21 protein-coding genes and 1 riboswitch (1 of these 22 running past the window's edge) are annotated in these 57,671 nt (G+C 66.7%); of the genes, 9 read left to right on the top strand and 12 right to left on the bottom strand.

Translation table 11 applies throughout. The features are described 5' to 3' along the window. The 3 genes from CAF78_RS26145 to CAF78_RS26135 all read right to left on the bottom strand — a co-directional run. On the bottom strand, window positions 1-8,448 hold the 5' portion of the coding sequence (locus CAF78_RS26145; protein ID WP_085679522.1) for a non-ribosomal peptide synthetase. Its footprint begins 2,964 nt before the window's first position; the window shows 8,448 of its 11,412 coding nt (coding positions 1-8,448); the start codon lies at window positions 8,446-8,448; its stop codon lies beyond the left edge, outside the window. Beyond that, window positions 8,445-30,860, bottom strand: a complete 22,416-nt coding sequence (locus CAF78_RS28920; protein WP_085679519.1) for a non-ribosomal peptide synthetase — start codon at window positions 30,858-30,860, stop codon at window positions 8,445-8,447. Before CAF78_RS28920 ends, CAF78_RS26145 begins: the two co-directional genes overlap by 4 nt. A 200-nt stretch (window positions 30,861-31,060) precedes the next feature. Next, on the bottom strand, window positions 31,061-37,411 hold the full coding sequence (locus tag CAF78_RS26135) for a non-ribosomal peptide synthetase (RefSeq protein ID WP_085679517.1): 6,351 nt from the start codon (window positions 37,409-37,411) through the stop codon (window positions 31,061-31,063). A gap of 415 nt (window positions 37,412-37,826) precedes the next feature. On the opposite strand from CAF78_RS26135, the gene CAF78_RS26130 reads away from it, so the two are divergent. Both CAF78_RS26130 and CAF78_RS26125 read left to right on the top strand, forming a co-directional pair. Next, window positions 37,827-38,597: a helix-turn-helix transcriptional regulator gene (locus tag CAF78_RS26130; RefSeq protein ID WP_085679514.1), complete on the top strand. Its 771-nt coding sequence runs from the start codon at window positions 37,827-37,829 to the stop codon at window positions 38,595-38,597. Window positions 38,598-38,614: 17 nt separating this feature from the next. Then, complete coding sequence (locus tag CAF78_RS26125; protein WP_085679511.1) at window positions 38,615-40,024, top strand: efflux transporter outer membrane subunit; 1,410 nt, start codon at window positions 38,615-38,617, stop codon at window positions 40,022-40,024. Window positions 40,025-40,026: 2 nt separating this feature from the next. Here CAF78_RS26125 and mntP read toward each other — a convergent pair whose 3' ends face one another. Continuing rightward, the gene (gene mntP, locus CAF78_RS26120) at window positions 40,027-40,593 is read right to left on the bottom strand and encodes a manganese efflux pump MntP (RefSeq protein WP_085679509.1); all 567 of its coding nucleotides are present in this window, start codon (window positions 40,591-40,593) and stop codon (window positions 40,027-40,029) included. Between the two features lie 10 nt (window positions 40,594-40,603). Continuing rightward, window positions 40,604-40,774: riboswitch (yybP-ykoY riboswitch) on the bottom strand. 120 nt (window positions 40,775-40,894) lie between these two features. On the opposite strand from mntP, the gene CAF78_RS26115 reads away from it, so the two are divergent. Beyond that, window positions 40,895-41,785, top strand: a complete 891-nt coding sequence (locus tag CAF78_RS26115; RefSeq protein WP_085679506.1) for a universal stress protein — start codon at window positions 40,895-40,897, stop codon at window positions 41,783-41,785. A gap of 239 nt (window positions 41,786-42,024) precedes the next feature. Next, a complete protein-coding gene (locus CAF78_RS26110; protein ID WP_085679503.1) occupies window positions 42,025-44,160 on the top strand; it encodes a TonB-dependent siderophore receptor in 2,136 nt (711 codons plus the stop codon). Between the two features lie 30 nt (window positions 44,161-44,190). Here the strand turns inward: CAF78_RS26110 and CAF78_RS26105 are convergent, their stop codons facing one another. The 4 genes from CAF78_RS26105 to CAF78_RS26090 form a co-directional block, all read right to left on the bottom strand. Further along, window positions 44,191-44,712 (bottom strand): acyloxyacyl hydrolase, encoded by a 522-nt coding sequence (locus CAF78_RS26105; RefSeq protein WP_085679500.1) that lies wholly within the window; start codon window positions 44,710-44,712, stop codon window positions 44,191-44,193. A 180-nt stretch (window positions 44,713-44,892) separates the two neighbouring features. Then, window positions 44,893-45,639, bottom strand: a complete 747-nt coding sequence (locus CAF78_RS26100; RefSeq protein ID WP_085679497.1) for a phytanoyl-CoA dioxygenase family protein — start codon at window positions 45,637-45,639, stop codon at window positions 44,893-44,895. A 56-nt stretch (window positions 45,640-45,695) separates the two neighbouring features. Then, complete coding sequence (locus CAF78_RS26095) at window positions 45,696-46,139, bottom strand: hypothetical protein (protein WP_085679494.1); 444 nt, start codon at window positions 46,137-46,139, stop codon at window positions 45,696-45,698. A gap of 77 nt (window positions 46,140-46,216) precedes the next feature. Continuing rightward, window positions 46,217-47,083, bottom strand: a complete 867-nt coding sequence (locus tag CAF78_RS26090; protein WP_085679542.1) for a LysR family transcriptional regulator — start codon at window positions 47,081-47,083, stop codon at window positions 46,217-46,219. Between the two features lie 107 nt (window positions 47,084-47,190). Here CAF78_RS26090 and CAF78_RS26085 point away from each other — a divergent pair, with 107 nt between their 5' ends. Next, window positions 47,191-48,576 carry an aldehyde dehydrogenase family protein gene (locus tag CAF78_RS26085; RefSeq protein ID WP_085679491.1) on the top strand — a complete coding sequence of 462 codons (1,386 nt, stop codon included), beginning with the start codon at window positions 47,191-47,193 and terminating at the stop codon, window positions 48,574-48,576. Window positions 48,577-48,612: 36 nt separating this feature from the next. On the opposite strand, the gene CAF78_RS26080 is transcribed toward CAF78_RS26085, so the two are convergent. Both CAF78_RS26080 and CAF78_RS26075 read right to left on the bottom strand, forming a co-directional pair. Next, entirely contained in the window at window positions 48,613-50,526 is a 1,914-nt protein-coding gene (locus CAF78_RS26080) for an AAA family ATPase (protein WP_085679488.1), read from the bottom strand. Between the two features lie 182 nt (window positions 50,527-50,708). Beyond that, window positions 50,709-51,608, bottom strand: coding sequence for a helix-turn-helix domain-containing protein (locus CAF78_RS26075; protein ID WP_085679485.1), 900 nt, complete (start codon window positions 51,606-51,608; stop codon window positions 50,709-50,711). Window positions 51,609-51,791: 183 nt separating this feature from the next. On the opposite strand from CAF78_RS26075, the gene CAF78_RS26070 reads away from it, so the two are divergent. From CAF78_RS26070 to CAF78_RS26060, 3 genes are all read left to right on the top strand, one after another. After that, window positions 51,792-53,150, top strand: coding sequence for a glutamine synthetase family protein (locus CAF78_RS26070; protein WP_085679482.1), 1,359 nt, complete (start codon window positions 51,792-51,794; stop codon window positions 53,148-53,150). A gap of 67 nt (window positions 53,151-53,217) precedes the next feature. Further along, window positions 53,218-54,306 carry a polyamine ABC transporter substrate-binding protein gene (locus CAF78_RS26065; protein ID WP_085679479.1) on the top strand — a complete coding sequence of 363 codons (1,089 nt, stop codon included), beginning with the start codon at window positions 53,218-53,220 and terminating at the stop codon, window positions 54,304-54,306. 14 nt (window positions 54,307-54,320) lie between these two features. Continuing rightward, entirely contained in the window at window positions 54,321-55,616 is a 1,296-nt protein-coding gene (locus CAF78_RS26060; RefSeq protein WP_085679476.1) for an FAD-binding oxidoreductase, read from the top strand. Between the two features lie 134 nt (window positions 55,617-55,750). Here the strand turns inward: CAF78_RS26060 and CAF78_RS26055 are convergent, their stop codons facing one another. Both CAF78_RS26055 and CAF78_RS26050 read right to left on the bottom strand, forming a co-directional pair. Then, complete coding sequence (locus tag CAF78_RS26055; RefSeq protein WP_085679473.1) at window positions 55,751-56,056, bottom strand: DNA-binding transcriptional regulator; 306 nt, start codon at window positions 56,054-56,056, stop codon at window positions 55,751-55,753. Continuing rightward, window positions 56,037-56,420, bottom strand: a complete 384-nt coding sequence (locus CAF78_RS26050; protein WP_085679470.1) for a type II toxin-antitoxin system RelE/ParE family toxin — start codon at window positions 56,418-56,420, stop codon at window positions 56,037-56,039. Before CAF78_RS26050 ends, CAF78_RS26055 begins: the two co-directional genes overlap by 20 nt. 259 nt (window positions 56,421-56,679) lie before the next feature. On the opposite strand from CAF78_RS26050, the gene CAF78_RS26045 reads away from it, so the two are divergent. Next, window positions 56,680-57,357, top strand: coding sequence for a DUF3313 domain-containing protein (locus CAF78_RS26045; RefSeq protein WP_085679467.1), 678 nt, complete (start codon window positions 56,680-56,682; stop codon window positions 57,355-57,357). Window positions 57,358-57,671: the final 314 nt, after the last annotated feature.

Raw genomic sequence — 57,671 nt, 5'->3', positions numbered from 1 at the left:
GTCATCGGCGCCAAGCTGATAGGCATCCTGCATCCACAGCAGGCGGTTCACCACGCCGGCATGTTCGTTCATCACGCCTTTGGGCAGACCGGTCGAACCGGAGGTGTAGATCACGTAGGCCAAATGTTGTGGCGTCAGGCCTGCAATCACGGGGTTACTTGCAGGCTGGTCATTCCAGCTGGGCTGATCCAGATCGATGATCTGCCCGGCATCCGGCACATGGCGGGTCGCCGCATGCACCAGCACCGCCACTGGCGCGCTGTCGCTGAGCATATGACGCACACGCTCGGCCGGGTAATCCGGGTCGACCGGCACGTAAGCACCCCCGGCCTTGAGAATGGCCAGCAACCCGACCACCATCGACAGGCCACGTTCGACACAGATCGCCACACGATCATCCGGTTTGACGCCCAGGGCGATCAGGTGATGCGCGAGTCGGTTGGCCTGCTCGTTGAGCTGGCGATAACTCAGTTCACCCTCGTCAGCCCGCACGGCAAGTGCATCCGGTGTACGCGCCACCTGCACCTCGATCAAACCATGCAAGGTCTGCTCTAGGTCGTAATCGACTGCGCTGTCGTTGAACTCCAGCAACAGCCGCTTGCGCTCATCGGCATTCGGCAGCCCTGTGTGAGCCGGAACGGCGCGCTCGCCTTCGGCGAAGGTCCACAGCAATTGCTCCAGATACCCCACATAGCGTTCGACAGTGGCCCGATCGAACAGCGCGGTGGCAAACACGATGCCGCCACTGAAGCCATCGGCATCTTCACCCAGGCTCAGGCTAAGGTCGAACTTGGCGATACGCGCCTGCCCGCCCACGGCCGTCACCGCCAGGTCGCCCAGCTGCAAGGCCTGGCGCTCGGGCGTTGCGTCCCAGTCCAGCGATACCTGGTACAGCGGCGTATGGGCCAGGCTGCGTGGCGGGCGCACGGCCTCGACCACCTGCTCGAAGGGCAGGTCCTGATGCGCCTGCCCGTTCAGCACGGCAGCCTTGACCCGCGCCAGCAACGTGGCCACATCCGGTGTACCCGACGTGTCCACGCGCACGGCGATGGAATTGACGAACATGCCGATCAGGCCATCGACCTCGGCCTGACGACGGTTGGCCAATGGTGAGCCAATCACGACTTCATCCTGCCCGGCCAGGCGCGTCAGCAATACCGCCCACGCCGCCATGAACAGCATGTACGGGGTCACCCCTTGGGCCCGGCACACGGCCTTGAGCTCATCGCTCAGGCGCGGCCCCAGGCTGAGCACAATGCTGTCACCGGCATACTGCTGGCGCTCCGGCCGCGGCCGGTCCCAGGGCAGGCTCACCAGCGTCGGCGCCCCGGCCAACTGCTCACGCCAATAATCGGCCTGGCGCTGCAAGGCTTCAGCACTCAGCCAGCGGCGCTGCCACAAGGCGTAATCCAGGTACTGCACCGGCAAAGCCGGCAGCGGGTCGTCGCGATCAGCGCTGAACGCCGGGTACAGCTGGCCCAGTTCGCGCAGCAGCACAGCCAGCGACCAGCCATCGGCTACCAAGTGGTGCACGGTCAGCAGCAGGATGTGGTGATCCTCGGCCCGTTGCAGCAAACGGCCACGAATCGGCAGGTCATGGTTCAGCGCGAAGGGTTCGCTGCCGGCCTGTTCGAGCAGCTGCGCCAGCGCCTGTTCGCCCAACTCGCGCGCATCTTCCCTGACCAGCTGGAAACCACGGGCATCCGCCGCCAGCACCACACGCGGCTGGCCATCCTGCGCCACAAAGTGGCTGCGCAGGCTCTCGTGACGTTCCACCACGCGCCGCAATGCCCGCTCCAGCGCCAACGTATCCAGCGCCCCGTGCAGGTGCAACCCAAGGGGAATGTGATAGGCCGTGCTGCCCTCGCTCATCTGCGCCAGGAACCACAGCCGCTGCTGGGCGAACGACAGCGGCAGGCTGCCCAGCCGTGGGCCCGGCTGGATCGCCGGCAAGGCGCGCTCGGCGTGGCTGCCCAGGCTGGCCGCGACCGCTGCCAGGCTGTCATCGGCGAACAGCTCGCCCAGTGCCAGCTCCAGCCCCAGACGCTGGCGCACCTGGGCCAGCATGCGCATGGCCAGCAACGAGTGGCCGCCCAGCTCGAAGAAGCGGTCCTGGCGCCCAACCCGCTCCAGCTGCAGCAGTTCCCCCCACAGCTGAGCCAACACGGTTTCGCGTTCGCCTTGCGGCGCTTCGTAGGCCGCTGCAGCAAAGTCCTGCGGGCCAGGGAGCGGTAGCGCCTTGTGGTCGACCTTGCCATTGTTGGTCAGCGGCATCCGCGCCAGTGCCACATAGGCACCCGGCAGCATGTAGTCGGGCAGCCGACCGCGCAGGAAGCCGCGCAAGGCGCTGGCATCGAGCGCCGCGTCGTGGCGGGTGAACCAGGCAACCAGGCGCAGCGGCCCTTGCCCGTCCGGTATCGCCGAAACCTGCACGTCACCAATGCCCGGGCACTGCGACAGCTGTTGCCTGATCTCTCCCAGTTCGATGCGAAAGCCGCGGATCTTCACCTGGTCGTCATTGCGGCCCAGGCATTCCAGCTGGCCGTCAGGCTGCCAGCGCACCAGATCGCCGGTTCGATAGAGCCTGGCCCCGGGCCGCTGGCTGAACGGGTCGTCGATGAAGCGCTCGGCGGTAAGTTCAGGCCGATTGAGATAACCCAGTGCCACACCGTCGCCGCCAATGTACAGCTCGCCGACCACCCCGCGCGGCACCAGCTGGCAATGGGCATCGAGCACATAGACCTGGGTGTTGCCGATCGGTTGGCCAATCGGTACCTGGGTGGCATTCAATGCCAGCGCCTGGACAGTGCAGGCCACGGCGAAGGTCGTGGTCTCGGTCGGCCCGTAGCCATTGAGCAGGCGCAGGCCCGGCGCTCGCTCCAGCAACGCCCGGAAAGCCGCCGGTTCGGCACGCTCGCCGCCGCTGATGAGGATGCGCAGGCCCGCCAGCGCATCGGGCAGCAGCTGGACGTACTGGTTGAACAGCGCCGTGGTCAGGAACAGCACGGTGATGCCGTCATCCACCAGCGCCTGGGCGAAACGCTGAGGGTCGACCAGGGTCTGGTGATCGATCACCCGCACCTGCCCGCCGTTGAGCAGCGCGCCCCACACGTCCATGGTGCTGGCATCGAATGCCGGGTTGGAGGCAAAGGCGATGCGGTCCCGGGCATTGAAGTCGGCGTAGCCGTTGTTCAGCACCAGGCGGGTGATACCGCGCTGCGGCACGCATACGCCCTTCGGCTTGCCGGTGGTGCCCGAGGTATACATCACGTAGGCCGCATTGCCCGCTTCCTGCGCCAGGCCCGGGTTGTGCCCGGCTTGCAGGTCGAGTACCTGCGCGTCGAGGTCCACCCGGCGTACCGGGAAGTTCGCCAAGGTATCGGCCTGGGTCAACAGCATCACCGCCTGGCAATCTTCGACCATGAACGCTTGGCGCTCGACCGGCGCATGGATATCCAGCGGCACATACACCGCCGCACACTTGAGCACCGCCAGTTGCGCCACCAGCAAGGGCAGCGAGCGCGGCAGCAGGATCGCCACGCGCGCGCCGGGGGCCACGCCTTCGGCGATCAGGTAATGGGCCAGGCGGTTGGCCTGCAGGTTGAGCTCGCCATAGCTGACCGCCTGCTGGCCGTGCACCGCCGCCAGGGCCAGCGGATGACGGGCCACACGCTGCTCGAACAGGCGTGCCACGCTCAGCTCACGTGGGTAATCCGCTGCGGTCGCATTGTAACGGTGCAGCAGGGTATGGCGTTCTTCTTGGCCAAGCAGGTCAACCTGCTCCAGCGGCATCTGGTCGTTGCCGACCATCGCCCACAGCAAGGTTTCCAGGTAGCCCAGGTAGCGCCGCACGGTCACTTCGTCAAACAGCGCCGTGGCGTAATCGAGGCTGCCGGCCAGCACATCAGCGTGCTCGCCCAGGTTCAGGGTGAGGTCGAACTTGGCCACCTGCGCGGCCTGCGCCACGGCTTCGAGCTGCAAGCCATCCAGCTGCAAGGCAGCGCCCTGGGTTGCCTGCCAGTTCAGGGTCACCTGGAACAACGGCGTGTGGCCCAGGCTGCGGGCGGGCCGAACGATTTCGACCACCTGCTCGAACGGCAGGTCCTGGTGCGCCTGGGCCGCCAGCACACGGGCCTTGACCTGGCCGAGCAACGCCTCGGTGGTGGCGGCCGAAGCGCTGTCGATGCGTATGGCCAAGGTGTTGACGAACAGCCCCGCCAGCGCTTCGAGCTCAGCATGGCCACGGCCGGCCACCGGGCAGCCGATCACCACCTCGTCCTGGCCGGCCAACCTGGCCAGCAAGGCCGCCCAGGCGCCCAGCACGGTCATGTACAAGGTGACCCCGTGGCGCAGGGCCAGGGTGCGCAGGCCGGCCGCCAGGCGCGGGTCCAGTTGCAGCGGCAGGCTGGCCCCGGCGAAATCCTGGCGCTCGGGGCGTGGCCGGTCGCTCGGCAGTTTCAACAAGGTCGGTGCGCCATCCAGCGCCTGGCGCCAGTAATCGGCCTGGCGCTGCAACTGCTCGCCGGCCAGCCAGCGTCGCTGCCACACCGCATAGTCGCCGTACTGGATGGCCAGCGCGGGCAGCGGGTCGTCCAGGCCTTGGCACAGGGCCGGATACAGGGCGCCCAGCTCTCGTGTCAGCACCCCCAGCGACCAGCCGTCGGCAACGATATGGTGCACGGTCAACGCCAGCACATGGTGCTGCGCATCCAGGCGCAGCAGGCGCACCCGCAGCAACGGCCCATGGGCCAGGTCGAAGGGCCGGCCGGCCTCTTCGCGCAGCTTGCCGGGCACTGCATCCGGGGCAATGTCCTCGCGCTGGAACCACCCTGCACCGGCCGTCGTGCCGATGATCACCTCGGCGCTGTCATCGCGTGGCACGAAGTGGCTGCGCAGGGTTTCATGGCGCTCGACGATGCGCAACAGGGCGCACTCCAGGGCGTCGTCATCCAGCGGCCCGCGCAGGCCCAGGGCCAGCGGCACGTTGTAGGCCTGGTTGCCACCGTCCATCTGCGCCAGGAACCACAGCCGCTGCTGGGCGAACGACATCGGCAGCGGCTGCTCGCGGGGTACCGGCACGATCACCGGCAGCTCGCTGCGCCCGGCCCCCGCCAGCACCTGGGCCACGGCCGCCAGTTCGGCATTGGCGAACAGCTCGGCCAGGGGCAGTTCCACGCCCAGGCGCAGGCGCACCTGCGAAACCATGCGCATGGCCAGCAGCGAATGCCCGCCAAGGGTGAAGAAGTGGTCACGCCGCCCCACCTGCTCGACCTGCAGCAACTCGGCCCAGATCTGTGCCAGGGCGTGTTCCAGTTCGCCTTCAGGGGGCTCGTGGCCTTGCTCGAACAGCGCCGAACGCTCGGGCCTGGGCAAGGCGCGGCGGTCGAGCTTGCCGTTGGCGGTCAGTGGCAGGGCCTGCAGCTCGACGAATGCCACCGGCACCATGTAGTCCGGCAGGTGCGCCTGCAGCTGCGCACGCAGGCCTTCCGGAGTGGCCGCCTCGACATCCGGCTGGGGCGTGAAGTAAGCCACCAGCCGCGGCTGGCCGGGTTGGTCCTCACGGGCCAGCACCACCGCCTCGTTGATACCCGGCAAGCTGGCCAGGCGGCTTTCGATCTCGCCCAGCTCGATGCGCACGCCGCGGATCTTCACCTGGTCGTCGTTGCGCCCCAGGTAGTCGAGCGTGCCATCGGCCAGCCAGCGCACCAGATCACCGCTGCGGTACATGCGGCCACCGGGGTTGAAGGGGTCGTCGAGAAAGCGTTCGGCGGTCAGCTCGGGGCGGTTCAGGTAACCGCGCGCCACGCCGGCACCGCCGATGTAAAGCTCACCCGGCACCCCCAGCGCCACAGGTTGGCGCTGCGCGTCGAGCACGTACAGGCGCGCGTTGTCCACCGGCCGGCCGATATGCAGCACCCCGCCCGCCTCGACCACCCCGGAGCTTGCCACCACCGTGGTTTCGGTCGGGCCGTAGTTGTTGACCACGGCAAAGCGCTGGGTACGGTTGAACTGGCGCAGCCGGTCACCGCCGATCAGCAGGGTGCGCAGGGTCGGGTGTTCGAGCTGGTGGCTGAAGGCATATTCGGCCACGGGCGTGGGCAAAAAGCTCACGTCCAGTGGCTGGCTGCGCCACCAGGCGAGCATGGCATCGAGGTCTTCATGGCCGTTGGCGGGCGGTGCCAGGTGCAGCGTGGCCCCCGCGCACAACGCCGGCCAGACTTCCCAGGCCATGGCATCGAAGCCGAAGCCGGCCAGGCACGAGGTGTGGCGGCCGTGGCACAGGTCGAAGGCGCGGCAGTGCCAGTCGACCAGGTTGTTGACGGTGCGGTGCTCGACCATCACCCCTTTGGGCTGGCCGGTGGAGCCTGAGGTGTAGATGACGTAGGCCAGCTGGCTGGCCCCCAGTGCCGACACGGTCGGGTTGCTGACAAGGGCCGGCCAGTCGGGCTGGTCCAGCAGCAGCACCGGCACCTCGACCGCGCCCAGGCGCCCGCGCAGCGCCTGCAGGGTCAGCACCACCACAGGGGCACTGTCACTGAGCAGGTAGTGCACCCGCTCATCCGGGTGCGCCGGGTCGATGGGGACATAGCCGGCGCCAGCCTTGAGCACGGCCAGCAGCCCGACCAGGGTCTGCAGCCCGCGGCAGGCGACCACCGCCACGCGGTCATCGGGGCGCACGCCCAGTGCGATCAACCGATGCGCCAGCGCATTGGCCTGGCGGTTGAGGTCGGCATAGCCCAGGGTCTGTTCGCCGCAGGTGGCGGCGAGGCTGTCGGGGTGCGCGTGCGCCTGGTGTTCGATGCGCTGATGCAGGGTCAGGGTCGCCTCGAAACGGCTCGCATGGTCATTGAACCCTTCCAGCAGGGCTTGGCGTTCGCTGCCTGGCAGCATCTGCAGCGCCAGGACCTGGGCATCGGGCGCCTGCAGCAGGCTTTCCAGCGTCTGCTGCAGGTAGGCGCAGACACGCTCGGCCGGCACCTCGGCGCTGGCCAGCAGGGTCAGGCGGAAGGCTTCGCCGAGGTCGTCGACACTCAAGGTCAACGGGTAGTTGGTGGCCTCGGCGGAGTCGACGATATCGATACCGGCCAACGCCGCGCGCCGGGGTGCGGAGGCGCCCACTGCGCTATGGCGGTAATTGAGCAAGGCATTGAACAGCGGCGCCGGGGCCGCTACGCCGCTGCACCGCTGGGCCAGGGCCAGGGGCGCATGCTCATGACGCATCAGCGCACTCAGGCGCTGGTGCGTGGCGCGGATCGCCGTCGGCAGGTCGCTGTCGTTCAGGTCGACCCGCAGCGGCAAGGTGTTGATGAAGATCCCCAGCGCCCGGTCGGTGGCTTCGGCACCCAGCAGGCGCCCCATCAATACGGTACCGAACACTACCCGCTCGCGCCCGGTCAGCCCCCCCAGTACCCGGCCCCAGGCCAGGTGGAACACGCTGGCGACGCTCACGCCAAGGCTGCGGGCATGGGCACGCAGGCGCTGGCACAGGGCAAGTGGCAGGTCGATCATGTGTTCTTGCTGGCTGCCGCCATTGCCCTGCACGTCCTGGATGCCGTAGGCCAACGTCGCTTCGTCGATATCGCCGAGCATCTCGCGGAAGAACGCCTCGTGCTGCGCTTCGCTGACACCGAGCACCGCCTGTGCCACGTAGTTGCGAAACGGCACCGGCGTGCCCAGGCCGTGATCTTCGCCCGTGAGGAAGGCGATCAGTTCGTGGCGCACCACCTCCAGGGCGCTGTGGTCCATGGCGATATGGTGGAACTGCAAGGTGGCACTGAGCCTGCCATCGGCCTCGGGCGCTTCGCGCAACAGGCGCATCAGCGGGGCCTGGGTCAGCTCGAGCCAGCCACGCGCCGGGTCATCACCGGGCAGCTCGAGCACCTGCAGGTCGGCTTGCCGCCACACCACCTGCAGCGGCGTTTCCAGGCCCGCCCAGTGCACCGAGGTGCGCAGGATATCGTGCCGCGCGATCACCCCGCGCAGGGCTTCGGCAAACGCTTGCAGGCGCGCCTCGCTGGCGAACACGAAGCGCGCCTGCATCACGTACGGGTCGTGCCCATTGGCACTGGCGTGGTGAAACAACATGCCCTGCTGCAGCGGCGCCAGCGGGTAAAGGTCCTGGACATTGGCAGCGCCACCGGGAATCTCCGCGACCAGGCGGTCGAGGGTGTCCTGGTCCAGATCGACCAGGTTGACCAGCGCCGGGGTGATCCGCGTGCAGCCGGGCGGGATCAGGTTGCCCGGCACGTGGACGGCGCCCTGTTTCACGGCCACGTATTCACCGCTTTCGATCAGCGCCACCAGCGCCGGCTTGTGCTCGCGCAGGCGTGCCACCAGCGCGGCGTCGGTCAGCGCCTGGCGGTTGCCCTGGACCACCAGCTGGCCGTCCTTGAGCGCCAGCTGCACGTTGTTGGCCGAAAGTGTTGCCAAGAGTTGGTTGATACTCACAGGACGATCTCCATTCTGTCTGTGATGGCTGCATAGCCGGCCAGGGTCGGTTGGTCGAACAGCGCGCGCACGTCGGCTTCCAGGCCTTGTTCGCGCAAGCGGGAGGTCAGGGTCACTGCCAGCAGCGAATGGCCACCCAGTTCGAAGAAGTTGTCGTGGCGCCCTACCCGTTCCACGCCCAATAACTCGCACCAGAGGGCGGCCAGCAGGGTTTCGGTTTCGCCCTCGGGCGCTTCATAGGCGCGATCCTGGATGGCATCGGGCGCAGGCAGTGCCTTGCGGTCGAGTTTGCCGTTGGGGCTCAACGGCAGCGTTTCGAGGTGCATGAACAGCGCCGGGACCATGAACACCGGCAGGTGCGCGAGCAGTGCCGTGCGCAGGGCCTCCATGGTTTTCGGTTCGCCGGTGTAGTACCCGACCAGGCGCTGATCACGGGCCACGACCACGGCTTCTTTGATGCCGTCGATGGCGGTCAGGCCGGCCTGGATTTCGCCCAGTTCGATGCGCAGGCCACGGATTTTCACCTGGTCGTCGTTGCGGCCCAGGTATTCGAGGTTGCCGTCCGTCAGGTGGCGAGCGAGGTCGCCGGTGCGGTATAGCCGTCCGCCCGGGCGGAACGGATCGTCGATGAAGCGCTCAGCCGTGAGTTCGGTGCGGTTGAGGTAGCCACGGGCGACCTGGACACCGCCGATGAACAACTCGCCGGCCACGCCTTGCGGCACCGGTTGGCCTTGGCCATCGAGCACGTACAGCGTGGTGTTGGCGATGGGTTTGCCGATCGGAGTGTTGTCTGGTGCGGCCAGGCAGTGCCAGGCACTGACGTCCACTGCCGCTTCGGTCGGGCCGTAGAGGTTTTGCAGCTCTACGGCTGGCAACTGGGCGTGGAAGCGGCGCACCAGGCTGCCCGGCAAGGCTTCACCGCTGCACAGCACGCGCTTGAGAACCTGCACCGTCCCTGTGGGAGCGGGCTTGCCCGCGAAGAAGCCAGCGCGGTGCATGGCACCGGCTTCGCCGGTGTTCGCGGGTGAACCCGCTCCCACAGGGGGGGTATTTGCTGTGGAAGACAGGAACACATCCAGCATCGACGGCACGAAGTGCAAGGTGGTGACGCCTTCGTCGCGAATGACCTGGCGCAGGTATTCAGGATCGCGGTGCCCTCCCGGGCGGGCCATGACCAGGCGCGCACCGGTCTGCAGCGGCCAGAGGAACTCCCACACCGACACGTCGAAGCTGAACGGGGTTTTCTGCAACACCACATCATCGGCGCCGAGCTGATAGGCATCCTGCATCCACAGCAGGCGGTTCACCACGCCGACATGTTCGTTCATCACGCCCTTCGGCAAGCCAGTCGAACCGGAGGTGTAGATCACATACGCCAGATGCCGTGGTGTCAGTCCGGTAACAACAGGATTGCTGGTCGGTTGCTCGCCCCAGGTCGGCTGATCCAGATCGATGACCTGCCCGGCATCCGGCACATGACGGGTCGCCGCATGCACCAGCACCGCCACTGGCGCGCTGTCGGTCAGCATATGACGCACACGCTCGGCCGGGTAATCCGGGTCGACCGGCACGTAAGCGCCACCGGCCTTGAGAATGGCCAGCAACCCGACCACCATCGACAGGCCACGTTCGACACAGATCGCCACACGATCATCCGGTTTGACGCCCAGGGCGACCAGGTGATGCGCGAGTCGGTTGGCCTGCTCGTTGAGCTGGCGATAACTCAGTTCACCCTCGTCAGCCCGCACGGCAAGTGCATCCGGTGTACGCGCCACCTGCACCTCGATCAGACCATGCAAGGTCTGCTCAAGATCGTACTCAACCGCCGTGTCGTTGAAATCGGCCAGCACGCGCTGGCGCTCCTCGGCTTCCAGAACCGGCAGGCGCTGCACCGGCAAATCAGGCTCATGCTCCAGCGCCTCGACCATGGCCTCCAGCACCTGGTTCATCTGCCCGCAGATACGCGCCGCGCCAATTTCGGCCGGGGTCATGGCCACCAGGCGGAAGCCTTCGCCCGTGTCATCGACGTTCAGGCCCAGCGGGTAATTGCTGCGTTCCTGGCTGGCGAGGTTGACGATACCCTCGGTCGCCTGCTGCTGGCGTGCGGTGGCCACCGTGCTGTGGCGGTAGTTGAGCATGGCGCTGAACAGTGGCAGCGGCGCGGCCACGCCGCTGCAACGCTGGGCCAATGCCAGCGAGGCATGCTCGTGGGCCAGCAGCGCACTGAGCCGCTGGTGGGTGGCATGCGCCGCCTCGCGCAGGTTGACGCCGGCAAGGTCAATGCGCAGCGGCAAGGTGTTGATGAACATGCCCAACGCCCGCTCGGCGCCTTCGCCGCCTTGCAGGCGGCCCAGCAGCACGGTGCCGAACACCACGCGGTCCTGACCGCTGGCGGCACCCAGCAGGCGCGCCCAGGCCAGGTGGAACAGGCTGGCGACGCTGATCCCCAGCTGCCGCCCCTGCTGGCGCAGGCGCAGGGCCAGGTCGGCGCCCAGCCACAGCTGCGCCTCCTCGATATCACGGCCATCGCCTTGTACATCGCCAAGGCCATACGGCAGGGTCGGTTCATCGATGTCGGCCAATTGCGCCCGGAAGAACGCTTCGTGCTCGGCCTGGCTGATGCCCAGGCGCGCCTGCGCTACATAGTTGCGGTACGGCACCGGTGCATGGCCAGGTTCAGCATCAGCCTGCAAGAAGCCGATCAGTTCCTCGCCGACGACCTCCATGGCCGTGTGGTCGAGCACAATGTGGTGGAACTGCAGGGTGGCGTCGATGCCACCAGCCGTCTCGGTGAACAGCAAGCGGATCAACGGGGCCTTAGCCAACTCGAGCCGGGCCTGGCCCGCCTCAGCCTCGAACACGCCGAGCGGCGCCTTGCGCCACACCACCTGAACCGGCTGGGGCAGCCCCTCCCAGAGCACGGCCGTGCGCAATACGTCATGCCGGGCGATGACCTTGTCCAGCGCGGCAGCGAAGGCGTCGAAGTGGGCACGGCTGGCGAAGGCGAAGCGTGACTGCAGCACGTAGGGGTCATGCTCGGCGGCGCTGACATGGTGGTAGAGGATGCCCTCTTGCAGCGGTGCCAGCGGGTAGATGTCCTGGACGTTGCCAGCGCCACCCGGTACCTGGGCGACGATGCGGTCGATGGCAACCTGCTCCAGCGCCACCAGCGGCAGCATCGCCGGGGTGATGTGCTGGCAGCCGGCCGGGATGAGATTGTCCGGAACCTGCACCTGTTGCGCCTGGCCCAGGGTGGCGGCCAGTGCGGCAATGGTCGGCTGGCCGAACAGCGTCCGTACGTCGACCTGCAAGCCTTGCTGGCGCAGGCGCGCAGTCAGGTTCACGGCCAGCAGCGAATGGCCGCCCAGTTCGAAGAAGTTGTCATGGCGCCCTACCTGTTCGAGGTTGAGCATCTGCGCCCACACCTGCGCCAGGGCCGTTTCCACCGGGCCTTGCGGTGCCACGTAGCCCTGGCCGGCAAGCAGTGCCGGGTCTGGGTCTGGCAGGGCCTTGCGGTCGAGCTTGCCATGGCTGGTCAGCGGCAAGGCGGCCAGGCGCGTGAACGCCAGCGGCAACAGATGCGCCGGCAGGCTGGCCTGCAGCGCCTCGCGCAGGGCTTGCACCGTCACCGGTGCGGCTTCGGTGAACCAGGCCAGCAGGCGCCCGTCACGCACCAGCACCACGGCATCGGCGACACCTGGCTGCGCCGCCAGCACTGCCTCGATTTCGCCCAGTTCGACACGCACACCGCGGACCTTCACCTGGTCATCGTTGCGGCCCAGGTAGTCGAGTGTGCCATCGGCATTCCAGCGCACCAGGTCACCGCTGCGGTACAGCCGCTCGCCAACCGCGAACGGGCTGTCGCTGAAGCGTTCCGCGGTCAGCTCCGGGCGATTCAAGTAACCCCGGGCAACCCCTGCCCCGCCAATGTACAACTCACCGACCGCACCCACCGGCACTGGCTGACGGTGCTCGTCGAGCACGTACACCCGGGTGTTGGCGATCGGCGTGCCGATATGCAGCGCGCCCCCCGCTTGCAGCTGCCCGGACGTAGCAACCACGGTGGCCTCGGTCGGGCCATAGTTGTTGACCAGGGCAAAGCCCGGATCGCGCTCGAACTGGCGCAGGCGATCACCGCCGACCAGCAAGGTGCGCAAGGTCGGGTGCTGGCGCTCGCGGCGCAGCGCCTGTTCAGCGACCGGGGTGGGCAGGAAGCTGACCTGCAACGGTTGCTCTAGCCACCAGTCGAGCAGTTCGTCGACATGCTCGCCGGCAATGCGCGCAGGCGGCAGGTGCAGCACGGCCCCCGCGCACAACGCCGGCCACACTTCCCAGGCCACGGCATCGAAGCCGAAACCGGCCACACTGCTGGTGTGGCTGCCGGCGCCCAGGGCGAAGGCATCGCAGTGCCAGTGCACCAGGTTGGCCAGGGTGGCGTGCTCGACCATCACCCCCTTCGGCTGGCCGGTGGAGCCGGAGGTGTAGATCACGTAGGCCAACTGCTGGGCATCCAGGCCGGTGACACGCGGATTGCTGTCGGCCTGCGCCTGCCAGTCATCACCGTGCAGCTGCACCTGCAGGGTGTCACCGACCAGCGCCTGGGTGCCTGCGTCGGTCAACACCAGCACCGGTGCGCTGTCCTGCAACAGATACGCGATGCGCTGCGCCGGGTACGCGGGGTCTACCGGCACATAAGCGGCGCCGGCCTTGAGCACGGCGAGCAGCGCCACCAGGCGCTCAAGGCTGCGAGGCAGGCACACGGCGACCCGGTCGCCGACCTGCACGCCGCGGGCGATCAGGTGATGGGCCAGGCGGTTGGCGCTGCGGTTGAGCTCGCCATAGCTCAGGACCTGGCCACCCTGCACCAGCGCCGCCGCTTGTGGTGCACGGGCGGCCTGGGTTTCCACCAGGCTGTGCACGGTCTGGCCCTGGGGGTAACGGCGGGAGGTGGCATTGAACGCTTGCAGCACCTGCTGACGGGCTGGCGTATCAAGGATCGACAAGCCGGCCACTGGCGTGCTGCCTGGCTGTTCCAGCGCCTGGCTCAACTGGGCCAGGGCGTGGGCCATCCACTGCGTGACCCGTTCGGCACCGATCCCCTGCTGGGCCAGGACGCTGAGGGTAAAGCCTTCGCCCAGGTCGTCGACGCTGAGGGTCAGCGGGTAGTTGCTGCGCTCTTCACCGCCAAGCAGGCGAACGCCCTGCTGGCTGGCAGCGTCGGCAGCCGGGCTGGCAGCGCTGCTGTGGCGGTAGTTGAACAAGGCGCTGAACAGTGGCAGCGATGCGGCCACGCCACTGCAGCGCTGGGCCAGGGCCAGCGAAGCGTGCTCGTGCCCCAGCAGCGCAGACAGCCGCTGGTGGGTCACGCGCACGGCCTGCTGCACCGGCGCGGTCAGGTCGATGCGCAGCGGCAAGGTGTTGATGAACACGCCCAGCGCGCGGTCGGCGCCCTCGCCGCCTTGCAGGCGGCCCATCAGCACGGTGCCGAACACCACATCGCTGCGGTTGGCCAGCACGCCGACCACCCGTGCCCAGGCCAGGTGCGCCAGGCTCGCAACGCTCACGCCCAGGCGCCGGGCCTGCTCGCGCAGCTGGCGGGCCAGCGCGGGGTCGAGCGGCAGCTGCGCTTCTTCGATGGCCTGGCCATCGCCCTGCACATCGGCCAGGCCGAACGGCAAGGTCGGCTCGTCGAGGTCGCCGAGCATGTCGCGGAAGAACGCCTCGTGACCGGCATCGTCGGCCCCCAGCCGGGCTTGGGCGACATAGGTGCGATACGGCACCGGGGCCGCCAGCTGGTCGGCCTGGCCAGCGAGCAGCTGGCGCATTTCTGCGGCAATCACTTCCATCGCGGTGTGGTCGAGGGCCAGGTGGTGGAACTGCAGGATCGCCACCACTCGCTGGTTGGCCGGGTCGTCGGCATACAGCAGGCGCATCAACGGCGCACGCGCCAGGTCCAGGCGCTGATGGCGGGCATCGAACCGCGCCTGCAAGGCATCGATGACCGAGGCGCCTTGCAGGTCGTCGACCGAGGTCACCGCCATGCGCGCTTCACGCCAGACCACCTGCAGCGGCTGCGCCAGCCCCTCGGTCAGCGCGGCCGTGCGCAGGATGTCGTGGCGGTCGATGACCTGCTGCAAGGCTGCAGCCCAAGCCTGCAGGCGGGCCAGGCTGTCGAAGGCCAGCCGCGACTGCAGCAGGTAGGGGTCGCCCTGCCCGGCACTCAGGTGGTGGTAGAGAATGCCCTCCTGCAACGGCGCCAGCGGGTAGATTTCCTGCACGTTGGCAGCACCGCCAGGCACGCTGGCGACGATACGGTCGATGGTGGCCTGGTCCAGCTCGACCAGGCTGAGCATGGCCGGGGTGATGTGCAGGGCACCCTGCGGCACGCGGTTGGCCGGCACCTGCACTTCACGGCCGCTGCCCACGGCCGCCGCCAGGGCCGCCAGGGTCGGCTGGGCGAACAGCACCCGCACATCGGCGCCCAGGCCGGCCTGGCGCATGCGCTCGATCAACGTCACCGCCAGCAGCGAGTGGCCGCCCAGCTCGAAGAAGTGATCGTGGCGGCCGACGTACTCGACCTTCAGCACGTCCGCCCAGATCGCCGCCAGGGCGGTTTCCACCGCCCCCTGTGGCGCTTCGAAGGCGCGGCTGAGCAAGGCCTCGCGGCCAGGTGGCGGCAAGGCGCGGCGGTCGAGCTTGCCGTTGGCGGTCAAGGGCAAGGTGGCCAGCAGCACGTAGGCGGCCGGCAGCATGTAGTCGGGCAACTGGCCTTGCAGCTGGGCATGGAGTTCGGCGAGGGTCGGGGCGGCGCCACTGGCCGTGAAGTAGGCCACCAGGCGCTTGTCGCCCGGGGCATCCTCACGCAGCACAACGGCCGCATCGCGAACGCCAGCGCACGCACCCAGGCGCGCTTCGATCTCACCCAGCTCGATACGGAAACCGCGCAGCTTGATCTGCTGGTCGGCGCGGCCCAGGTAACGCAAGGAGCCGTCGGCCTGCCAGCTGACCAGGTCGCCGCTGCGGTACATCCGCGCACCCGGCTGCGGGCTGAAGGGGTCATCGAGGAAGCGTTCGGCGCTCAGTGCCGGCTGGCCCAGGTAACCCAGGGCAACGCCATCGCCACCGATGTACAGCTCGCCCACCGCGCCGACAGGCAGCGGCTGGCGACGGGCATCGAGCACGTAGCAGCGGCCATTGCCGATCGGCCTGCCGATCGGAATGCTGCCCTCGCCCACTTCGACGATTTCGTGGGTGGTGCTGAAGGTGGTGGCCTCGGTCGGGCCGTAACCATTGAGCAGGTGCGCCGGCGCGCCTTGGCGCAGTACACGGGCGACCACCGCCGGGTCCAGCACATCGCCACCGACCATCAGGTAGCGCAGCCTGGCAAATGCCGGCAGCAGGTCGTCGGCAAACTGGTGGAACAACCCGGCGGTGAGCCACAACACGCTCACGGCCTGGTGCAGCAAGGTATCCCTCAGGGCTTGGCGTGACAGCACCTGGTGCTGATCGATGACCACCAGCGTGCCGCCGTTGAGCAGCGGCGCCCAGACTTCCAGGGTACTGGCGTCGAACGCCGGGTTGGAGGCGAATGCCACCCGGTCCTGGCTGTTGAAATCGGCAAAGCCATTGTTGATCACCAGGCGCACGATGGCGCGGTGGGGTACCTGCACGCCTTTCGGCGTACCCGTGGAACCCGAGGTGTACATGATATAGGCCGCGCTTTCGGCACTGACCGACAGGCCTGGCGCGTGCGACGGGAAAGCGTCCAGCGCCAGGCGATCGAGTTCGACCCGCATGGCCTCGCCGACCTGGTGCTCGCTGCTGAGGGTCAGCAGCACCCGGGCCTGGCTGTCGGCGATCATGAATGCCTGGCGTTCGGCCGGGGCATTGCTGTCCAGCGGCACGTACACCGCCGCGCACTTGCTCGCCGCCAATTGCGCCGCCAGCAGGTCGAAACTGCGCGGCAGCAACAGCGCAACGCGCTCACCCGGCTGTACACCCAACGCCAGCAGGTGATGGGCCAGGCGGTTGGCGTGCTGGTCGAGTTGCGCATAGCTGTATTGCCGGTCACCGTGCACCACGGCCACAGCCGCGGGGCTGAGTGCGGCATGGGCGCCGAACAGGGTATGCACGGCACGCTCGCGCGGGTAGTCACGGCGGGTGGCGTTGAAACCCTGCAGCACCCGCTCGCGCTCGGCAGGTGCCAGGCAGCTCAGCTGTCGCAGCGGCGTTGCCGGCGCCAGCTCAAGGGCCTGTGACAGCTGCTCCAGGGCCGTAGCGAGCAGGCGGCAGACCTGTGCCCCGTCCACGTCCTCCAGCGCCTGTACGGTGAGCACGAAGGCATCACCCAGGTCGTCGACATTGACCACCAGTGGATAGTGGCTGCGCTCATGCGCGGCCAGTTGCTCGATACCCTGCCAGGCGTCGCGCAGCTCGGCCTTGGCCGGGGCGCTGTGACGAAAGTTGAGCAAGCTGGTGAACAGTGGCTGGCCGGCCGGCACCGCGCTGCAACGCTGGGCTTCGGCAAGCGACGCCTGTTCATGGGCAAGCAGGCGGGCCAGGCGCTGGTGGGTCAGGCGTACGCCGTCGCTGGCCGCCTGGGTGCCGACACTCACGCGCAGCGGCAAGGTGTTGATGAACATGCCCAGCGCCCGTTCGGCGCCCTCGCCGCCTTGCAGGCGGCCCAGCAGCACGGTGCCGAATACCACCTCCTCGCGGCCGGACAGCTGCGCCAGCACCTGGCCCCAGGCCTGGTGCACCAGGCTGGCGACGCTGATGCCCAGCTGGCGGGCCTGGTCACGCAGGCGGTTGCCGACAGCGACATCCAGTGCCTGGCGGCTGTCGAGCACCCGGCTGGCGTCGCTGTGCGCGTCGCGCAGGCCGAACACCTCGGTGGGTTCGTCGATGTCGCCCAGCAACTCGCGGAACATCGCCTCTGCTGCCTGGCGATGATTGCCCAGGCGCGACTGGGCCACATAGTTGCGGTATGGCACGCTGGCGTGCGCCAGCGCACGGCCCTGCAGCACGGCGGTGATCTCCGCAACCAGCTGCTCGACGGCGGCGTGGTCAAGGATGATGTGGTGGATCAGCAGGGTCGCTTCCAGGCGGCCGCTGGATTGCCCGGGAAGCAGGCGGATCAGGGGCGCATGGTTCAGGTTGATGGCGGTGCCGCCCCCTTGGGCGAGGGGCGCCTCGCGCCAGACGACTTGCACCGGTTCTTCGAGGTTCTGCCAGTGGATGCTGGTGCGCAGGATGTCGTGGCGGGCAATGACCTGGTCCAGGGCTGCGGCGAAAGCGTCCAGCGTGGCCTGGTCGGGGAAGGCGAAACGCGCCTGCAACACATAGGGGTCGGCGCCTTCACTGGCCAGGTGGTGGTAGAGAATGCCTTGCTGCAACGGGGCCAGGCCGTAAATATCCTGGACATTGCTGGCGCCCCCCGGGACTTGTGCAGTCAGGCCGTCGATGGACGCCTGTGACAGGTCTGCCAGTGGCAGCATGCCCGGGGTGATGCGCAGGCAACCTTGCGCAATGCGGTTGCCCGGCACCTGTACGGCGGTTGCAGTGCCCACCGCCGCCGCCAGCGCGGCCAGGGTCGGCTGGCCGAACAGCACGCGGATATCGGCATGCAGGCCTTGCTGGCGCAGGCGCGAGGTCAGGGTCACTGCCAGCAGCGAATGGCCACCCAGTTCGAAGAAGTTGTCGTGGCGCCCTACCCGTTCCACACCCAGCAGCTCGCACCAGAGGGCGGCCAGTAGCGTTTCGGTTTCGCCCTCGGGCGCTTCATAAGCGCGATCCTGGATGGCATCGGGTTCAGGCAGTGCCTTGCGGTCAAGCTTGCCGTTGGGGCTCAGCGGCAGCGCTTCGAGGTGCATGAACAGCGCCGGGACCATGAACTCCGGCAGGTGCGCGAGCAGTGCCGTGCGCAGGGCCTCCATGGTTTTCGATTCGCCGGTGTAGTACGCGACCAGGCGCTGATCGCGGGCCACGACCACGGCTTCTTTGATGCCGTCGATGGCCGTCAGGCCGGCCTGGATTTCGCCCAGTTCGATGCGCAGGCCACGGATTTTCACCTGGTCGTCGTTGCGGCCCAGGTATTCGAGGTTGCCGTCCGCCAGGTGGCGTGCGAGGTCGCCGGTGCGGTACAGCCGTCCGCCCGGGCGGAACGGATCGTCGATGAAGCGCTCAGCTGTGAGTTCGGTGCGGTTGAGGTAGCCACGGGCGACTTGGACGCCGCCGATGAACAGCTCGCCGGCCACGCCTTGCGGCACCGGTTGGCCTTGGCCATCGAGCACGTACAGCGTGGTGTTGGCGATCGGCTTGCCGATCGGGGTGTTGTCCGGTGCGGTTAGGCAGTGCCAGGCACTGACATCCACTGCCGCTTCGGTCGGGCCGTAGAGGTTGTGCAGCTCTACGGCTGGCAACTGGGCGTGGAAGCGGCGCACCAGGCTGCCCGGCAGGGCTTCGCCGCTGCACAGCACCCGCTTCAGAACCTGCACCGTCCCTGTGGGAGCGGGCTTGCCCGCGAAGAAGTCGACTCGGTGTATGGCACCGGCTTCGCCGGTGTTCGCGGGTGAACCCGCTCCCACAGGGGGGGTGTTTGCTGTGGAAGACAGGAACACATCCAGCATCGACGGCACGAAGTGCAAGGTGGTGACGCCTTCGTCGCGAATGACCTGGCGCAGGTATTCGGGATCGCGGTGCCCACCCGGGCGGGCTATGACCAGGCGCGCACCGGTCTGCAGCGGCCAGAGGAACTCCCACACCGACACGTCGAAGCTGAACGGGGTTTTCTGCAACACCACATCATCGGCGCCGAGCTCATAGGCATCCTGCATCCACAGCAGGCGGTTCACCACACCGGCGTGTTCGTTCATCACGCCTTTGGGCAGACCGGTCGAACCGGAGGTGTAGATCACGTAGGCCAAATGCTGTGGCGTCAGGCCTGCAATCACGGGGTTACTTGCAGGCTGGTCATTCCAGCTGGGCTGATCCAGATCGATGATCTGCCCGGCATCCGGCACATGGCGTGTCGCGGCATGCACCAGCACCGCCACTGGCGCGCTGTCGCTGAGCATATGACGCACACGCTCGGCCGGGTAATCCGGGTCGACCGGCACGTAAGCGCCACCGGCCTTGAGAATGGCCAGCAACCCGACCACCATCGACAGGCTACGTTCGACACAGATCGCCACACGATCATCCGGTTTGACGCCCAGGGCGACCAGGTGATGCGCGAGTCGGTTGGCCTGCTCGTTGAGCTGGCGATAACTCAGTTCACCCTCGTCAGCCCGCACGGCAAGTGCATCCGGTGTACGCGCCACCTGCACCTCGATCAGGCCATGCAAGGTCTGCTCAAGGTCGTAATCGACTGTCGTGTCGTTGAAATCGGCCAGCACGCGCTGGCGCTCTTCGGCCTCCAGCACCGGCAGGCGCTGCAACAACAGCTCCGGCTCATGCTCCAGCGCCTCGACCATGGCCTCCAGCACCTGGTTCATCTGCCCGCAGATACGCGCCGCGCCAATTTCGGCCGGCGTCATGGCCACCAGGCGGAAGCCTTCGCCCAGGTCGTCCACATTCAGGCTCAGTGGGTAGTTGGTACGCTCCTGCCCGTCGAGCACCTCGATGCCTTGCCAGGCCTTGCGTTGCTCGGCATTGGCCACGGCACCGTGGCGGTAGTTCAGCATGGCGCTGAACAAAGGCAACGGCGCGGCCACGCCGCTGCAGCGCTGGGCCAGCGCCAGCGAGGCATGCTCGTGGGCCAGCAGTGCACTGAGCCGCTGGTGGGTGGCATGCGCCGCCTCGCGCAGGCTGACGCCGCCCAGGTCGACCCGCAACGGCAAGGTGTTGATGAACATGCCCAGCGCCCGCTCGGCACCTTCGCCGCCTTGCAGGCGGCCCAGCAGCACGGTGCCGAACACCACGCGGTCCTGACCGCTGGCGGCACCCAGCAGGCGCGCCCAGGCCAGGTGGAACAGGCTGGCGACGCTGATGCCCAGCACACGGGCCTGACGGCGCAGGGCCGAGGCAAGCGTCGTCGACAGCGTCAGTTTGACCTCCTGCATGTCACGGCCGTCGCCCTGCACGTCGCTGAGGCCGAACGGCAAGGTTGGTTCATCGATGTCGGCCAGTTGCGTGCGGAAGAACGCTTCGTGCTCGCCCTGGCTGATGCCCAGGCGGGCCTGGGCCACATAATTGCGGTAAGGCACCGGGGCATGGGCCGGGGCTGGGGCGCCCTGCAGGAAGCCTTGCAGTTCTTCGCCGACCACCTCCAGGGCCGTGTGGTCGAGCACGATGTGGTGGAACTGCAGGGTGGCCTCGAGCACGCCATCGCCCTGGGTGTAGAACAGCTGGATCAACGGTGCCTGGTCCAGCCTCATCGTCGGCAAACCACCGTCCAGGGTGCCCGCCAAGACACCCGGCACGGTGCGCAAAACCACCTGCACCGGCTGCGGCAGGCCATCCCAGAGCACGGCAGTGCGCAGCACATCGTGACGGGCGATGACCTGGTCGAGGGCACTGGCGAAGGCCTGCAGGCGTTGCAGGTTGTCGAAGCGCAGGCGTGAGTAGAGGACGTACGGATCGTGCCCGGCCGCGCTCAGATGGTGGTAGAGAATCCCCTCCTGCAACGGGGCCAGCGGGTAGATGTCCTGCACGTTGGCCGCACCGCCCGGCACGCTCGCGACAATCCGGTCGATGCTGGCCTGGTCAAGTTCGATCAGGCTGAGCAGCTCAGGCTTGATCTGCCGGCAATCCGCCGGGATACGGTTGGCGGGCACCTGCACGTGCTGATCGCTCCCGAGGGTTGCGGCCAGTGCGGCCAGGGTCGGCTGGCCGAACAGGGTCCGCACATCCACCTGCAGGCCCTGCAGGCGCAGGCGCGCGGTCAGGCTCACGGCCAGCAGCGAGTGGCCGCCCAGTTCGAAGAAGTTGTCGTGCCGCCCTACCCGCTCCAAACCCAGCAGCTCGCACCAGAGGGCGGCCAGCAGGGTTTCGGTGCTGCCTTGCGGGGCCTCGAAGGCGCGCGGCTGCAGTGCCGCGTCGGGGGCTGGCAGGGCCTTGCGGTCGAGCTTGCCGTTGGCGGTCAACGGCAGTTGCTGGAGGTGAATGTACTGCGCGGGCACCATGTAGTCCGGCAGTTGTGCCAGCAACGCCTGGCGCAGGCTGTCTGCAGCCTGTGGTTCCCCGGTGTGATAGGCGACCAGACGTGCATCGGCCGCCAGCACCACGGCTTCGCGCACACCCGCGATGCGGGTCAGGCAGGCCTCGATCTCGCCCGGTTCGATACGCAGGCCACGGATCTTCACCTGCTGGTCGTTGCGCCCGAGGAACTCGAGGCTGCCATCGGCACGCTGGCGCACCAGGTCGCCACTGCGGTACAGGCGCCCGCCAGCCTCGAACGGGTTGTCGATAAAGCGCTCAGCCTGCTGCTGGGGCAGGCCCAGGTAGCCACGGGTCACGCCGGCGCCACCGATGTGCAGGTGGCCGGCCACGCCCCACGGCACCGGCTGGTCGCGGTTATCGAGCACATACAGCGCAGTGTTGTCGATCGGCCGGCCAATCGGCAGGGTGCCGCCCGGCAGCGCAGCATCGGGCTGCAGCGTCCAGGCGCTGCAGTCGACGGTGGTTTCGGTGGGGCCATAGACGTTATGCAGGCGCACGCCGGGCAAGCGCTGGCGCACCAGGGCCGCCAGCGCTTCGGTCAGCTCGCCGCCGCCACAGACGATGTCGCTCAGGCTGGTACAGTCGGCGCTCTGGGCCTGCTCCAGGAACTGCTGCAGCAAGGCTGGCACGAACTGTACCACGTTCACCTGCTGGTGCTGGATCAATTGCGCGAGGTACTGCCCATCGCGGTGGCCATCCGGGCGCGCCAGCACCAGGCGCAGGCCGCTGCACAGTGGCCAGAACAGCTCCCACACCGAGGCATCGAAACTGGTCGGGGTCTTGTGCAGCACGCTGCGGGCGCCGACGCACAGGCGCCGGCTCCAGTGCACCAGGTTGACCACGTTGCGGTGCTCGACCATCACGCCTTTCGGCACGCCGGTGGAGCCGGAGGTATAGATCACGTAGGCAAGGTGCTGCGCGGTCAGGCCTGCCACGTGCGGCTTGCTGATTGGCCGGCGGTTCCAACGTGGCCGGTCAAGGTCGACCTGCACCGCGTGCTTCGCCAGCTCGCGGGTGGCAGCGTGCACCAGCAGTGCCTGGGGCGCGCTGTCGTCCAGCATGTGGCGGATGCGCTCGGCCGGGTAGCTCGGGTCGACCGGCACATAGGCGCCGCCAGCCTTGAGAATGGCCAGCAGGCCGACCACCAGCGACAGCCCACGCTCGACGCACACCGCCACGCGGTCGTCGGGTTTTACCCCGAGGGCGATCAGGTGATGGGCCAGGCGGTTGGCCTGCTCGTCGAGCTGGCGGTAACTGAGCTCACCCTCTTCAGCCACCAGCGCCGGGGCATCGGGCGTGAGCCTGACCTGGGCCTCGAACAGGCTGTGCAGCGGCTGCTGCAGATCGTGCGGGTGCCCGGTGGCGTTGGCCTCGACCAGCAGTTGCCGGCGCTCCCGAGGCGTCAATACGGGCAACTGCTGCACCGGCAGCTGCGGCTGTTGTTCCAGCGCATCGAGCAGGCCGACCAGCACCTGCAGCAGTTGATCGCAGACGCGCTGCGCACCGACCTGCGCCGTAACCTGGGTAGTCATGCGCAGGCCGTCGCCGAGGTCATCGACGTTGATGCTCAGGGGGTAGTTGCCATGGCCGCCGCTGGGCAGCGCCTGGATGCCTTCCAGGGCTTCGCGTTGCGCCTGCTGTTCGCTGGCGCTGGCACCATGGCGGTAGTTGAGCATGGCGCTGAACAATGGCGTGGGCGCGGCCACGCCACTGCAACGCTGGGCCAGGGCCAGCGAAGCGTGCTCATGCACCAGCAGCGCGCTCAGGCGCTCATGGGCCCGGCGCACGCCGTCACGCACGCCAAGGCCATCGAGGTCCAGGCGCAGCGGCAGGGTGTTGATGAACATGCCCAGGCCGTGATCGGCGCCAGCCCCGCCCTGCAGGCGGCCGAGCAGCACGGTGCCGAACACCACACTGTCCCTGCCACTGGTGGCCGAGACCAGCCGCGCCCAGGCCAGGTGCAGCAGGCTGGCGGCACTCACGCCCAGTTGCCGGGCCTGTTGACGCAGGCGCTGGTACTGCTGGCTTTCCAGTTGCACCGTGGCCAGGTCAAAGCAGCTGGCCTGGCCGTGCAGGTCGGCCAGGCCGTATGGCAAGGTGGGCTCGTCGATGTCGCCGAGTTCGGCGCGGAAGAAGGCTTCGTGCTCGGCTTCGCTGATGGCCAGGCGTGCCTGGGCCACGTAGTTGCGGTAAGGCACCGGCGGCCGGGTCGGCTGCCGGCCGCACAGGTGGTCGCGGATTTCGTCCAGCACCCCTTTCATCGCGGTGTGGTCGAGGGCGATGTGGTGGAACTGCAAGGTCGCTTCGATGGCGCCCTCGGACGTGCTGTACAGCAGGCGGATCAACGGGGCCTGATCCAGCCTGATGGCCGCCGAGCCGGCGCCGATAACGCTTGGCGCGCTGCGCCAGACCACTTGCACAGGTTGCAGCAGGCCATCCCAGAGTACTGCGGTGCGCAGCACATCGTGGCGGGCGATGACCTTGTCCAGGGCACCGGCGAAGGCTTGCAGCCGTGCCAGGCTGTCGAAGGCGACACGCCACTGCAGCAGGTACGGGTCGGCGCCGTTGGCACTGAGGTGGTGATAGAGGATGCCTTCCTGCAGCGGGGCCAGCGGGTAGATGTCCTGCACGTTGGCGGCACCACCCGGCACCGTGGCGACGATGCGCGCGATACTGGCCGGGTCCAGGTCAAGCAGGGGCAGCAGGTCCGGGGTGATCTGGCTGCAGCCGGCCGGGATGCGATTCTCCGGTACCACCACCTGGCGGCCCTTGCCCAGCGCCGCAGCCAGTGCCGCCACCGTGGGCTGGCTGAACAGCACCCGCACGTCGGTGTTCAGGCCTTGCTGGCGCAGGCGCTCGATCAGCGTCACGGCCAGCAGCGAGTGGCCGCCCAGCTCGAAGAAGTTGTCGTGTCGCCCTACCCGCTCGACGCCCAGTACCTCGGCCCAGAGCGCGGCCATGCGGGTTTCGGTTTCACCCAGGGGCTCGACATGGCCTTGCTCTGCCCAGTCCGGCTCGGGCAGTGCGCGGCGGTCCAGCTTGCCGTGGCTGGTGAGCGGCAGCTGCGCCAGGCGCATGAACGCATGGGGCAGCATGTGCGCTGGCAGGCTGGCTTGCAGCGCCTGGCGCAGCGCAGCGAGGTCGACCGGCGCGGTTTCGGTAAACCAGGCCAGCAGGCGCTCACCGCGCACCAGTACCACGGCATGCTCGATACCGGGTTGGGCCGCCAGGGCCGCTTCGACCTCGCCCAGTTCGACGCGCATGCCGCGGATCTTCACCTGGTCATCGTTGCGGCCTAGGTAGTCGAGGGTGCCGTCGGCGTTCCAGCGCACCAGGTCGCCACTGCGATACATGCGTGCACCCGGCAGGCGACTGAACGGGTCGGCCAGGAAGCGCTCCTCGGTCAGTTGCGGGCGGTTGAAATAGCCGCGGGCAACCTGGCCGCCACCGATGTACAACTCGCCGGTCACCCCCACCGGTACTGGCTGGCGACGCTCATCGAGCACGTAGACGCGGGTGTTGGCGACTGGCTGGCCGATGTGCAGCGCGCCGCCGGGCAGCACCCTGCCGGACGTGGCGACCACGGTGGTTTCGGTCGGCCCGTAGTTGTTGACCAGCTCGAAGCCTGGGTCGCGGTCGAACTGGCGCAGGCGGTCGCCACCGATCAGCAGGGTACGCAAGGTCGGGTGCTGGCGTTCGCGGCGCAGCGCCTGTTCGGCGACCGGGGTCGGCAGGAAACTGACCTTCAGCGGCTGCTCCAGCCACCAGTCGAGCAGTTCCTCGACGTGCTCGTTGCCGATGTGCGACGGCGGCAGGTGCAGCGCGGCACCGGCGCACAACGCCGGCCAGACCTCCCAGGCCATGGCATCGAAACCAAAGCCGGCAACGCTGGAAGTGCGTTCGCCAGCGCCCAGCGCGAAGGCCTGGCAGTGCCAATGCACCAGGTTGGCCAGGGTCCGGTGCTCGACCATCACGCCCTTGGGTTGGCCGGTGGAGCCGGAGGTGTAGACCACGTAGGCCAGCTGATGAGCATCGTGCCCGGCCACTTCAGGGTTGCGTTCGCTGGCATGCCAGCTGCCTGGCAGGTCGAGGTCCAGCCGGGGCAGCTCACCTGGCAAGTCAGCCACGGTCGAGTCGGCCACCAGCAGCGCGGGCGAACTGTCGGCCAGCAGGTAGGCGATGCGCGCTGGCGGGTAGTTCGGGTCCACCGGCACATAGGCAGCGCCGGTCTTGAGCACGGCCAGCAAGCCGATCAGCCGCTCGATGCTGCGCGGCAGGCACAGGGCGACCCGGTCGCCGCACTGCACACCAAGTTCGATCAGGCGGTGGGCCAGGCGGTTGGCGCGCCGGTTGAGTTCGCCATAGCTCAGCGCCTGCTCGCCCTGGCTCACGGCGCACGCCTCGGGCGCGCGCGCGGCCTGGGCCTCGATCAGGGCGCTGATGGTCTGCCCTTGCGGATACGCCTGCGCCGTGGCATTGAAGCTGCCAAGCAACTGCTGGCGTGCCTGCTCATCGAGCATCGGCAGGCGATCGACCGCAGCCTCCTGCCCAGACTCCAGCGCCTGCAGCAGCTGCGCCAGCGTGTTGGCCATCCACCCGGTGACACGGGCGGCACCGATGCCTTCGACAGCCAGCACACTGAGGCTGAAACCCTCGCCAAGGTCGTTGACGCTCAAGGTCAGCGGGTAGTTGCTGCGCTCCTCGCCACCGAGCAAACGCACGCCCTCCCAGATGCCCTCGCCTTCGCGTGGTGCATCGGCGGCGCTGTGGCGGTAGTTGAGCAAGGCGCTGAACAGTGGCAGCGAAGCGGCCACGCCGCTGCAGCGCTGGGCCAGGGCCAAGGGGGCGTGTTCGTGGCCGAGCAGTGCCGACAGGCTGCGGTGGGTAGCCCGTACTGCGGCGTGCGCGCCGGCACCGGTGTCGACCCGCAGCGGCAAGGTGTTGATGAACATGCCCAGCGCGCGATCAGCGCCTTCACCCCCTTGCAGCCGGCCCATCAGCACCGTGCCGAACACCACGTCGGTACGGTTGGCCAGCACCCCCAGCACCCGCGCCCAGGCCAGGTGCATCAGGCTGGCGGCGCTGACCCCCAGCTCCCGCGCCTGGCTGCGCAGGCGCAGGCTGAGGCCGGCATCCAGCGCCATGAAGGCACTCTCGATATTGCGCCCGTCGCCCTGCACGTCGGCAAAGCCCAATGGCAAGGTCGGCTCGTCGACATCCGCGAGCATCTCGCGGAAAAATGCCGCTTGGCCAGCCGGGTCGGCCAGGCGCGCCTGGGCCACGTAGTTGCGGTAAGGCACCGCCGCCGGCAGGGATTGGCCCTGGCCGAAAAGCAGGGCGCGCATTTCCCGGGCGACCACATCCATGGCGGTGTGGTCGAGGGTCAGGTGATGGAACAGCAGGATCGCCACCACCTGATGGTTGGCGGGGTCGAGGCTGTAATACAGGCGGGTCAGCGGTGCCTGGCCCAGGTCCAGCCGGTGATGGCGCGCATCGAACCGCGCGTGCAATTGCTCGATACGCGAAACACCCGGCTCATCGGCCAGGTCGTCGACCTCGCACACGGCCAGTTCGGCGGCACGCCATACCACCTGCAACGGCTGCGCCAGCCCCTGCCAGTGCACGGCGGTGCGCAGGATGTCGTGGCGGTCGATGACCTGCTGCAAGGCGCCGGCCCAGGCCAGCAGGCGCTCGACGCTGTCGAAGGCCAGGCGCGTCTGCAGCAGGTAGGGGTCGCCCTGTTCGGCGCTCAGGTGATGGTAGAGGATGCCTTCCTGCAACGGCGCCAGCGGGTAAATCTCCTGCACGTTGGCGGCACCGCACGGCACCGTGGCAACGATGGCATCGATGCTGGCCTGGTCCAGCTCGACCAGGCTGAGCATGGCCGGGGTGATACGCTCAGTGCCCTGCGGCACACGGTTGGCCGGGACCTGGGCCGGCGCGCCGATCGCCGGCGCGCTGGCCAAAGCGGCCACGGTGGGCTGGGCAAACAGCACGCGCACGTCGATGACCAGGCCGGCCTTGCGCAGGCGCTCGACCAGGGTCACCGCCAGCAGCGAGTGGCCGCCCAGCTCGAAGAAGTTGTCGTGCCGCCCTACCCGCTCCACGCCCAGCACCTCGGCCCAGATCGCCGCCATGGCAGCCTCGGTCTCGCCTTGCGGCGCTGCATAGGCCTGCCTCGACAGCAAGGCGCCGTCCGGGTCGGGCAGCGCTCGGCGGTCGAGCTTGCCGTGGCCAGTGAGCGGCAGTTCATCCAGGCGGATCAACGCCCACGGCACCATGTGTGCCGGCAGGCTGGCCTGCAGCGCCTGACGCAATTGTTCAGGGTCGACCGGCGCGGTCTCGGTGTACCAGGCCAGCAGGCGCCCTTCGCGCACCAGCACCACGGCGTCATCGACCCCCGGCCGGGCCGCCAGGGCCGCTTCGATCTCGCCCAGCTCCACGCGCACGCCGCGGACCTTCACCTGGTCATCGTTGCGGCCCAGATAATCGAGGGTGCCGTCGGCGTTCCAGCGCACCAGGTCGCCGCTGCGGTACATCCGGCCGCCGGGGTTGAAGGGGTCGTCGAGGAAGCGCTCTGCGGTGAGTTCAGGGCGGTTGAAATAGCCGCGTGCGACCTGCGCCCCGCCGATGAAGAGCTCACCCCGCACGCCGACCGGCACCGGTTGCAGGCCTTCGTCGAGCACATACACGCGGGTGTTGGTGATCGGCTGGCCGATGTGCAGTGCACCTTTGGCGACGACCTGGCCGGAGGTGGCCACTACCGTGGTCTCGGTCGGGCCGTAGTTGTTGACCAGGGCAAAGCCCGGATCGCGCTCGAACTGGCGCAGGCGGTCGCCACCGACCAGCAGCGTGCGCAAGGTCGGGTGCTGCTGGTCACGGCGCAGGGCCTGCTCGGCCACCGGGGTCGGCAGGAAGCTGACCTGCAGCGGCTGCGCCAGCCACCAGTCGAGCAACTCGTCGACGTGTTGGTTACCGATGTGTGCCGGCGGCAAGTGCAGCGTGGCGCCCGCGCACAGGGTTGGCCAGACTTCCCAGGCCATCGCATCGAAGCCGAAACCGGCGACGCTGGCGCTGTGCGAACCGGCACCCAGCTCGAACGCCTGGCAGTGCCAGTGCACCAGGTTGGCCAGGGTCTGGTGCTCGATCATCACGCCCTTGGGCTGGCCGGTGGAGCCGGAGGTGTAGACCAGGTAGGCCAGCTGCTGCGCATCGAGGCCGGGCAGTTCAGGGTTTTCGCTGTTCGCGGCAAAGGCGCCAGCCTGGTCCAGGTCAAGGCGCGCCATGGGCGGCAAGCCCTCGATCACGGTGCTCGCCAGTACCAGCGCCGGCTGGCTGTCCTGCAGCAGATAGGCGATACGCTCAGCCGGATAGGCCGGGTCCACCGGCACATAGGCAGCCCCGGCCTTGAGCACCGCCAGCAAGCCGACCAGGCGTTCCGGGCTGCGTGGCAGGCACAGGGCAACCCGGTCACCCACCTTGACCCCTTGCTCGATCAATCGGTGTGCCAGCTGGTTGGCGCGTCGGTTCAGTTCGCCGTAGCTCAGTGCCACGTCATCCTGCAGCAGCGCGCATGCCTCGGGTGAACGGGCGGCCTGGGCTTCGACCCGGGCGTGTACGGTCACCCCTTGCGGATAAGCCTGGGTGGTGCGGTTGAACTGCTCCAGTACCTGCTCGCGCTCCGCCTGGGGCAGCACCGCCAGCCCTTGCAGGGGTGTTTCAGGGGCCTGTTCAAGGGCGTCGACCAGGCTCGCCAGTACCTGCTCGAACTGCCCGGACAAACGTCCAGCGCCCCACTGCGGCAGGCTTTGCACGGTCAGGCGCAGGTCATCGCCAAGGTCATCGACGCTCACGGTCAGCGGGTAGTCGGTGCGTTCTTCGGCGCCGACGATATCGATGCCCGGCGCCACCGGGATGATCTCGGCGGCATCGCCGGCAGCGCTGTGGCGGTAGTTGAGCATGCTGTTGAACAGCGGCGCCGGGGCGGCCACACCGCTGCAGCGCTGGGCCAGGGCCAGCGAGGCCTGCTCATGGCCGAGCAAGGCGCTGAGACGTTTGTGCGTGGTCAGCAGCGCCTCGCGCACGCTGTGCCGGCCCAGGTCGATGCGCAGCGGCAAGGTATTGATGAACATGCCCAGCGCCTGCTCACCGCCCTCACCCGTGGTCATGCGCCCCAGCAGCACACTGCCGAACACCACGGCCTGGCGTGCAGACAGTTGCCCGAGCAGGCGGGCGAAGCCCAGGTGCAGGACACTGGCCGGGCTCACGCCAAGCTGGCGGGCCTGGCGGCGCAGGCGCAGGCTCAGCTCGGGCGCCAGGGTCAGGCGCGCCTGCTCCAGTGGCTGCTGGCCTTTGTCCTGCAAGCCGAAGGCCAGGGTCGGCTCGTCGATGTCGTCGAGCATTTCGCGGAAGAAGCGCTCGTGGGCCTGTTCGTCCAGCGCCTGGCGCGCTGCAGCCAGCACGTTGCGAAACGGCATCGGCGCCGCCAGCTGCGCCGTCTCGCCGGCCAGGTGCGCCTGGATTTCGCGGCGTACGATGTCCAGTGCGGTATGGTCCATGACCACGTGGTGGAACATCAGCAAGGCCACCCACTGCTCGCCCTCGCCACGGGCGTGCATCAGTTGCATCAGCGGCGCCTGGCGCAGGTCCAGGCGGTAGTGACGCGGATCGAAACGTGCGCACAGCCGGGCCAGGGCATCGTCGCCGTCGACCTCGATGGCGTCACGGACCAGGGCGGCTTCGCGCCAGACCACCTGCACGGGCTCATCGAGGTATTCCCAGTGCAGCGCGGTGCGCAGGATGTCGTGGCGCTGGATCACCCATTGCAGCGCCTGGGCGAAGGCTTCGAGGTGTGCCTGGCTGGCAAAGCGCAGCTGCACCTGGGCCAGGTACGGGTCACCGTCGGCGGCTGAAAGGTGCTGGTAGAGCATGCCTTGCTGCAGCGGTGCCAGCGGGTAGATGTCCTGCACGTTGGCAGCACCGCCTGGCACGCTGGCCACTATACGATCGATGGCCTGCTGCTCGAGTTGCACCAGCGGCAGCATGTCGGGGGTGATGCGGAACGCCGGGCTGAGCCAGTCGTCATCGCGCTCGGCGAGCATTTCCAGCAGGGCCGGCTTGTGCCGTGACAGCGCCTCCCACAGGGTGTCGTCCAGGGCTTCGTCGTCGCCCAGGACGATCAGGTCCTGGTCTTCACGCTGGAGTCGGATTGCATGGGTGGAGAGAGCAGCCATCAGTTCGCTGAAAAGCATCGGTAAGCATCCTGCTTTGCCTGGAGGGGAGATCGTCGACACGCTAAAGGATCGTGACCGGGTGGTCTGACATGGGAAGCGGGGACAGAGGGGTGTGCGGCAGGGGAAATCCTGGCTTGAGTTTTTCGGCGCCGGTGAGATCGAGCGCCGCGCGGGCGGCGCTCGATCTCACCGGCGACAAAAATTACAAGGCGAACCCCTCAAATCCGCCGCCGTTTCCCCAAGCTCGGAATGGTCGTCTGCGGTATCACCACCGCCACCTGCTCCCGACGGGCACTGGCCGCCAGCCCCGCCAACGTCGGCTGGCTGAACAAGGTCCGGGCATCGACATGCAAGCCGGCCTGGCGCATGCGCGCCACCAGGCTCACCGCCAGCAACGAATGCCCGCCCAGCTCGAAGAAATTGTCCTCACGCCCCACCTGCTCGACCTTCAGCACCTCGGTCCAGATCGCCGCCAGCGCGGTTTCCAGGTCACCCTGCGGCGCCTGGTACTCGCGGCAGATCACCGCATCGGCACCCGGCGCCGGCAGCGCCCGGCGGTCGACCTTGCCATTGGGGCTCAACGGCAGCGCAGCCAGCGCAACGAACGCCTGCGGCACCATGTACTCGGGCATGCGCGCCAGCAGGTGACTGCGCAGCACCGCCAAGGCCGGGGTCTGCTTCCCATCGCGGCAGGTGAAGTAAGCCACCAGCCGCTCCTCGCGCATCAGCACCACGCTTTGCCCGACCTGCGGGTGCGCCGCCAGCGCGGCCTCGATCTCACCCAGCTCTACCCGCAACCCGCGCAGCTTGACCTGAAAGTCGTTGCGTCCGACGAAGTCCAGTTCGCCGTCCTGGCGGTAGCGCACCAGGTCGCCGGTGCGATACAGCCGGTCACCCTCGACGAAGGGGCTGGCGATGAAACGTTCGGCCTGCAGTGCCGGCAAGCCCAGGTAGCCACGGGCCACGCCAACGCCGCCGATGTGCAACTGCCCCACCGCCCCCAACGGCACCGGCCGGTCATGCGCGTCGAGCACATACAGGCGGGTGTTGGCGATCGGCCGGCCAATCGGCGGTGCCAGCCCGGGCAGGCGCTCATGGGGCCGCAAGGTCCAGGCGGTGCTGTCGACTGTCGCCTCGGTAGGCCCGTAGACGTTGTGCACGCGGACCTGCGGCAGGCACTGGCGAATGCGCTGCAGCAGCGCCAGGGTCAGTTCGCCACCGCCGCAGAACAGATCGGTCAGGCTGCTGCAACGCTCGACGCCCGGCGTTTCCAGAAACTGATGCAACAACGCTGGCACGAACTTCATGATCGTCACCTGCCGTGCCTGCACCAGTTGCACCAGATAGGCCGGGTCCCGGTGCCCGTCAGGCCGCGCCAACACCAGGCGCAGGCCGGCCACCAGCGGCCAGAACAGTTCCCAGACCGAGCCGTCGAAACTGAACGGCGCACGCTGCAGCAACGCCCCGCCCGGCTGTGGCGGGCAGATCTGCGAGCCCCAGTGCATCAGGTTGCACAGGCCGCGGTGCTCGATCATCACGCCCTTTGGCGTACCAGTGGAACCGGAGGTGTACATCACGTAGGCCAGCCCGGACGGCCCGAGGCCCGGCACGTGCGGGTTTTGCGCGCTGCACGCCTGCCAGTCGTCACGGTCAAGGTCGAACACCGGCACGGCCAGCGCATCGAACAGCCCGAGCGTGGCACTGTGCACCAGCAGCACGGTTGGCGCGCTGTCGTCGAGCATGAAGCGCAGGCGTTCGGCCGGGTAGCCTGGGTCGAGCGGCACATAGGCGCCGCCGGCCTTGAGCACGGCCAGCAGCGCGACCATCATCGAGACGCCACGCTCGACGCAGACCGCCACCCGCGCATCCACACCGACGCCCAGGGCAATCAGGCGATGGGCCAGGCGGTTGGCCTGGGCATTGAGGGTGTAGTAGTCGAGGGCAGCATCGTCGGCCTGCAGGGCAAGGGCCAGCGGTGTGCGCTGCACCTGGGCCTCGAACAGGGCGGGCAGCGTGCGGGTCAGTGGGCTTTGCCGGTCTTCGCTGGCGTTGAACCTGTGCAGCAGCCGTTGCAGCTCGTCGTCCGGCACGCTGCACAGTGCAGTCAGGGGGCTGGCCATGCCATCGGCGAACTGGCGCAGTGTGCTCAGCAGGCTGGCGAGCACCCGTGGCGCGCCGATCGCACGCGGCGCACGCAGGCCAAGCTGCAGCGTGTCGCCCAGGTCATCGACACTCAGCACCAGGCCGTGGCTCAGCACTTCGCTGGCCTGCAACAGTGTCACGCCCGGCAGCACTTCGCCTTGTGGCAAGCCACCCTGGCGGTAGTTGATCAGGCCCTGGAACAGCGAAGTGCCTGCCGGCAGCCCGCTGCAGCGTTGGGCCAGCAACAGCGCGGCATCTTCGTGGCCGAGCAGGCTGGCGAGGCGCGCATGGGTTTCGCTCAAGGCCTGGCTCACCGGGCCGGCTGCCAGGTTGACGCGCAGCGGCAGGCTGTTGATGAACATGCCCAGGGCGCGGTCGGCGCCGTTGCCGGCCATGGTCCGGCCCAGCAGCACGGTGCCGAGCACGACCTCGTCACGGCCCGACAAGCTGCCGAGCACCTGGGCCCAGGCCAGGTGCAGCAGGCTGGCCAGGCTCGCGCCGTGGCGCCGGGCCTGCTGGCGCAAGCGCTCGCTCAACGCGGCATCGAGGGTGGCGCCATGGCTGTGCAGGTCATGTTCATCCACCGCGATCCCGCCCAGCCCGGGGATCGCGGCCGGCGGCTCGATGCCAGCCAGCTGTTCGCGGAAATAGCGCTCGTGACGCGCCTGCCGTTCGCCATTGCTGCTCAGTGCCACATAGTTGCGGTATGGCACTGGCGCTGGCAGTGGCTCGCCACGCGGGCGCATCAAGGCTTCGAGTTCGCCCAGCAGCACCTGCAGGGAAACCGCGTCGTTGACCAGATGATGGAAGCGCAGCAGGCCGAGCCAGCGGCCCTGGCCCGGGTCCTCGGTGGTGACCATCGCCATCATCGGTGCCTGGCGCAGGTCCAGCGGCCGTCGTTGCGGGTCGAAGGCCTTGCACACTTGCGCGGCCAGGTCGCCCGCTGTGGGCGCAGCCCAGCGTTCCACCGGCAGGCGGGCCTGGCGCCAGACCACCTGCTGGGGCTGTTGCAGCCCTTCCCAGGCCAGGCTGGTGCGCAGGATGTCATGGCGCTCGATCACTTGCTGCAAGGCCTCGATGAACGCCTGCCGTTGCGTGCAGCTGGCGAAGGCGAACAGCGCCTGCTGCTGGTAGGGGTCCTGGGCTTCGCTCACATGGTGGTACAGCAGCCCTTGCTGCAGCGGGGCGAGCGGGTAGATTTCCTGCACGTTGGCGGCGCCGCCCGGCACCGTCGCGACGATCTGCTCGATGGTCGGCTGGTCGAGTGCGGCGAGCCGCAGCATGTCGGGGGTGATGCGCAGGCAGCCCGGCGCCACGCCATTGGCAGGCACTGCCGCGGCTTCGGCGACCTCCACCGTCGCCGCCAGGCTGGCCAGGGTCGACTGGCCGAACAGCACCTGCACGTCAGCTTGCAGCCCTTGCTGACGCAGGCGCTCGATCAGTTGCACCGCCAGCAGCGAATGGCCGCCCAGTTCGAAGAAGTGGTCCTGGCGCCCTACCCGCTCGACCTGCAGCAGTTCGGCCCAGAGCACGGCCAGCCGCTGCTCGATTTCACCCTGCGGCGCTTCATGCTCGCGGCGTACCATCGCGGCTTCATCCGCAGCCGGCAAGGCGCGGCGGTCAAGCTTGCCGTTGGCCGTCAGCGGCCAGCCGGCCAGGCTGACGTAGGCCACGGGCAGCAAGGCGGCGGGCAAGCGCTGGCGCACGTGCTCGAGCAGTGCCCGTGGCGTGACTGCCGACTCGGCGATATACCAGGCCTGCAGCTGCCCCTCACGGAGCAGCACCACGCTTTCGCGCACGGCCGCATGGCTGCTCAGCGCCGCTTCGATTTCGGCCAGCTCGACCCTGACGCCGCGGATCTTCACCTGGTCGTCGTTGCGCCCGAGGTATTCCAGGGTGCCGTCGGCCCGCCAGCGCACCAGGTCGCCGCTACGGTACATGCGTGCCCCGGGGTGCGCACTGAACGGGTCGTCGAGGAAGCGCTCGGCAGTCAGTTCGGGGCGGTTCAGGTAACCGCGCGCGACGCCATGGCCGGCGATGTACAACTCCCCGACGGCACCAGGGGGCAGCAACCGCTGCTGCGCGTCCAGCACGTACAGGCGGGTGTTGGCGACCGGCCCGCCGATGTGCAGCGCCTGCCCGTTGTGTACTTCACCCGAAGTGGCCACCACCGTGGTTTCGGTGGGGCCATAGTTGTTGATCACCCGGTAACGGCGCTCGCGGGCCAGGCGCCGCAGGCGGTCGCCGCCGACCAGCAGGGTCTGCAGGGTCGGGTGCAGCTCGCCCTGGGCGAAGGCATGCTCGGCCACTGGCGTCGGCAGGAAGCTCACGTCCAGCGGCTGCGCACGCCACCAGCTGAGCAAGGCATCGATGTCTTCGGCACCTTCACGTACCGGCGCAAGGTGCAGAGTCGCACCGCTGCACAAGGCTGGCCAGACTTCCCAGGCCATGGCATCGAAACCAAAACCGGCCAGGCTCGACTGCTGGCGCCCAGGCCCAAGGCCGAAAGCATCGCAGTGCCAGTCGACCAGGTTGGCCAGCATGCGGTGTTCGACCATCACGCCCTTGGGCAGGCCGGTGGAGCCGGAGGTGTAGATGACATAGGCCAGATTGGCTGGCGCGAGCGCCGCGACCACAGGCGCTTCGGCGCTTGCCGCTTGCCAGGTGCCGTGGTCCAGTTCGATCTGTGGCAGGCCGTGGGCTGGCAAGCGTGCGCTGAACCGGGAATGGCTCAGCACCACGCACGGCGCGCTGTCTTCGAGCAGGTAGGCCAGGCGTTCTTGCGGGTGTGCCGGGTCGATCGGCACGTAGGCGGCGCCGGCCTTGAGTACCGCCAGCAGGCCGACCAGGGTGTCCAGCCCGCGCTGGGCCACGACCGCGACCCGCTGGTCGGGGCCTGCACCCAGGCCGATCAGCCGCTGCGCCAACCGGTTGGCGCGCCCGTTCAGCTCGCCGTAGCTCAGGCGTTGGCCGCCGTGCAGCGCCGCCAGGGCCTCTGGCCTTCGCCTGGCCTGGGCCTCGATCCGTCGGTGAATCAGTTGCTCCTGCTGCCCTTCGCTGACCGCCGCCTGGTTCCACTGCTGCAACTGCAGCTGCTCATCGGCCGTGACCAGGTCAAAGTCGGCGACGCTCAGCCCTGGCTGTTCCAGCCCTTGTCGCAGCACGTGCAGGAGCCGTTCGGCCAGGGCGGCGACCTCGTCCTTGCCGAACCAGGCCAGGTTGTGCACCAGGTGCAGGCGGGCCTTGCCGCTGTGCGGGTTGCTGCGCAGGTGCAGGCTCAGTGGCGTCGGTTCGTGGTGGTTGCAGGTCATCACCGTATGGCCGCAAACCTCGCCGAAGCACAGCGCGTTGCCATCTTCCTCATACGACACCATCAGCTCGAACAACTGCGGCCGTTCTTCGCGCAGGGCGCCAAGCGCGCGGTTCAGCTCGCTGAGGGCGAAGCGCTGGTGGCGAAAGTCCTGTTTCAGCGCATCAGCAATGCTGCGTACCAGCTCGGCGAAAGACGGGTTGCGGGTAAAGTCCATGCGCAGGGCACTGACTTGGGTAAACAGCCCGAGGGTCGATTTGAACCGTGCACTGGCACGGTTGCGCACCGGCACACCAACCACCCATTGGTCACGTTGCCAGGTGCGCGTGCAGCACACGTGCATCGCCGCCAGCAGCACGTGGAAGGCCGACGCCTGCAGTTCGCTGCCCAGTGCGCTCATGCGCGCCAGCAACTGGCTGTCGAAGGGCAGATCGAGGGCCGCGCTGGGCTCGCCGCCTGCCACCTGCCCGCGCTCACGCGGCGCCAGCAAGGCATCGGGTAGCTGCTGGTATTTGCCCAGCCAGTAGTCCCGGTCACGGCCATGACGGGCCGACGCCTGGTACTGGCTGTCGTCCTCGATGAACTCACGGTAACCGGGCGCGCTGTCGGGCAAGGGCAGGCCCTGGCCCAGCAGGTTGTAGTAGTCGGCGACCCGCTTGAACCACAGGTCCACCCCCCAGCCGTCGAGGATCAGGTGATGCGCCTGCAGCGCGAACAGGTAGCGTTGCTCGCCCAGCCGGATCAGCTGGGTGCCCCACAGGGCGCCGGCGCCCAGCACAAACGGTTTTTGCATGCAGCTGTCGAGCAGCGCCTGGGCGGCGGCCTTGGGGTCTGCGGCAGCGCGCAGGTCGTGCTCGGGCAGATCCACCGTCAGCGTGTCGGCAAAGTACTGGCGCGGTACGCCTCCGTGCCCGTCTGGCGCCACCAGGACCGTGCGCAAGCCTTCGTGCAGTGCCACCAGGTGCGCCAGCGCCCTGCACAGCCGCGGGACATCCACGGCGCCTTCGAGCTCGACATAGGCGCCAATGTTGTACAGCGGCGAATCGCCGTGGCCGATCTGGTCCAGCCAGATATCACGCTGGGCAACGGTCAGGGCAAAGGTTTCGGCGGCAGGCATGGGGGGGCAGGTCCTTCTTGGCTTGAACATCCGCGGATTCAAGCACCCCCTCTGCACACTGTATGGCCCGCTAAACCCGGACAACCGGAGTGCGTATCAATGGCAGCTGAAAAGCCTGTAGGAAATCAACCATAGCTGGCCGCCCTGGATGGCTTACGCCACCGCCTGTTGAGCAGGAACGGCAGCGAAACGTCAGGGATATGACGCCATTTCACTGGCCATTCCAGGCCATTTGCCCAAAACCACAGGTTCATACCCTACTTGGCCAGTCGGCATTGGTGGCGTTTTCTGTCCCGGTTTTCCATTACAGACGCAGCCCCTGCTGCGGGCTTGAATACCGTCACCCACCCCGCCACCCGGAGCACTCGACCGCGAGACCACCCGCCGTAACGCTTTGAATCAAGGAAGAAAGCACATGAAGCTGACCGCCAGCCTCGCACACCGCCCCGACCCTCAGCTGTACCTGCAACTGGGTGAGCTGATCGCCAGCACCGGCGCCGACGGTTTCGCCGCACAGATGTTGCGCCTGGTCGATGCCCAGGTACCGATCCACAGGCTCGAGCTCAGCGAATGGACCCTGGACCCACGCCAGGCCAGCGTCAGCCGCATCAGGCTGCTGGGCAGTGCCGGCCTTGCGCAGCAACGGCCGGGCAACGAGGCGCTGCGCCACCCGTTGCTGCAGAGCATCATGCAGATGGACGACCCGCTGCTGATCGAGTTCAAGGCCCCGCTGGACGCCCAGCATCCCCATCAATGCCACCTGGTGTCGTGCAGCGGCGACCGGCGTTGGGTCATCTGTTTCCACCGCCTGCCCGGTCAAAGGGCGTTTTCCCTGGCTGAACTGTCCCAACTCAAGAGCCTTTCCGACACCTTGCTGCCATTGGTCGAGCACCATGGCCAGTTGCTTGGGCAGGGCCTGGTGCGCCGCGTCGGCGCCCCCCTCGCGGAGCTTGAAACAGGCTCGTTGCGCCACGCTTTTGGCGAGCGCCTGGTCCAGGAAGCCGTCCGGCTTTCCAGCCGTGAAGAGGAAGTGTGCATCGGCCTGCTGACAGGCGGCACAGTGCCGGAAATGGCACAGAAGCTGAACGTGAAGAACAGTTCGATCGAAACCTACCTCAAGCGCGCCACCGCCAAGCTGGGGGTCAGTGGCCGCCATGGGCTGGCGAAATGGATGGCCGGCGCCTGACTGCACGAGAACCTGTGATGCCCCGACATGCCCTGACCCTGTGCGCCGCGCTGCTGTGCGGCTGCTCCCTGGTGCCGGACTACCAGCGCCCCGCCGTTCCTGTGCCGGGGCAGTTCCCGCAGGGCCCGGCCTATCAAGGTGATGCGCTGGCCCACCCCCCCGCCGAAGACTGGCGCCCTGTGTTCCACGACCCGGTGCTGCGCCAGCTGATCGACAGCGCCCTGACCAACAACCGCGACCTGCGCGAGGCGGCGCTGAACGTCGAGGCCTACCGCGCCCAGTACCGCATCCAGCGTGCCGACCTGCTGCCCAAGGTGTCTGCCGACGCCACCGGCGAGCGCCAGTACCTGCCGCGGGGCATGACCGGTACCGACCAGGGCGTGATCAGCTCGACCTACGCCGCAACGCTGGGCATCAGCGCCTACGAGCTGGACCTGTTCGGCCGCGTGCGCAGCCTCAGTGACCAGGCGCTGCTGACCTACCTGGCCAGTGAAGAGGCGCGGCGCAGCACGCAACTGAGCCTGGTGGCCAGCGTGGCCAGCGCCTACCTGACCTGGCGAGCCGACCAGGAGCTGCTGGTACTGTCACAGGAAACCCTGGCCGCCGACGAGCGCAGCCTGCGTTTGACCAGCGCCCAGCGCCGCGCCGGCACGGTATCGGCACTGGACCAGATCCAGTCACGCACCAGCGTCGACAGCACCCGTGCCAGCGTGGCGCGCTACAAGCGCCAGGTGGCCCAGGACCTCAACCAGCTGACCTTGCTGGTCGGTGCGGCCGTGGATGACGACCTGGCCGCCCTGCCCCTGGCTGACGAGCAGATCGCCGGGCTGCCGGCAGGTTTGCCCTCGGACCTGCTGCGCCGCCGACCGGACATCGTCCAGGCGGAATATCAGCTGCGCGCGGCCAATGCCAACATCGGCGCAGCGCGGGCGGCGTTCTTCCCCAGCATCAGCCTCACCGCCAACGCTGGTAGCACCAGCCCGCAGTTGAGCGGCCTGTTCAACGGCGGCAGCGGGACCTGGCTGTTCCAACCGCAGATCAGCCTGCCGATCTTCACCGCTGGCAGCCTGCGCGCCAGCCTGGACTATGCAGAGCTGCAGAAGGACATTCAGGTGGCGCAGTACGAGAAGGCCATCCAGAGCGCGTTCCAGGAAGTGGCCGATGGCCTGGCGGCGCGGGCCACCTACCAGCGTCAGTTGCAGGCCCAGCGCGATCTGGTGGCGTCGAACCAGCGTTATTACAACCTGGCCGAGCATCGTTACCGGATCGGCGTGGACAGCAGCCTGACCTTTCTCGATGCACAGCGCTCGCTGTTTACGGCGCAGCAGGGTTTGATCGGTGACCGACTGGCGCAGCTGGTGGCGGAAGTGAACCTGTACGCGGCGCTGGGTGGTGGGTGGCAGGAGGCCGCTGAGCGGCCTCGGTAACCTCATGCAGCACTCAGGTGCTCATACAGGATGGTCGCCCCCACCAGCATCAGCACGATGCCCCCCATGATCTCGGCGCGCTTGCCCACCACCGAGCCCAACGCCCGCCCGAGCATGGTGCCGATGGTCACCATGGTCATGGTCGCCAGGCCGATCGCTGCTGCCGCTACCCAGATGTTCACATCGACGAACGCCAGGCCGATGCCCACTGCCAGGGCGTCGATGCTGGTGGCCACGGCGGTCACCGCCAGGATCCAGAACGAGTGCTGGCTCTGCTTCTCTTCCTCTTCGTCATCCGGCTTCAGCCCGGCATGCACCATGTGCGCGCCGAGCAGCAGCAACAGGGTAAAGGCGATCCAGTGGTCCCACTGTTCGACGTACTGGCTGGCTGCCTGGCCCAGCAGCCAGCCGATGACCGGGGTGATGGCTTCGATGACACCGAAGATCAGGCCTGTGCGCAGTGCTTCGGCCAAGCGTGGCTTGTGCAGGCTCGACCCTTTGCCGATGGCGGCCGCGAAGGCATCGGTGGACATGGCGAAGGCGAGAAAGACGAGGGAAATGGGATTCAACGATCGGACTCCAGCCGGGCAACGAGTCAACGACAGACGACCTGCAGGCCCGGCTTGGCTGCAGGAAGGTCGTTGGTCTCGCCAATCCGGGTGGATGCGCTGGCCATGGCAGGTTGCCAAATATGTTGACCAGAGCGCCTTCGCAGGGCGCGAAGGCAGGCTACTCCCCAATGAGTGGCGCGATGATACCAGCGCCAGGTGAAAAAAGCGTGAAGGGTTTTGCCCGGCGCAACCGGGTCTAGACTGTACAGACCAGATGACATGGCATGAACCGGGGGGCTGCCACACGTGGAGGTGTGCGATGAGCCAGTTCAAGCGTCTGTTCGTCATGCTCGGCCCGCAAATGCGCCATACTCCGGCGCTGCAGCGCGCGGCGGCGCTGGCCGAGTCCAGTGGTGCCCTGCTGGATATCAATGTATTCGTCGACGATGTCGACACCTTCGGCCTGATGAGCGACGGCCGCGAGCGCGAGCGACTGCTTGGTGACAACCGTCAGTGGCTGGCCGACCAGGCCGAGCAACTGGGCAACGCCGGGCTCGATGTGTCCACCGAACTGCTGCTGACCCGCGACCCGCTGGGCAGTGCGCTCGAGCGGATCGAACAGCTGGGGTGCGACCTGTTGATCAAGGACGTGCAGCACGAACCGGTGCTCAAGCGCCTGCTGGTCACGCCGCTGGACTGGCAGTTGCTCAAGGAAAGCCCGGTGGCCGTGCACCTGGTCAGCGACATCCGCCTGCCACTGCCCCGGCAGATTGCGGCGGCGGTCGACCTCAACTGCCATGGTGCGGGCGAACACCTGGACGACCAGGTGATCCACAGCGCCCATGCCCTGGCCCTGCAATGCGATGCCGAACTGCACCTGCTGCATGTATGTGATGCGGCCAAGACCCATATCGCCGACTTTGGTGCCGGCACCGTCACCATGCCGGGGTTCGATGCCAGCGTGCGCACAGCGCAGCGGGCGGCATTCAACCGGCTGGGCGACCACCACCAGATTCCGCTGGAGCGGCGGCATTTTGTCGAGGGTGCGGCGATCCGCGCAATTGCCCAGTTCGTCAGCCACAGCCGGGTCGATGTGATCGTGATGGGCAGCCATCGGCATGATGCGATGCAGACGTTCCTGGGCGGCACCACCGCGCATGTGCTGGAGCATCCGCTGTGCAATGTGCTGGCGATCAAGGCCGCTCACTGAGCATTGCCTGAACAGGCCGTTTCGAGGGCAAGCCCGCTCCCACAGGTATACCAACAGCTTGAAGCGCTGCGGGCCCCCTGTGGGAGCGGGCTTGCCCGCGAAGAGGCCGGCACAGACAACCACATGGTATCTGGCACACCAGTGCCACTTAAAAAGAATGCATTTGATAATGATTCGTAGTAGTTTCTCGACGCTTCCAACACTTTCCTTCAGCGCCCTACTTCAGGATCGTACCGTCGATGCGTCGCACGTTCGTTTCGCTTTGTGTGCTTCAAGCTCTCTCCCCGTTGGCCTTTGCCGAGCCCGAACCACTCGGTGACAGCGCCCAGATCGAACTCCAGGCCCTGAACATCACCAGCAGCGCCGACAGCGAGCGCGCCGATGGCCCGGTGGAGGGCTACAAGGCCAGCCGCTCGGCCAGTGCCACACGCACCGACACCGCCCTGCACGAAACCCCGCAATCGATCAGCGTAGTGCCCAAGGATGTGCTCGAAGATACCGGCGCCACCCGCCTGCAGGATGGCCTGGACTATGCCGGTGGTGTCGGCCGCGCCAACAATTTCGGCGGCCAGGGCCTGACCACCTTCACCGTACGCGGCTTCACCACTGGCGAGTTCTACCGCAACGGCTTCCCGATCAACCGCGGCTACCCCAACGCCCCCGACGCCAACACCGTCGAGCGCCTGGAAGTGATCCGCGGCCCGGCCACCAGCCTGTACGGCCGTGGTGACCCAGGCGGTACCTTCAACGTGGTCAGCAAGCAGCCGCTGAGCGAGCCCAAGGTCACCCTCGGCAGCCAGTTCGACGACCAGGGCATGCACCGCGCCACCCTCGACGCCACTGGCCCGCTGAACAGCGACGGCTCGCTGGCCTACCGCCTGAACGTGCTGGGTGAAGGCGGCGAGAGCTTCCGCGACGACGTCGAGAGCGAGCGCTATGACGTCGCACCGGTGATCAGCTGGCAGGTCAACGATGCCACCAGGGTCATCTTCGAAGGCGACTTCATGCGCAACAACCACCCGCTCGATCGCGGCCTGACCCGCCTGCCCGGCCAGCTCGGCACGGCTTCGCGCGACACCAACATCTGGGAAAAAGGCAGCGACAACCTGCTGCACAACGACAACAACATGGCCCAGTTGCGCTTCGAGCACCTGCTCAACGACAACTGGACCTTGGGCGGCGGCATGCAATGGCTGGACGGCTCGCTCAAGGGCAACGCCGTGGAAGCCAACGGCCTGCAGGCCGATGGCCGCACGCTGGGGCGCAACTTCAACTACCGCAAGCTGGAATGGACCGACCGCGACTACCAGCTCAACCTCACCGGCCACTTCGACACCGGCGGCTTCGCCCACACCCTGCTCACCGGCATCGAGTACGAAGACTACGACTACAACTCGATCATCCAGCGTTCGGCCGCAGGCGCCAATGCCTACCCGATCGACATTTTCGACCCGGTACTGGGCCAGCCGCGCCCTGCCCTGACCCGCACCACCACCCATGACAAGGAAAACCTCAAGACCTGGGCAGCCTTCATCCAGGACCAGGTGGCCCTGACCGAGCGCCTGAAAGCGCTCGCCGGGGTGCGTTTCGAGCGCTTCGAGCATGACTACGACAACAAGCTCAACAATGCCGGTGACTTCAACAAGGGCGAGAATGGCGTCACCCCGCGCCTGGGCCTGATCTACGACCTGACCGATACCGTTGCCGTCTACGCCAACACCGCACGCTCGTTCAAGCCCAACAGCGGCGCGAGCCTGCAAGGCACGGGCTTCGACCCGGAAAAGGGCAAATCATACGAGCTGGGCGTGAAGTGGGAGGCGCTGGACCGCCAGTTGAGCCTGGACGCGGCGATCTACCACATCGTCAAGGAAAACGTGCTGACCCGCGACCCCAACGACCCGAGCGGCACCTACAGCGTGGCGGCCGGCGAAGTGCGCAGCCGCGGCCTGGACATCAACGTTGCGGGCAACCTGACGCCGGAATGGCGAATGATCGGCGGCTACGCCTATGTCGACGCCGAGGTGACCAAGGACAACAGCATCCCCACCGGCACCCGCCTGGCGAACATCCCGCGCAACAGCTTCAGCCTGCTCAACACCTATGAGTTCCAGGACGGGCTGGCCAAGGGGCTGGGCCTGGGGGTTGGCGTGAAGTATGTGGATGACCGCGCCGGGCAGACGGCGGCCACTACCTACACCATGGAGCGCTACAGCGTGGTCGACCTGCTGAGCTTCTACAAGGTCAACGAGCACGTGCGCTTGAACCTGGACGTGAAGAACGTGTTCAACAAGGGGTATGACGAGGGGGCGTTCAATACCTACGTCTACCCGGGTGCGCCGCGCACGGTGCAGGCCGGGGTTTCCTACACCTTCTGAAATGCTGGGGCCGCATTGCGGCCCCCTGCATCAAAAGCCCTTGCTGTAGAACAGCGAGTACGATTCGATGCCATCGTTCGGCTGCTTGATGCCGGCATTGGAGTAGTGAATCGCACGGATCCCCACTTTCTGCTCGCCCGGCAACTTCAGGCCGAAGCCGATACGGTCTTCGAAGTTGACCGACGAACCCAGGCGCTGGTCGCCCACGTCGGTCTTGGAGAAGGCCGCCAGGCCGATGCCGGCTTCCACATAAGGCGTGTAGGTGAAACCACTGAATTCGTAGGTGAACACCGGGCTGAACGACAGCGAATGGGCGCCGCTGGCATCGCCGCCTTCCCAGTAGGTGTAGGCCGCATCCCAATAACCCGTTACATACCCGATGTCACTTTGCAGCCACTTCTGGTCCCAGTCGAACGACATGCCTAGGCGGTAGGTCATGTCGCCCTGGCTGGTGGCCCCCACGGCAGCGGAAACCTGCGCGGCCTGGGCCAGAGGGGTGCCGGCGAGGGCCAATAGGGCGGCGGCCAGCGTGCTGGCGAGACGGGTTTTCATCAATGACTTCTCCTGATGGTCAACGCGGGCTGTGGGGGCTTGGGCCCCTCGATTTTTGCGGTGACCGGTGCATCCAACCGGTCACACGAGGTAATACTTTTCTGATTATTGTCCAGATAATCAGAAAGTTGAAAGTGAATTGCCAGCATTGCTTGAATTTACCTACGCTAACGAACCGCCTCAGTCGTATTCGGCCTCCTCATGCTCGCCCAACAGCCGCCGCTGCCGGGGTGTGGCCTCTTCCAGCACCTGAGGGTTGAACTGCCAGTTCAGGTAGGGGGAGAACTTCTGCGCCACCATGCGCCGGCCATAGTGCACCTGCAGCATGTCACGCTCGCGGGTATTGCTGCAGTTGGCGCCGCCGCTGTGCCAGACATCGCTGCGAAACACCAGCGCGTCACCCGCCTTGCACAGTACCGGCTGGGCCTCACGCCCCTGCCAATGCTGTTCACCGGGTTGTGGTGCGCGCGCCGCACGGTGGCTGCCGGGCACGATCCAGGTGGGGCCGATGGGGTGGTCGATGTCGCTGAGGTACACCTGCGCGGTGAGAATCTGCATGGGCTGGACGAAGTCACCGCGTTCACGCAACCAGTCCGGCAACGCCATGGGCAAGTGATCCAGATGCAAGTCCATGCCGGGGTAGCCAGGGTGGCTGCGCCAGGCAGTCTGGCCTATGACGTGGCAGTCCTGGCCAAGCGCCGCCTCGGCGAGCGCGATCACTGGCGGCAGATCGAGAAACGGCAACCACAGCGGGTTGCGATTGAAGACACACTTGTAATGCTCCAGCAGCCCCTGATAGTCCCAATGAAGCGGCTGCAGGTCATCGATGGCGCAGCGCAGCAAGGCGATGCGCAGGGGTTCGAGCACACCGGGGAGCAACACATAGCCCCGCTCGTCTAGCTGTTGCAACTGAACGTCGAGGCTCATGGTGCGGTGCTCCTCGATGTGAGGAGTACAGACGTACTCCTCTGTTGTTTTACCACTCAGCGCCAGTTCAGGTTTGCCGTCGCGGGTGCCTTGCCATTGACGGTCACCTGCTGCTGGACCGTGGTGCCGCCTGCCTGGCCAATGACTTTGTACTGGCCTGGCGGCAGCTGCACATAGACCAATGGGCCGGCATCCTGAAGGCTCAACAGCGACTTGCCCTGAGCATTCTGGATATCCACCGAAGCGCCACTTTCGAACTGGCCGCCCGGCCCGGTCGAAAGCTCGACGTGCAGGTCATAGCCTTTGGTGTGGCGCAGGGCATTGGCTTCGTCCTGGCCGATGCCGCCTTCCAGGTAGCGGATGCCGTTCTGTTCCTGGGGCTGCAACTGCACGGCCTGCATGTCGATCGGGGCATTCAGGTCAGCCGCAGCGGCCAGGGTCCAGGGAAATGCCAGCGCAAGCAGCAAGGTTGCGCCGAGGGCATAGTGATGATTACGCATGGTTCGCCCCTCCGTATGGGGATGGCTTACCTATTATCTGACGCTGCGCAGCGGCTGGCGTTCGCGCAGACACGTGGTCAGGCGGCGCGGCGCTCTTCGAGCAGTTTCACGAACATGCTCAGGCTGCGCGAAACCGTGCCGCGACGCCATACCAGCCAGGTCTTGAGGTAGCGGAACTGCTCCTGCATCGGCCAGGCACAGACCGTGCTGCAGCCGGGCATGTTGTCGAGCATGCTGCGCGGCAGCATGGCCAGCCCGGCACCGGCGCTGACACAGGCAAGCATGCCGTGGTACGACTCCATTTCGTGGATCTTGCCGGGCACCGCCTGATCCTGGACGAACCAGTTCTCGAAGTGGTGGCGGTACGAGCAGTTGGCGCGGAAGGCATAGATGCTCGCGCCGTTGACGTCCTGGGCACGGGTCACCGGGGCGTGGTTGAGCGGCGAGATGATCACCATCTCCTCTTCGAACACTGGCATGCCTTCGAGCGTGGGGTGCAGCACCGGGCCGTCGACGAAGGCCGCCACCAGGCGCCCCGACAGCACCCCTTCGAGCATGGTCCCGGAAGGCCCGGTGGACAGGTCGAGGTCGACTTTGGGGTAGCGCTGGTTGTAGGCGGCCAGCAGGGCCGGGATTCGCACCGCCGCCGTGCTCTCCAGCGAGCCCAGGGCGAAGGTGCCCTGCGGGTCCTCGCCGGCCACGGTCAGCCGCGCCTCGTGCACCAGGTCGAGGATGCGCCGGGTGTACTCGAGGAAGTTCCAGCCGGCCGGCGACAGGCGCAGGCGGCTTTTTTCGCGGATGAACAACTCGACGCCAAGGTCTTCCTCCAGCTGCTTGATACGGGTGGTCAGGTTCGACGGCACCCGATGGATATGCTGGGCGGCGGCGCTGATGCTGCCCTGCTCGGCCACGGCCTTGAAGATCTCCAGTTGCACCAGGTCCACAGTCATTCTCCAAACGTGAATGTTTCGCTCATTATTATTCAGTTTTCATTAAAGCCATAGCCCACTAGTCTGGCGTCACTGATTAACAACAACGAGAGTGTCCCGCCATGAGTGCGATCAGCAGCCTGACCCACGCCATCTCCGTCGACCCCTTCAGCGGCGAGCAGATTGGCGCCTACCCCTTCGACACCGACGCCGCACTGGAAGCGGCGCTGCAACGCGCCAAGGCCGGCTACGGCCAGTGGCGCCAAGTGTCGCTGGGTCAGCGCAGCGAGTACCTGCTCGCCCTGGCCAGCACCCTCGAAGCCAAGGCCGAAGCCTTCGCGCAGATGATCAGCCGCGAAATCGGCAAGCCGATCGCCCAGGCCCGTGGTGAAGTCGCCAAGTGCGTCGGCCTGTGCCGCTGGTATGCCGAGCACGGCCCGGCCATGCTGGCTGCAGAGCCGACCCAGGTCGAGAAAGCCCGCATCGAGTACCGCCCGCTGGGCCCGATCCTCGCCGTGATGCCGTGGAACTTCCCGGTCTGGCAGGTGCTGCGCGGCGCGGTGCCGGCGATCCTGGCGGGCAACACCTATGTACTGAAGCACGCGCCGAACGTGATGGGCAGCGCCTACCTGCTGGGTGAGCTGTTCAAGGACGCCGGCCTGCCTGAAGGCGTGTTCGAGGTGCTGAACGTCACCCCAGAGGGTGTCACCCGCGCCATCAACGACGTGCGCATCGCCGCCGTGACCCTGACCGGCAGCGTGCGTGCCGGCATGGCCATCGGTGCCCAGGCGGGTGCGGCGCTGAAGAAATGCGTACTGGAACTGGGCGGTTCCGACCCGTTCATCGTGCTGGCCGATGCCGACCTGGATGCTGCGGTGCAGGCCGCCGTCATTGGCCGCTACCAGAACACCGGCCAGGTCTGCGCCGCCGCCAAGCGCCTGATCATCGAAGCCAGCGTCGTCGAGGCGTTCACTCAAAAGTTCGTCGAAGCCACGCGCAAACTGAAGGTCGGCAACCCGCTGGAAGACGACACCTACATCGGCCCGATGGCCCGTTACGACCTGCGTGACGAGCTGGATGGCCAGGTCCAGGCGACGCTGGCCGAAGGCGCCACCCTGCTGCTGGGCGGCAACAAGGTCGAAGGTGTGGGCAACTTCTACGCACCGACTGTGTTCGCCAACGTCACACCGGACATGACTGCCTTCAAGCAGGAGCTGTTCGGGCCGGTGGCGGCGATCATCACGGCCCGGGATGCCGACCATGCAGTGGAACTGGCCAACGACAGCGAGTTCGGCCTGGCGTCGACCATCTACACCGCCGACTATGCGCTGGCCGAGCGCATGACCGCCGCGCTGGACACTGGTGGCGTGTTCATCAACGGCTACTGCGCTTCCGACCCCCGCGTGGCGTTTGGTGGCGTGAAGAAGAGCGGTTTCGGGCGTGAGCTGTCGCACTTTGGTGTGCGCGAGTTCACCAATGCCCAGACTGTGTGGCTGGATCGTAACTGATTCGATGCCCTGGGGCCGCTATGCGGCCCCAAGCTCTCAATCCCGGACCTGGTCCTTGACCCAGTCCAGCATCCCCCCCGGCACGATCAGTTCATACCGCGCCCGCGAACAGGCGGTATACAGCCCTGCCAGCAGCCGCGCCCGCTCGTTGCGATTGCCCGTCGTGGTCGGCGCTACCATCAACTCCGGCGATACCATGACCCGGGCGAACTCCATGTTCTTCACATCCCGCACCCGCCCAAGGAACAGCTTCGGCGCCTTGTCCCAGCGGTAACGGCTCTTGGCCTTGGCAAAATGCTCCGGGGTGTAGCCTTTGCGCAGCATGCCGGCCACGGCGACAAAGGCCTTGTCGTCACCCTTGTCCTGCTCCAGCGCCTGCCAGTTGGGATAGCGGAACAGCATCGGGTGACGGGCCCGGGTGCCGTAGCGGTACAGCTCGATGCAATCCTCGACAAACAGCTCGAAGTCCTTGCGCGCGCTTTGCAGCAGCACGAACGGCACCCCTTGGTGGGTCAGGCGCTGGAACCAGCCGAACAGGCCCCATTCATCATCGACGATCAACGCGGTCGGTTGCTCGGGCACCGTCACCGTGTCGAAGAAGCTCACCCGCGTGTAATGCTCGGCACTGCCACTGAAGGCTGCCTGGATGGCGGCCGGGTGCGCCTGGATCAACGGGTTGAGCACGCCGTCCATGGCCGGGCCGGCGCGCAACGAATGGTCGATGTAGCGCTGGCGGATGAAGTTGCCGTGGTGCGGGCTGAGGCCATTGAGGTTCTGCAGCTCGTCGCCCAGGGCGATGACCGACTGCGGGCTGCGGTCGAGCACTGCGAGCATCGGCGCGGACAACTCATGGGCTTCATCGACGATGACGTGGCTGTAGCGGCTGTCGATCACCTCGGCGGTCAACGACAACAGTTTGACCCGGTGGTAATCGCGTACCGGCAGCTGGATGTCCCGCGCCGAGGGGCGGATCAATTCCTGCCAGTACAGGCGGGCCTTTTCCAGCAGCACTTCCTGGTCCAGCGGTGAGGTGCCCGGCCCGGCCCAGGGCAGGTGATGCAGCTGCAACTGGCTGTCACCGCTGCGGCAGAAGCTGCGCACGGCCTTGATGCACAGGGCCACCACATCGCGCGCGGCAAGCGGGCCGATGTCGGGGATGTTCAACCAGCGCACCACCTGGGCCTCCTGCGGGCGCCAGGACAGCTTGGTGCGGTACGGGTCGCGCAGCCGCCAGCCATTGCTGGTGAGGTCCCGGTTGAGGATTTCGTCGGCCAGCTGGCCGAAGGTCAGCGCAGTGTAGGCCTGGGCATCCTTCACCCGCGCCTGCAATGCCCGCAGCTGGCCTTCGGTGAGGGCCAGCAACAAGGTGCGCTGAGGGTCGAGCAGGCGCGCGAACTGGTGAATGAGGAAGGTCTTGCCGGTGCCGGCGAACCCCTGCACGGCAACCGATTCGTCGACGCCGCTCAGGAACTCGCGCAGCAGGCGGTTCTGTTGGTCGCTGAGCAACAGGTCGCTGGCCAGCGACGGCAGGTACACCGGGTGCAGCGGCGTCACGCGCTGGCGGTAGGTGTCGGCGAACTGGAAATTCCACTGGCCTTCGGCGTCCTGGAACTCGTCGGCCTGGTATTCGGTTTCGACCGACACCAGGGCGACGCCATTCTCACCCAGCATGCCCAGCCCCATGGCGAACGCTTCGCGGTCGAAATGCTGCGCGACCTGCCCCTGGAAGCGGCCCGGGGCGGCGCCTTCGACCTCATTGGCGATGCGCACGATCTCGGCGAAGCGGCGCTCCTGCGCGTCCGCCGAGGCGCTGGCCGGCTGGCGCGGCAGGTTCTGCACGAACAGCACGGCGGCCGCCTCCAGCAGGCTGGCGGTCGGGAAGAAGTCGGTGGCGGTGGGCGCGCTGGCCAGGCGGTCGGCCTGGTCGCTGGGCAAAGGCAGGTAGAGCATCGGGACCTCGGGTGGAAACTGCCGGGCACGATAGCAATTTTCCAAAGGGAATGCTGGTTAGTCTGTTCTGGCCTCTTCGCGGGCGAGCCCGCTCCCACAGGTATGTCACTGCCCTGAAGCCTGGTGTTATCGCTGTGGGAGCGGGCTCGCCCGCGAAGAGGCCGGAGCGGACAACAAAAAAATCAGCCCCTGCCCCGCTTGAGCGTCTCGCTCGGAAACTCCTTGAACAATTGCCGGTAACTCTCTGAAAACCTTCCCAAATGCCAGAACGACCAGCGCATCGCCACTTCAGCCACGGTCACCTCGCCGCCGCGCAACAGATCGCGCCGTGCGCCGTTTAGCCGACGCAAGCGCAACCAGTGCGCCGGCGGCATCCCGGTGAAGGCCTTGAACGCCTGCTGCAACTGGCGCAGCGACACACCGGCCACTTCGGCCAACTCCACCAGATTGAGGGTTTCTTCCGGGCAATCTGCGGCCCATTCGCTGACCCGTTGCATGATCGCCCGTTCCTCGCCACGCCGCCCCAGCGCCCCGCCTTGCAGGCGCTGGCAGGCGTTGTCGAGGATGAACAGGCAATCCTCCAGCAACTGCTCGGCCAGTGCCTGCCCTTGCAGCGGGCAATCCGCCTGGCCAAGGCGGGTCAAGGTGGCGCTCAGCCAGCTGCCGAACAACGCATTCTGCCCGCTGCCCAGCGGCACCATGAACAAGCCTTCGAGCCGTTGCGGGTCCAGACCGTGGCGGGCCAGAAAGGCCTGGTCGAATACCACGGCCACTTCCTGGTAGTTCTCTGGTGTGATCCAGATGTTGCGGCTCTGCTCGTTGAGCAGGTACAGGCTGTTTTCGCTCTGGTCGAAACAAAACGCCAGCGAACCGCTCGGCGCACGGAAGAACTGCTCGACCCGGGTGTTCAGGCGCTCTTCGTACACCTCCACGCCATCGAGCCCCAGGCAGCGCAGCTGGCCGCTGAAATGCCCGGGCGACATCTGCCGGTATTGTTGCTGCCAGCCGGGTGTGGCGCGCACCTGTTCGGTGACATCCGTGGTGTGGAAAGCCTGGACCTGCAAGGCATTGGGCGTTGTCACGCTTTGTCCTATTTGCACTCTTTTGGTGCATTCATTGCCGAAGAAAGTGGATAGATGGCTTTGCGGGCCTGCGCCCAAGATAGTCTCCAGCGTGTCACCTGGGAAGCGTAACCCATTGAAAACCACCCAACGGCTTTCGCGGGCCAGCCCGCTCCCACAAAAAAACCCAACCAAGAGGTCTGTATGAACGCCCCCTTCGATCAGCTGTCCACCTGGCTGAAAGAACACCGCATCACTGAAGTCGAATGCGTGATCAGCGACCTGACCGGCATCGCCCGCGGCAAGATCGCACCGACCGCCAAGTTCCTTCACGAGCGCGGCATGCGCCTGCCCGAAAGCGTGCTGCTGCAGACCGTCACCGGCGATTATGTCGATGACGAGATCTACTACAGCCTGCTCGATGCGGCCGATATCGACATGGTCTGCCGCCCCGACCCGACGGCGGTGTACCAGATCCCGTGGGCCATCGAACCCACCGCCATCGTCATCCACGACACCTTCGACAAGCAGGGCAACCCGATCGAGCTGTCGCCGCGCAACGTGCTGAAGAAGGTGCTCAAGCTGTATGCCGACAAGGGCTGGCAGCCGATTGTCGCGCCGGAGATGGAGTTCTACCTGACCCAGCGCTGCGAAGACCCGGACTTGCCCCTGCAGGTACCGCTGGGCCGTTCGGGCCGCGCCGAAAGCGGGCGCCAGTCGTTCTCGATCGACGCCGCCAACGAATTCGACCCACTGTTCGAAGACGTCTACGACTGGTGTGAACTGCAGGGCCTTGACCTGGACACGCTGATCCACGAAGACGGCCCGGCGCAGATGGAGATCAACTTCCGCCACGGCGATGCGCTGGACTTGGCCGACCAGATCACCGTGTTCAAGCGCACCATGCGTGAAGCCGCGCTCAAGCACAACGTCACCGCCACGTTCATGGCCAAGCCGATCACCGATGAGCCCGGCAGCGCCATGCACCTGCACCAGAGCGTGGTCGACATCGCCACCGGCAAGCCGGTGTTCGCCAACGACGATGGCAGCATGAGCGAGCTGTTCCTGCACCACATCGGTGGCCTGCAGAAGTACATCCCCAAGCTGCTGCCGATGTTCGCGCCGAACGTCAACTCGTTCCGCCGCTTCCTGCCGGACACCTCGGCACCGGTCAACGTCGAGTGGGGCGAGGAAAACCGCACCGCCGGCTTGCGCGTGCCGACCTCCAGCCCGGATGCCATGCGGGTGGAGAACCGCCTGCCGGGTGCCGATGCCAACCCTTACCTGGCGATCGCCGCCAGCCTGTTGTGCGGTTACCTGGGTATGGTCGAGAAGATCGAGCCGAGCGCGCCGGTACAGGGCCGTGCCTATGAGCGGCGCAACCTGCGGCTGCCGATCACCATCGAGGATGCGCTGCAGCACATGGAAGACTGCGAGACCGTGCAGCAGTACCTGGGCAAGCAGTTCGTCCAGGGCTACGTGGCGGTCAAGCGCGCCGAGCACGAGAACTTCAAGCGCGTGATCAGTTCCTGGGAGCGCGAGTTCCTGCTGCTGAGCGTGTGATTCCCCGGGGGCGCCAGGCGCCCCCCCTTGCACCGAACTCAAAGAACAAGACCAACGAGGTGTCGACATGCGTCATCTGCAAGCCCTGATCCCCGCCACATTCGCCCTGCTGTTCGGCGCCGCCGCCCAGGCCACGCCCAGCGTCAGCGTGTACAACTGGACCGACTACATCGGTGACACGACCCTGGCCGACTTCCAGGCCAGCCGCGGGATCAAGGTCGTCTATGACGTATTCGACTCCAACGAAACCCTGGAAGGCAAGCTGCTCGCCGGCCGCACCGGCTACGACGTGGTGGTGCCGTCCAACCACTTCCTGGCCCGCCAGGCCCAGGCCGGTGCGTTCCTGCCACTGGACCGCAGCAAGCTGCCGAACTGGCAGCACCTGGACCCGAAGCTGCTCAAGCAACTCGAGCAGAACGACCCAGGCAACCAATATGCGGTGCCGTACCTGTGGGGCACCAACGGCATCGGCTACAACGTCGAAAAGGTCAAGGCCGCGTTGGGCGTCGACCATATCGACTCCTGGGCGACGCTGTTCGAGCCGGAAAACCTGAAAAAGCTCAAGCAATGCGGTGTGGCCTTCATGGACTCGCCTGACGAGCTGTTCCCGGCGGTGCTCAACTACCTGGGCCTGGACCCGCGCAGCGAAAAGCCGGGCGACTATGCCAAGGCCGAAGCGCGCCTGCTCGAACTGCGCCCGTACATCACCTACTTCCACTCCTCCAAGTACGTCTCGGACCTGGCCAACGGTGATATCTGCGTGGCCTTCGGCTATTCCGGCGACGTGTTCCAGGCGGCCAACCGGGCCGTGGAAGCGAAGAACGGGGTGAAGATCGCCTACAGCATTCCCAAGGAAGGCAGCAACCTGTGGTTCGACCTGCTGGCGATCCCCAAGGACGCCAACAACCCCGAACAGGCCCTGGCCTTCATCAACTACCTGCTCGACCCGAAGGTGATCGCCAAGGTCAGTGCCACGGTCGGCTACGCCAACGCCAACCCTGATGCCCAGGCCTACATGGACAAGGCGCTGGTCGACAACCCCGAGATCTACCCACCCCAGGCCGTGCTGGACAAGTTGTACATTTCGAGCACCCCGAGCCCGAAGATCATGCGCGTCATGACCCGCTCCTGGAGCAAGATCAAGTCCAACCGCTGAACCGAGAACGCGCCATGCCTTTCGATACCCAACATACCGCGTCGTACTACGCCGCCACGGCGCGCAACGCGGCGCCCTACCCCTGCCTCGACGGCGAACTGACAGCTGACGTGTGCGTGGTCGGCGGTGGCCTGACCGGGGTCAACACCGCCCTGGAACTGGCCGAACGCGGCCTCAGCGTGGTGCTGCTGGAAGGCCGGCGCATCGGCTGGGGCGCCAGCGGGCGCAACGGCGGCCAGCTGATTCGCGGCATCGGCCATGATGTCAGCGGCTTTGCCCGCTACGTCGGCCAGGACGGCGTGCGCTACCTGCAGCAGGCCGGCATCGAGTCGGTGGCCCTGGTGGCTCGCCGCATCGAACAATATGCGATCGCCTGCGACCTGCGCTGGGGCTTCTGCGAACTGGCCAACACCCCGGCGCAGTTCGCCGCTTTCAAGGCGGAACAGGAAGACCTGGCCAGCCTTGGCTACCGCCACGAAACCCGCCTGGTCGGGCCCCAGGGCATGCACGAGATCGTCGCCAGCGACCAGTACGCCGGCGGCCTGGTGGACATGGGCTCGGGCCATCTGCACCCGCTCGACCTGGTCCAGGGCGAGGCGCGCGTGGCCCACGGCCTGGGTGTGCGCATTTTCGAGCAGAGCCCGGTGCTGCGCATCGAACACGGCCGCACCGTGACCCTGCACACGGCACGCGGCAAGGTACGGGCGCAGAGCCTGGTGCTGGGCTGCAATGCCCACCTCGACGAACTGGAGCCGCGCCTGAGCGGCAAGGTGCTGCCTGCCGGCAGTTACGTGGTGGCCACCGAACCGCTGCCGGAAGCACTCGCCAGCACGCTGATCCCGCAGAACATGGCCCTGTGTGACCAGAAGGTCGGCCTGGACTACTACCGCCTCACGGCCGACCGCCGCCTGCTGTTCGGCGGCGCCTGCCACTACTCCGGGCGCGACCCCAAGGACATCGCCGCCTACATGCGGCCGAAGGTGCTCAAGGTGTTCCCGCAACTGGCCGATGTGCGCATCGACTACCAGTGGGGCGGCATGATCGGCATCACCGCCAACCGCTTCCCGCAGGTGGGGCGGCTGAGCCAGCACCCTAACGTGTTCTATGCCCAGGGCTATTCAGGGCACGGGTTGAACGTGACCCACTGGACGGCGAAGTTGCTGGCCGAAGGCATCGCGCAGGGGCAGAGCCAGGGGCTGGATGTGTTCAGCGCAGTACCCCACCTGACGTTCCCGGGTGGCAAGGCGCTGCGTTCGCCGCTGCTGGCACTGGGGATGTTGTGGTACCGGTTGCGCGAGGCGCTGGGCTAGGCACACGCTGGATGGACCTGTCGCGAGAATGCGACGCTCGCGACGGGCCATCAAAACAACCAACTTGAAAATAATACGATAAATTATTGATTTAAATAGAAATCTCTTAAAAAGCTCTATATCACATAGAACACCTAAAGAATTGCTTGTAACCCTTTGATTGCAATCACATTTAGCAATTTCAGAGCTGGACCGGCCGGACGCGTTTCCCCCTGCTCCCATTTGCGCACCGTGGAAGCGCTCGTATGCAGATGCAGCGCAAACACCGGCTGGCTGAAATTCAGTGCCTCGCGAAGTTGGCGAATGTCCAGGGCGCTGAAATCCCGCACCGGGGCAGGACAGAGCACTTCGAAATCCCGAAGCGTAACCTTGCCGACGGCCCCGGCCTCATGAAGAACGGCCAGATCCTCACGCAACGATTCAACAATTTTGCTGCTCACAGCAAACCTCCATCAATACACCTGATTGCAATGCCCGACTGAGGGCTATGGGGCATAGCTCAAGGAAAACCTTGCCGGCGAAGCTCAGTGCCTTTTGTTCTTCCGGCGTGATATTGGCCTTGTCGCTCTTGGCGAAACCGTGGAGGAACACATAACGTTTGCCGATACGAGCAGAGAGCACTGTCCGGTACCCGCCTCGCTTGCCCACACCGTGCCCTGCAATTCGCTTTTTGAACAGCTCACCACCAAGGCTGGCATCTACCAGCCCCCTGCGCATCTCATTCACCGCCTGGCACAACATCGCATCCGAAAGATTCTGCGCGGCCTGCCAGCGCGCAAAATCCCTGCGCTTGAGAACTACCATGAGCGGCCTCCAAACCATACCCGTTACGGGTATAGTTTTTCAAGGGTCGCCACGGCTGCATAGATAGCGTCTTCCGCACACGCCGTAGGAAATGTCAGCACCATAACCGGGTACGGATGGCGTTGGCCGTCAGTGGTCACCTCATGACCAAACCTCGATCAGGGGGGCAATTGCAGGCGGCTTTTCGCCCGACCACTGGCCAACCGCCAAGCACCTGCTAGCGTTGTTCTGGCCGACCCCTCATGGATGCCTGAACATCATGAAATCATTGCCCCGCGTTACCCTGTTGTGCGCCGCTTTGCTGGCTGTGGCTGCCTGCTCCAGCAACCGCGTGGACCCCAAGGATTATTCCGGCTTCCTCAAGGACTACAGCCGCCTGCAAGAAGCGAAAAGCCCATCCGGCGCATCGGTGATGCGCTGGATCGACCCCAAGGTCAACATCAACCAGTATTCGCAGGTCTTCATCGAGCCCAGCCAGTTCTACCCCAAGCCGCAAGCGACGGCAGTCATCTCCCAGCAGACGCTGAGTGAAATCACCCGCTACTTCAACGATGCCCTGCGCCGTGAGCTGGGCAGCGTGCTGCCCCTGGCCAAGGCGCCCGGCCCAGGCACCCTCGTGGTACGCCCGGCAATCACCGCGGTGTCTACCAGCAATGAAAGCCTCAAGCCTTATGAATTCATCCCGATCGCGCTGATTTCGGCAGGCGTCAACACCGCCATGGGTGGCCGTGACCAGGAAGTGGATGTGGGTGTCGAGGCGGCCTTCCTTGATGGCGGCAACCAGAAGGTACTGGCCCAGGTGGTGCGCAAGGGCACGGGCAAGGAACTGGAGAACGACAAGACCAAGCTGACCCTGAACGATGTCAAGCCGGTGCTCGACGGCTGGGCCAAGGACATGCGTGCCAGCTTCATTACCCTGAAGAACAAGAGCAAGTAACGTTAAGGCACCCTGTGTACACCACAGATTTTGCAGCGCCTATGCGACCGAGCGCCGCCCGCGCGGCGCATCGCGAGCTGCGCTCGCTCCTACGTTTGTTTCGGGCCAATTATTCCTACGGGATTTGCGCGCGAACGCCTTCGCGCATGCCGCGATATCGTGTCGTACCAACAAGGCGGTCGCGCGCGCCTGTCACAGGCGTTACTGGCCCGAAACAAACGTAGGAGCCAACTGTCTTTCGCTTCCACCCGACCAACGCACATATCAGGGTGGGCAGGCGCTAAGTCTGCCTTCCCGATACACCTTCAAACTGG

The sequence above is a fragment of the Pseudomonas sp. R28(2017) genome (genome assembly GCF_002112505.1).
Taxonomy (GTDB): Bacteria; Pseudomonadota; Gammaproteobacteria; order Pseudomonadales; family Pseudomonadaceae; genus Aquipseudomonas.
The sequence above is the reverse complement of the archived record's forward strand: the minus strand, read 5'-3'. Positions and strand labels throughout refer to the sequence as shown.

Coding starts and splice junctions, on each gene's coding strand:
- CAF78_RS28920 (WP_085679519.1), bottom strand. CDS start 30,860: ATGCTTTTCAGCGAACTGATGGCTGCTCTCTCCACCCATGCAATCCGA.
- CAF78_RS26125 (WP_085679511.1), top strand. CDS start 38,615: ATGCCCCGACATGCCCTGACCCTGTGCGCCGCGCTGCTGTGCGGCTGC.
- CAF78_RS26045 (WP_085679467.1), top strand. CDS start 56,680: ATGAAATCATTGCCCCGCGTTACCCTGTTGTGCGCCGCTTTGCTGGCT.
- CAF78_RS26080 (WP_085679488.1), bottom strand. CDS start 50,526: ATGCTCTACCTGCCTTTGCCCAGCGACCAGGCCGACCGCCTGGCCAGC.
- CAF78_RS26095 (WP_085679494.1), bottom strand. CDS start 46,139: ATGCGTAATCATCACTATGCCCTCGGCGCAACCTTGCTGCTTGCGCTG.
- CAF78_RS26085 (WP_085679491.1), top strand. CDS start 47,191: ATGAGTGCGATCAGCAGCCTGACCCACGCCATCTCCGTCGACCCCTTC.
- CAF78_RS26065 (WP_085679479.1), top strand. CDS start 53,218: ATGCGTCATCTGCAAGCCCTGATCCCCGCCACATTCGCCCTGCTGTTC.
- CAF78_RS26050 (WP_085679470.1), bottom strand. CDS start 56,420: ATGGTAGTTCTCAAGCGCAGGGATTTTGCGCGCTGGCAGGCCGCGCAG.
- CAF78_RS26110 (WP_085679503.1), top strand. CDS start 42,025: ATGCGTCGCACGTTCGTTTCGCTTTGTGTGCTTCAAGCTCTCTCCCCG.
- CAF78_RS26135 (WP_085679517.1), bottom strand. CDS start 37,411: ATGCCTGCCGCCGAAACCTTTGCCCTGACCGTTGCCCAGCGTGATATC.
- CAF78_RS26100 (WP_085679497.1), bottom strand. CDS start 45,639: ATGAGCCTCGACGTTCAGTTGCAACAGCTAGACGAGCGGGGCTATGTG.
- CAF78_RS26115 (WP_085679506.1), top strand. CDS start 40,895: ATGAGCCAGTTCAAGCGTCTGTTCGTCATGCTCGGCCCGCAAATGCGC.
- CAF78_RS26070 (WP_085679482.1), top strand. CDS start 51,792: ATGAACGCCCCCTTCGATCAGCTGTCCACCTGGCTGAAAGAACACCGC.
- CAF78_RS26060 (WP_085679476.1), top strand. CDS start 54,321: ATGCCTTTCGATACCCAACATACCGCGTCGTACTACGCCGCCACGGCG.
- CAF78_RS26130 (WP_085679514.1), top strand. CDS start 37,827: ATGAAGCTGACCGCCAGCCTCGCACACCGCCCCGACCCTCAGCTGTAC.
- CAF78_RS26105 (WP_085679500.1), bottom strand. CDS start 44,712: ATGAAAACCCGTCTCGCCAGCACGCTGGCCGCCGCCCTATTGGCCCTC.